Here is a 57,671-nt window from a genome sequence, read left to right as displayed (position 1 = left end):
TGTTCGTTACTTCCACCGCTTTGGTAAACGTACAGCCGTTGGCGTCTTTTACCGTGATGGTGTGGGAACCGGCAGCCAAGCCCACAAAAGTGGCCGAAGCCTGGAAGTTTGCGCCATCTATACTATAAGCATAGGAGCCGGCACCGCCGCTCACGTTGCTTATGTTTAACTCGCCGTTGCTGGCACCACAGGTAGTTGCTTTGGCTGTAGCTACAAAGTCGGTAGGCCCGCCGATGTTGTCTACTCTTATACTTGCAGAGAACCTACAGCCCTTGGCGTCCTCCACCGTGATCGTATACTCGCCGGCCAGCACTCCTTCAAAAGTAAGCTCGTTCCGGAAGCTCGCCCCATCCATACTATACTTGTATGGAGCCGTGCCGCCCGTAACCTTGCCTACCGTAATGCTGCCATTGCGATCGCCGCACGTAGCGGCGGTGCTTGCCAACTCCAACCCGGACGGGCCCGCCACATCCTCTACTACTACTTTCATCTCCACCACACAACCATTCTGATCTTTCACGATGATGGTATGCTCTCCGGCCAACAGTCCTGCCAGGGTGGCAGCTTCCTGGAAGTTCTCTCCGTCTGCACTGTAGGTATAAGGCGCGGTTCCGCCGGTTACGGCATCCACGGTTACACTTCCGTTTGCCCGGCCGCAGCTCGAGGCTGAAGTTGAGGCAGTAAAAGCAGATGGACCCGGGATGTTCTCCAGCGTAATGGCCTGGGTAAAGGTACAGCCGTTGGCATCCTTCACCGTTAGCTCATACGCTCCGGCAGGCAGCGAGCCGAAGCTGGTGCTGCCCTGGAAGGCTGAGTTGTTAAGGCTGAAGGTATAAGGAGCCGTGCCGCCCGTCACACCGTTCACGGTGATAGAAGCGTTCGGGCTGCCGCAGGTAGAGGCCTTTCCGGTTAAAGCGAGAGCCGATGGTCCGGCGATGTCTTCCACCTTTACCTCTTTGCTGAAGGTACAGCCATTGTCATCCCGTACGGTGATGTTGTAAGTGCCCGCTGCCAGGTTGCCAAATGTAGTCGAGGCCTGGAAGCTGCCGCCGTTCAGGCTATACTTATAAGGAGCCGTGCCGCCGGTTACAGCGCCTACCGTAATACTGGCATTGCTATCGCTGCAGGTAGAGGCTACGGTGGTGCTGGCAAAATCAGTTGGTACGTTCTGGTTCACTTTTATACTTGTGGTAAAAGTACAGCCATTCTTGTCTTTCACTGTTACCGTGTAATCTCCCGAAGCCAGGCCGCTGAAGGTAGTTGACGTCTGGAAGTTTCTACCATCGATGGAATAAGTGTACTCGGACGTTCCGCCCGTTACCGCTCCCACCATGATGCTGCCGTCGTTGTTCTGGCAGCTGGCCGGAAGCGCAGTAGCGGCAACCGCCGTAGGGCCGGCAATATCTCCTACCGTAAAGGTTTTGGCGAAGGTACAGCCATTCTTATCCTTCACGGTGATCGTGTGCTCTCCGGCCAGCAGGTTCTCAAACACCAGCCCTTCCTGGAAATTCACGCCATCTATACTATATGCATAAGGTCCCACACCGCCCGTCACTTCTGTCACCGCCAGTTTACCGTTGGCCGCGCCACAGGTAGAGGAAGTGGCGCTCGCCAGGAAGCCCGTTGGCCCACCGGTGTTCTCCACTACAATCTTCTTGGACAGCGTACAGCCGTTAGCGTCTTTCACCGTTACGGTATACTCGCCGGCTGCTACTCCGGCAAAGACCGCTCCCTGCTGGAAGGTATTGCCGTCGATGGAGAAGGTATAGGAAGCCGTGCCGCCCGTTACGCCGCTCACCTCAATTTTACCGTTGCTCTCACCGCAGGTAGAAGCAGTGGAAGTCAGCAGCAGCTCGCTTGGGCCAGGGATGTCGTTCAGTTCAATCGCTTTGCTGATGGTACAGCCATTCGCGTCTTTCACCGTTACGGTATACTCGCCGGCTGCAAGGTTAGCGAAAGTAGCAGCAGACTGGAAGTTCTTCCCGTCTATACTATAGGTATAAGTTGATGTTCCGCCTGCCACATCGCTTACGGTAATGGTCGCGTTGCTCGCACCACAAGTAGAGGAGGTAGCGGTCAGCATAAAGTCGCTTGGTCCGGCAATGTCTTCCACTACTACCTGGCTGGTGCCAAAGCAACCCTTGGCATCTTTCGCAGTAACGGTGTAGGTACCGGCCAGCAGGCCTTCAAAAGTAGTTGCTGATTGGAAGTTCACGCCATCTATACTATAGGTATAAGGCGCCACGCCCCCTGTGGTGTTGCTGATTTTTATACTTCCGTTCGCAGCGCCGCAGGTTGTTGCGGCGACCGTTGTACCGAAAGCTGGTCCATTGAGGTTACTCACGCCCACCGAGTCTGTAAACACACAGCCGTTGGCATCCTGCACTGTGATCTCGTAAGAACCGGCCAAAAGTCCTGTGAAGGTAGCTGCTGTCTGGAACGGCGCCCCGTTTATACTATACTTGTATGGAGCCGTGCCGCCAGTTACCGTTCCTATCGTCAGTTGCCCGTCCGGGCGGCCGCAGGTGGCTGCTACCGAAGAGTTGGCAAAGGCGGTGGGTACGTTTAGGTTTACTTTTACAGAAGTAGTGATGATACAGCCGTTGGCGTCTTTCGCCGTAACCGTGTATGTTCCGGAGGCCAGCCCGGTAAAGTTGGCTGAGCTCTGGAAAGTAGTGCCGTTGATGGAGTAAGTATAATCCGTTGTGCCGCCTGTTACCTTGCTCACCGTGATGCTGCCATCGTTATCCTGGCAACTGGCTGGCTGCGAGGTAGCCGCCACGGCAGAAGGTCCGGCAATGTCTGACACCGTAAAGGCTTTGGCCACTGTACAGCCGTTGGCATCTTTGGCGTAGATCGTGTGCGTGCCGGCTACAAAACCGGTAAGTGTGGCAGATGCCTGGAAGTTTACGCCATCCTTGCTGTAGGTATAAGCACCTGTACCGCCCGTTACACCCGTTACTCTAATTTCGCCATTGTTGCTGCCACAGGTGGAGGAAGTGGTAGTTGCTGTGATACCGGTTGGTCCGGCCACGTTGCCTACCACGATCTCTTTGGTGAAAATACAGCCGTTCACGTCTTTCACCGTTACGGTATACTCCCCTGCCAGCACTGCCCCGAATGTCTGGGAGCCCTGGAAGTTGGTGCCATCGATACTATAAGTATAAGGTGCCGTACCTCCGGTTACGCCGCTGATGCTGATCACCCCATTAGGGTCGCCGCAGGTAGAAGCCGTGCTCGACAGGGCCAGGTCGCTTGGGCCCGGGATGTCTGTCACTTCTATTGTTTGAGGCAGCACGCAATCGTTGGCATCTTTTACGGTGATGGTATACTCCCCTGCTGCCAGCCCTGTGAATGTAGCTGAGGTCTGGAAAGTCGTGCCGTCTTTGCTGTAGGTATAAGGTGCCGTGCCGCCAGTCGGGCTGTTTACGGTTACCGTTCCGTTGCTGGCCCCGCAGGTGGAGGCTTTGGCTGAAAGTGTGAACGATGGACCTTCTATGTTGCTTACCGCCACTGTTTCAGCGTAGGTACAGCCGTTGGCGTCTTTTACGGTAACCGTGTAAGAGCCCTCAGCAAGGGCCGTAAACGTGTCGGAAGTCTGGAAGGTTGAGCCGTCTATACTATAGGTATAAGGCAAAGTTCCTCCCGTTACGCCACTCACGGTAAACTGACCGTTGCTGTTGCCACAAGTAGAGGCCGTGGCAGCAATTGCCAGATCCGAAGGGCCTGCTACATCCGTTACCGTGATCGATTTGGAGAAGGTACAGCCCTTGGCATCCTTCACCGTGATGGTGTGCGTGCCCGCCACAAAGCCTGTCAGTGTAGCAGATGCCTGGAAGTTTGCGCCATCCTTGCTATAGGTATAAGGCGATACGCCACCTGTAACTGCGCCCACGGTGATGGTGCCATTGTTGCTACCACAGGTGGAAGGTTCAGTTGTAGCTGCAAAGTTGGTCGGAGCTGTCTTTCCTACTGATATAGACCTGGTAATGATACAGCCGTTGGCGTCTTTCGCCGTGACCGTATAGGTTCCTGAAGCCAGGCCAGAGAAGGTTTTCGAGCTCTGGAAGCTGGTCCCGTTGATGGAGTAAGTATAAGTGGCCGTGCCACCGGTTACGGTGCCCACGGTAATGCTACCGTCGTTGTTGGCGCAACCGGCAGGCAGCGAGGTAGCCGCCACTGCCGTAGGACCAGCAATGTTGGCAACTGTAAAGGAACCTGACACCACACATCCGTTGGCATCCTTGGCGTAGACCGTATGCGTGCCAGCCACAAAACCGGTGAGCGTAGCGGAGGCCTGGAAGTTCGTGCCATCCTTGCTATACGTATATGGAGCTGTGCCGCCTGTTACGCCTGTTACGGTTAATTCGCCGTTGCTGCCGCCGCAGGTAGACGACTTAGAAGAAGCCGCCAAATTTGTCGGGCCAGCCACATCGGTAACGGTGATTTTCTTAGCGATCACGCACAGGTTACGATCCCTCACCGTGATGGTATACTCCCCTGCAAGCAGGTTCCCGAAGGTAGCCGAGGACTGGAAGTTACTGCCGTCTATACTATAAGTATAAGTTGATGTTCCGCCTGTTACGGCACCTACGGTAATGCTGCCGTTGCTGGCCCCGCAGGTAGAGGACTTAGCTGCCAAGGCGAAATCGCTTGGCCCTGCAATATCCGTTACCGTTACAGACTTCACCAGGAAGCAACCGTTGGCATCCTTCACCGTGATGTTGTACGTGCCTGCCGCTAGACCTGTAAAGGTAGCTGCATCCTGGAAGGTAGCCCCATCCTTGCTATACTTATAAGGAGAGATTCCGCCAGTTACCCCGCCAATGCTGATGCGGCCGTTGCTGGCGCCACAGGTAGAAGACTGGGCCGTAGCTGTAAAGTCTGGGCCTGCAATGTTGGTCAGGGCAACCGCTTCCGAGTAAATACAGCCGTTGCCGTCTTTTACATAAACGGTATAGTTGCCGGCAGCCAGCCCTGTAAAGCTGGATGAAGCACTGAAGGTGGCACCGTCTATACTATAAGTATAAGTACCCGTACCGCCCGTTACACCTGTTACCGTAATTTCAGCGTTACTGTCGCCGCAGGTAGAGGCTTTGGCAGTCGCTGTCAGGTCTGTCGGTCCGGCAATGTTGCCTACCGTTACCGATTTGGTCAGAATACAGCCTCTTGCGTCTTTCACTGTTACCCTGTATATTCCGGCAGCCAGGCCTGTAAGCGTGGCATTGTCCTGAAAACTCACCCCATCCTTGCTATATTGAAAAGGAGCGATACCACCTTGCACATTACTTACGGTTATACTTGCGTTACTGGCCCCGCAGGTAGAAGAGGCCGCAGTTGCCGTGAAGTTTGTGAGTATTCTTTTAGCTACCGAGGCTGAAGTAGTGATGATACAGCCGTTGGCATCCTTTGCCGTTACCGTGTAGGCACCGGAAGCCAGCCCCGTGAAGCTGGTTGAACTCTGGAAAGTAGAGCCGTTGATGGAATAAGTATATGGTGATGTACCGCCGGTTACAGCGCCCACCGTAATGCCGCCGTCGTTGTTGGCGCAGGAGGCCGCCACCGTAGAGGCCGTTACTGCCGTTGGCCCGGCCACGTTGGTGATGGTAACGCTCTTGGAAACCGTACAGCCGTTGGCATCCATCACGTAAAGGGTATAGTTGCCGGCAGCCAGGTTCGAAAGCGTCGTGCCTGTCTGATAGGTCTTGCCGTCTGCGCTATACTTGTACGTAGCTGTGCCACCCTGCACATTGCTGATGGTGACACTACCGTCGCTTCTGCCACAGGTTTCCTGCGTCGCGCTGACCGTAAAGTCAGTCGGCCCATTTACCTGGGTTACGGTGAATGATTTGGTGATGGCGCAGCTCTGCCCGTCTGTAACGGTAACGGTGTAGGTGCCGGCAGCAACGCCCGTGATGGTGGATGTGGTTTGGCCGGTGCTCCACTTGTAAGAAATGGTCCCGTTGCCGCCTGTTACTTTTGCCGTGATCGTACCCAAGGTTCCGTTACAGATAACGGGGGTACCTGTCAGTTCCACATCGATCGGGTAGAACGTGATCAGAACATCATCTTTCATGGCAGTACACGAGCCGTTGCCTGTAGAGGTCAGCGTAAGTTTTACAGAACCTGCCGCAATCTCAGCTGCCGTAGGGGTATAGACCGCGTTTAGCGCTGTGTTGCTTGGGCTGAAAGTACCTCCGCCTCCGCTCCAGACACCTCCTGTGGCCGCTGTTATGGCGCCTGCCAGCTGCACCGGGTTCTGCGAACACGCCAGTTGGTCCGGGCCCGCGTTTGCCGCCAGGTTCGAGGCAACATCTACCGTGGCCGAGAATTCGCGGCAGTTCGGGTAGTTCACGTTCCGGACCTCAAATTTATAAGTACCCACCGTAGTGGCGGTGTAGTTGAGCTGATTACCCACCACGTTGCCGGCAGGATCTGTCCAGATATACTCCCAGTTGCCGTCGCCGCCGGTTACACTGCCCGTAAGCACCACGCCACTGCTTCCGGGACAGATAATGGCAGGATTTGGGCCAACGGTAACAGTTGGCGGCGGGTAGAAGTATACGCGCACCACATCAGAAGCGAACCTGCCCGGGCATTTGGTCGCAACGGTGGTTCCGGTAACCTCATAGTCTACATAAGCCGGCGCATTCGCATCCGGTGTTACTAAGGGCCTGGTATCTCCATTCGGGAAACTCAGGTATTTATTATAAGTGCCGTTATAGGTGATGTCCCTCCACTGGATAGTACCTTCCCCGAAGGACAGTGGCGCTATGAGTGTAGCCGAGCAACCCATTGTAACCGAGACATCCTCCTGTGGTGTGAAGGATGCAAGAGACCTGATCTCAAACACTCCACCCGCTTTGCCTGGCATACATAGTGTTAAAGTGATTGGCTTGGAAACATCCACGCAAATAGGCTGCCCCACCGGCATCTGCGGGCCACAATCAATTTGGTACCCCATGGAGCCGGAAGGAACAGGTCCTTTGATGATGTCGAACTCCATTTGTTCAGCATTCGGATCCAGGATAATGGTAAACTGAACGCAGTTCTCATTTTTATCCGTAATACCGCACAACTGCCCGTTTCTAATTATTTCATCAGATCTCCAGACACCATTTGGCTTCCCCCTCAGGTCTACTGTAAAGGTCGGCACTTCATCATTCTTCCCCTGCCCAAACGCACCAAGGGATGTTGCAAGCTGCAACACCCCGAACAGGCAAATGGCAAACAAGAGGGAAAGTTTTTGGGTAGAGGTTGTTATCATAAGCTCCTGTTTAAAACTATATCAATTTTATGCGGTGATTATCCTGTAATTTCCTTGTGTAATAAGCTGTTGCCGTATCTGGCAATAGGCAGCTGTAGTCCTGTGCTATTTTTTTGCGCCTGCAAATCGACATGTTATAGGTATAATCTTACTTATAATTATAAATAGTCCCGCTGGGTGAAAACTCTCCACTTATACACACCACCTTCCTCCCGGCTACAATTGTCCAATCCGGTTCTAAGCCACCTTCCTAAGCCTACTAAAGGCACTGTTGCACTTTAACAACCCTTCCCACACCCGGAGAAGCAGGCTACTCTAGACTCACATAGTGAGAAGATGCACAGAAACGGTGCAACTTGCACCCCAACATTGTGCAACCGCTCCGGCTCCAAAACCCGCAAGATATGAAGCCTAAACATTTCTAATCGAATTATACAACAAATAAAGGTATTACACGTATGGCAAGCAACACAATAACTATATATATAAAAATCAAAAACAGGTACTAAACGTAACTATGATTATACTTACAAATAATTAAAGTATAACACAGCACAACACCTGCCCCGTCCATCAGCATCCTCTGAAAAATCAAAAAATCTGCCTGCCTGCCTTTCGGCTACCTTCCAGGCAAAGGGGTGTAAACCTTTTGCCTGGAAGGTAGCAGCCAAATTAAATAAATACTATCAGCGCACATTAAGGTATAGTTATCATCCTAAGAAATAAGGTACAACAATGCTAGGCAGACAGCTTAGTTGCACAGGGCGAACAAGGCATGGTGAAAGAAAGTATAAACTGTTACCTTTGCAGTCTTATTTCCAGATGCTAAACCATACCTGCCATGAGCGCCAGAAGCTTTGAACTGCTACTAGAAACCGCCTTCGACAGCCCCAACCCTCCTGTGTTTGAGGAAGGGGCCGCCACCGTGTACACCGACCTGGAGCGTGCCCTGCGGGAGGCGAAGTTCTCCCAGGGCAGCAGCAGGGAGCAGCTGAGTTACCGATTTGAGCGCCTGCGCCTGGGCGTGGCTATCGCATTTGTGAAGGCATTTCTGCGCCTGGCCGAGAACGAGAAGAGCAAAGAGGTGCTGGAGGTGCTGCAGGAGGCGATCAAGGCCAAAAATACCCGCGAAATAGACAAAATCGTGCAGAAGCGCATCGCCTCGTTTGATAACCTGTACCACGAGATCTTTGTCAACCCACAGCGCGAGCAGATCCTGCACCTGTTCGAACTCACCCTGGACTCGGGCACCAAAGAGGAACTGGACGAGCTGATTATGGAAGGACTGGAGCTTTTAAGCGAAGTGGACTGGGACGCCCCTCATAACCCGGAAGATGACGACGACACAGAGCCGCTGGACGAGGATTTCCTGAAAAGCCTCTGATAGTAGTATCCCAGATGGAAATCACCCTGACCACGCCCGCCCTGCTGTTCCCGGCGCTCTCACTGCTGCTGCTGGCCTTTACCAACCGTTTCCTGGGGCTGGCCTCCCTTATCCGCAGCCTGAAAGACCGCTACGCCACCTCCCGCAACCAGCGGGTGTACGGCCAGATAAAGAACCTGCGCGAGCGCCTGGTCCTGATCCGGAACATGCAGGCTTTCGGTAGCCTGAGCATGTTTGGCTGCGTACTCTGCATGTTTCTGCTGTTTGCCGATTACAGGGAGGCTGGCAAGTATGTTTTTGCTTTTAGTTTGCTGATGATGCTGATCTCCCTGGCGCTGGCCATCCGCGAGATACAGATCTCGGTGAAGGCGCTGGAGCTGGAGCTGGACGACCTGCAGGAAACCGCGGAAAAGTAGCACGAGGGCAGGTAGCCGTGAATACTTATAGGATGCACCGAAAACTCTTAACTCATCACTCTTAACTCTTAACTTTTAGATGACTGACCCGAAGAAACTGGCGATAAAGGATTTTGTGTACGAGTTGCCCGAGGAGCGCATCGCCAAATTTCCGCTGCCGGAGCGCGACCAGTCTAAACTGCTGCTCTACAAGAAGGGCCATATCACAGATCATACATTCACTAACCTGCCGCAACTGCTGCCACCGCACACGCTGCTGGTGTTTAACGACACGAGGGTGGTACAGGCAAGGCTGCTGATGCAGAAAGAAACCGGGGGCCTGGTGGAAATCTTCTGCCTGGAGCCCGTGGCCCCGCACCGCGAGGTGCAGCTGGCCATGCAGCAAACCGGCGGCAGCACCTGGAAGTGCTTGGTGGGTAACAACAAGCGCTGGAAGAGCGGGCCTGTGACCTTACAGTTTGAGGGAGGCATGTTGCGAGCCGAGCGTGAGGCGCAGCAGGAAGGCCATTTTCTGATACGTTTCACGTGGGAACCTGAAGAACTCACCTTTGCCGAGGTGCTGGAGCGCTGCGGCCGTTTGCCGCTGCCCCCATACCTCAACCGCGACCTCACCCCCGATGACCATACCCGCTACCAGACCATCTACGCCAATCAAAAGGGGGCCGTGGCCGCCCCAACCGCCGGTCTGCACTTCACGGACCGCGTGATGGAAGCGCTGAAAGCACAAAGTATAGACACCGCTTACCTGACCCTGCATGTGGGAGCCGGCACCTTTAAGCCGGTAAAAGCAGACACTATGGAGGCGCACGAGATGCACGCCGAGCAGGTGTACATCAGCAGAAGTATACTTGAAAGGTTACTGAAGCAGCAGGGCGAGCCGGTGATACCTGTCGGCACTACCAGCATGCGCAGCCTGGAGAGCATCTACTGGCTGGGCGCCAAGGTGCTGCAGCAACCGGAGCTGCCGGTGCAGGAACTGCAGGTAAGCCAATGGCAGGCCTACGAAAGTATAAACCCGCCCTCAGCGGAGGAGGCACTGCAGGCCCTGCTGCAGTACATGGACCACCAACATGTAAACCACCTGCACGCCAGCACGCAGATCATTATTGCACCCGGCTATACTTTCAGGATGTGCCAGGGCTTGGTTACCAACTTCCACCAGCCGGAGAGTACTTTGCTGCTACTGGTTTCTGCCCTGATCGGCGAGAACTGGCGCAAAGTATACCAACACGCCCTGGAACACGACTACCGCTTCCTGAGCTACGGGGATAGCTCGCTGCTGCTGCCGTAGGATTTCAGGTTGATGTGGGGTTATACTTGTATGCTTTCCCTCAGCCATACTTTGTACATTGGCTATTCTTTGATAATTGTCTGGATTGGAAATTGCGGAATGAATAGATAACAAGGCATTGCAATACCGGTTCGTCCCCCTGCCCCTCTCCCACGAAGCAACGGGATTCGAGACTTGACGAAGAAGGGGAGCCTGCTTATACGTTGGCTAAAGTATAAATTGCATAGCCGCCGGTATCGCGCGGACAGGTCGCGACTTGTCCCTACAAAGTATAAACCCACCCCTGCCACTCCCAAGAGGGGAATTTCACCTCTCCCCAGCCCTCTCCTAAAAACAGGAGAGGGAGTTCCGGTTCATGTTGCTAAGCAGCGGCTATCGAAAACCGAACCCATTCTTTCCGTTGAGCGCCTTGTGAGATCCGGTGCCGCGAAAGCGGCAGCGCCTTGGCGCAGGAGGGAACACAGCGCGATGCGGGAAGACGAGGCCTCCCGGCCTGGAGGGCACCAAAGTCGGAAATGAAAGGAGCCGCTTGTGGGTCTAGAGGATCAGCAGAAGTTTGAAAGTATAGCCTGTGTAGAGAGCAGGAAGCAGCGGCTAGTCAAGTATAGCCGAAGTATGAAGCATGACTCTGCGAGCCAGTCGGGTTTCAAACCCGCGCAAGCAATTGGGGTCACAAGTCTGAAGATCTGCGCCAGGAAAGGTATAAGCCAGGACCGAAAACGCAGAGGGCCACTCATACAAGTGGCCCTCTGTAAAGCTCATACTTTAGCCTTACTCTTACTTCTGAACTTTGGCCGTGCCACCATTAAGGCCATACTCCGAAAGCAGGTATGCCAGCGAAGCCATGGAGGCGGCACCCAACTGCATCTCACGGCGGTTTACCTGCTCAAACGTGTCTATCTCGGTGTGGTGGTAATCAAAATAACGCTGTGAGTCCGGCTTAAAACCGATCAAAGCTACAGCGCCCTGCCCTTTCAATGGCCCAATGTCAGCGCCGCCGTAGCCCGGGGCAATGTCGTGCAGGCCGTAAGGCTCCAGCAGGGGCTTCCAGGCCAGCACGGCCTGTAGTTGCTCTTTTGAGCCATCCAGTCCGAATCCGCGCGGTGTAAAGCCCCCGGCATCCGACTCAATGGCAGCAATGTGCTTCTCTCCTTTCGCTTTGGCTACCTCTGCATACTTCACTCCACCGCGCAGGCCGTTCTCCTCGTTCATAAACAGCACCGCCCGAATGGTGCGCTTCGGCTTGATGCCCAGCTCATTGAACAGGCGAAGCACCTCTATCGATTGCATACAACCTGTGCCATCGTCGTGAGCACCCTCACCCACGTCCCAGGAATCCAGATGGCCGCCAACCAGGATGATCTCTTCGGGCTTCTCTGTGCCTTTTATCTCACCGATCACGTTGTAAGACAGCACATCCGGCAGCGTCTCAGAAGTCATGCGCATGTAAAACCTCAGGTTCGGATCATCTTTCAGCAAACTGCTCAACTGCTCCGCGTGCTTGGTACTGATGGCTGCCGCCGGAACCTTCTCCACACCATCCTGGTAGCGGGTACTGCCGGTATGCGGCACATCCTGGATATCATTCGTCATGGAGCGAACCAACACGCCCACCGCACCAAGTTTTGCGGCTGCTACAGGCCCGCCACCGCGCTGGTCTACAGCACCGCCGTAGGCTGAGCCCGTGTGTAAATGGGTGTTGTCGAAAGGACGGTTGAAGAACACGATCTTGCCCTTCACTTTCTTCTTACCGAGCTTTTCCAGCTCCTCAAAGCTCTTCACCTCCACTACCTCAGCGCTCAGGCCTTGTTTGCCTGTGCCCACAGAGCCTCCCAGTGCCAGGATATTCATGTCCACGGAGCCAACCTGCTTGGAGTTGACCACCCGCCCGATTTCTTTGTCGCCCCGAACCCAGTGCGGCACCATCACCTCCTGCAGATATACTGTATCAAGGTCCATCTTCTCCATCACCTGGCGACTCCACTCCACAGCGGCGGCGGCTTGGGGAGAGCCGCTCAGGCGGGCACCGATGTTCTTGGTCAGGAAGCGCAGGTTCTCGTAGCTCTCATAGCTGGTGAGGGCGTTGTCGTAGATTTTCTTTATCGTTACAGAGTCCTGCGTATAATTCTGTTGCGCCATGGCTGGCAGAGTGAGTGCCGTGGCGGCAGCCGCCGCCAGCAGGCAGCGGAGGTTCTTTTTGTTCAACATTTTGTAAAAGGTGAAATAGGTTATTGTTAGAGGGGTTTAATTTAAGGATTATATTTGAGAGATGCTCAGCCCAGGTTCCTTCTAACCTGAGAGACACACTTTGCCTGCTGCGGATTTCCTTAGCCGCAAACGTATACTTTAATAGAAGTAGCTTTGTCTATCTTGAAACGAGCTACACCTGATAGTCACTGCTGATCCTCGGCTTTACTCCGCTGCCGCGGGTTTGCAGCCCGTGCCTATTATAATGTCGGGTTTATAACCTGACTGGCTCGCAGAGCCAGTCTTTTATACTTCATACTTGGGCTACACTTACTTAGCCGCTGCTTCCTTCGACTTGAACTAAGTTATACTTTCTAGGCTACTGTTCATCCTCCAGACTTACAAGCAACTTGTTTCATTTCCTGCTTTGGTGCTCTCCAGCCCGGAAGGGCTCGTCCTTTGGCATCGCGCTGTCTATTGAAGCTGCTCCTCGCTCCGCTCCGGGCTGCTGAGCAAGCTCAGCACCGCAACACTAGAAGGCGCTCAACCCAAGGACTGGGAACAGTTCGATAGCCACGGCTGACGGAGCCAGAACAGAACTCCCCTCCTTGGACAAGGAGGGGTAGGGGTGGTTGGACCAGTACTGCAGAATTATGGAGTTGGGCCCGGTATCGTGAAACTCCCTCTCCAGTTTTTAGGAAAGGGCTGGGGTGAGGTCTAATTCCCCTCCCCGGAGGGGCTAGGGGTGGGTTTATACTTTGTAGGGACAGAGGCTATAAAGCTTATACTTCAGCATCAGTAACTACAGACTTCCATCTTAAACAAAGCAATAATATACTCTATAAATTATCAGAACATCCGAAGCAAAATTCCATACGCCCTAACCATAACCTTACCAAAATGGAAGAAGGTCTAGAAAGCCAAAAAAAGAGCAACAGCTTTCCTGCCGTTGCTCTTTATACTTTATACTTTCGAGATGCTTACTTCAGCAGCTTCTCCATCTGTGCCCGGCTTACATCCAGCAGCCCGACTTCCGGCAGGCGGGTGGTGAGTTCGCGCCAGTTCGGGTCCTTCTTGTATACTTCCCGGAGAATTTTGGCAGCCTCTTCTATCTGACCGTTGTTGGCCAGGCCTATCGCGTGCCAGTATTTCATCTCCAGGTTGTCGGGGAACATGGCCTGCGCCTTGCCATACGCCTCCATGGCCTTTTGCATCTGCCCTTTCTCGATAGCCAGGTCGCCGGCGTTCATGTATTCGTAGGCACGGTATACTTTCAGCAGGCGCTCCAGTTCCTCCAGCGGTGCGGCATGGTCGTCCACGCGCAGGTCAATGGTCTTGTCGTCCCAGGGTTGGTCGCTCTTCTGCCCCTTCACCACCAGCGCCGCCGACTGCTTGCCGCGTATATCGCCGCCCTCGCGCTCAGCTGCCTGCATGGCCAGCAGTACCCGCTCGGCCAGCGGCTGCCCCTCGCTTCGCTCAAAGGCCTTGGCCATGGCCGGCCATACTTTGTCGGTGAGCATCATGTTGGCCTGTACCGAGAAGTTTTTCCCGGAGATATGCCCGGCATAGCGGATGCACTGCTTGCCCGTATGCGTGGCCACATTTCCTTTGGCATCAAGTATAGCTACCTGCCGCACCTCGCGGGCCTCGTCGTCGGCCAGCAGTATAGCCAGCGCCTCCTCCGGGGTTTTTCCTTCCCGCAGAAGCGCCAGGCCCCGGGGGCCAAACGACTTGTTTGTGAACGACTGCGTGGCCACCACGCCCACGCCTGCCTCCACCCAGGGTACCGCCGTGCCCACCGAGAACCAGTGGCTCTGCACGCCCACGGCCATCTCACCGGTCTTCGGATCGCGGGCTACGATAGAGTACGTGTGCGCCAGTGGCTCCTCGGCCTTAAAAACCTGCGCCTTCGCTGTGCCCAGCGAGGCTAACAATGTTACGCCCATCGCTAAAAGTGTGGTTTTATACTTTTTCATATGGATGATGTATACGTGGTTAAGCAAAGTCGTGCTGCTGCTACGCCAGGGGCGTTGATTAAAAACTTACTGCCGGTAGCTAAATTATACTTACATTTATAGCCTGCTGTACAACAGCCGATAACAAATATAGCCTTTTATACTTAGCCCCGCCCTCTTTACGGCTGCCACAACCTCCGGCAAGAATAGCAGTATAACTATGTATGGCGAGTTCCAGCCAAGGCCGGATGCACTTTGCTCCTGCCCCTAACCCTTAGTAGATGAAAAATTTATCAAAAAACAATAAGATTGACAAAATGGCGATGCTGATTGACGGCGACAACGCCCAGCCCAGCCTGATAGCCAAGCTGCTGGCCGAAGCTGGCAAGTATGGCGCCCCCACCATCCGGCGAATTTACGGCGATTGGACCACCCCCCAGATGAACGGGTGGAAAGAGTGCCTGAACAACCACGCCATACAGCCCATACAGCAGTTCCGCTACACCGTTGGGAAGAACGCCACTGACAGCGCCCTCATCATCGACGCCATGGACCTGCTCCACTCGGGCCTGGTGGACGGCTTCTGCATCGTCTCCTCCGACAGCGATTACACCCGCCTGGCCACCCGCATCCGCGAGGAGGGCATTTTTGTGATGGGCATTGGCCAGCGCAAAACCCCGAAGCCCTTTGTAAACGCCTGCAACGTGTTCATCTTCACCGAGAACCTGATAGATAACATTGAGGAGAAAGTTGATCAGGCTGAGAAGGTTAGCGACAGCACCGGAAACCAGCAACGCCCCAACCCGGTGCCGCTTCTAAAGGAGGCCTTCGGAATGTCGGCAGACGAGGATGGCTGGGCGCACCTGGGCATGATGGGCACCAACCTGCGCCAGCTCGACCCCAGTTTTGACCCGCGTACCTTCGGCTACGGCCAGCTGTTGCAATTGATAGACGCTTACAAGGACATCTTCACCATCCGGAAAGAGGATGACAAAGGTCGCTCCGCTGTGTATGTGAAGCGAAAGGAAAGCCGTCGGCGCCCTGCCCGCAAAAAAGCCGCCGAGGCAGCCCCTGCCACAAAATAAACCCGCATGCAACGTATGGCCTCGGGTATAAACCGGTACCTGGGGCCAAACGCTCTCTGAAACCATACTTTAAAATTTCTGCCTCTTAACCATCTCACAACATGCCTGTAATGCTACGGTAATCTTTGCCCTATACTTTTGTGGCCATAACCACAGCAAGTCATGGAAGCAGTACTGGCCACTTTTACCGCCCTTTTCACGGTCGTAAACCCATTCGGGGCAATGCCTGTCTTTATCACCCTCACACAGGACGACACGGCCGGCAACCGCAACCAGCAGGCACTGCGCGCCTGCATCTACATGGCGCTCATCCTTTCGGTCTTCTTTCTGGCAGGGCAGTATGTGCTTAATTTCTTCGGCATCGGGCTTGCGGACATCCGGATAGCGGGCGGACTTATGATTATGCGGGCGGGGTTTGGTTTGCTTACCAGTAAGGCGCATCGTGGCAAAAAAGTATCGAAGGGCGTGCTGCAGGAGGGGCTGGAGAAAGACGACATCTCTTTTACTCCGCTGGCCATGCCCATGCTCTCCGGTCCGGGCGCCATTGCCGTGAGCATCGGCATGTTCACCTCCGCCCTCTCCTACACCGACATCAGCCTTATACTTGCCGCTATTACGCTGGTAGCCGTAGCTACTTTTATCATACTTGTCTTTGCCCACCAGCTGGTAGGTTACCTGGGCAAGGCCGGGCTATCGGCACTGTCGCGAATTATGGGCTTTATCGTGCTCTCCATCGGGGTAAACTTTGTGAGCACCGGCATACAGACGCTGTTTTTCGGAGGCCGGTAAAGTATACGCGGCTTCATCTCTTTCTTAGTTAACCCAACCAGGCAGCGCAAAGCACAGTACAAAGTTCATAATACAGTTTAAAGGTTTAGCGGCTGTCGTTTTGATGACAACAATCATCTTCCGTCAGTCGGTATTTTTAACGTATCTTTGTGCCATGCAACTGAAGAACGATCTGCTTTTGAGAGCTGCCCGTGGTGAGGCCGTGGAGCGCACCCCAGTTTGGCTGATGCGCCAGGCTGGCCGTATTTTACCTGAGTACCGTGCCGTACGTGAGAGCCTGAGCGGCTTTAAGGAACTGGTGGAAACGCCCGAACTGGCCGCCGAGGTAACTATACAACCCGTTGATATTCTGGACGTAGACGCCGCCATCATTTTCTCGGATATACTTGTTGTGCCGGAAGCAATGGGCTGCACCTATGAGATGATTGAAAAGCGCGGGCCGATCTTCCCCAATACGGTTCGTACCGAACAAGACATGCGGAAACTGCGCGTGGCCGACCCGCACGAGCACCTGCACTATGTGCTGGACGCCATCAAGGTAACCAAAAGAGCCCTGAACGGCCGTGTGCCGCTCATCGGTTTTGCTGGCGCCCCCTGGACGATCTTGGCCTACATGGTGGAAGGCAGCGGCTCCAAGACGTTCTCCCACGCGCGCGGCATGCTGTACACCAACCCTAAGCTGGCGCACGAGTTGCTCCGCATGATCACCGACACGACTATCGCCTACCTGAAGGCGCAGGTAGAGGCAGGTGCCAACCTTATCCAGATCTTCGACTCCTGGGCAGGCATCCTTTCGCCGGCGCACTACCGCCAGTTCGCCTTGCCATACATCACCGAGATCTGCAACGCCATCCGCAACGTGCCGGTAACGGTGTTCGCCAAGGGGGCTTTCTTTGCGCTGGAGGATTTCAGCAAGCTAAACTGCGAAACCATAGGCCTGGACTGGAACATGGAAATCGGCAAGGCCCGCCAGCAGGTGGGGCCGAACAAAACCCTGCAGGGCAACATGGATCCGTGCCTGCTCTACAGCTCTTTCGACACGATACAGGAAGAGACTATTAAGATGCTGAAGGAGTTCGGGCCGCAGCGCCACATCGCCAACCTGGGCCACGGCGTGTACCCTGACACAGACCCTGAGAAAGTGAAATGCTTTGTGCAGACGGTAAAGGAGTTTAGCCCGATTATAGAGAGTTAGAGAGTTTAGGGGTTAGAGAGTTAGAAAGTGTAGTATAACGTATCATTTTATACTTTTCACATATAAAAAGAGGAGTCCGGTTGTGCTTAACAACCGGACTCCTCTTTTTGGGAGTAACCCAAAATTTGTTTTTCTTTCACCTTAATTCTCTAACCCCTAAACTCTCCAACTCTCTAACTCTTGAACTCCTCTATCCCACCGGCAAATGGGAGCTGGGGTACTTGTAGGCGGATGTGTCGACACGCGTGCTGAGCGCCAGCGCCAGTGTAAGCGAGCCCACTCTTCCGATGTACATGGAACTGATGATCACGCACTTGCCCACATCCGACAGGCCTGCCGTGATGCCTGTGCTCAGCCCCACCGTGGCGAATGCCGACACCTGCTCAAAAGCCAGGTTAATAATATCGAACTGGGCGTCAGAAATGGTAAGTATAAAGATGAAGAAGATGTTGAAGATAGCTGCAAACGTAAATACCGTAAAGGCCTTGTAGGCCACCGAGTGCGGGATGGTGCGGCGCCCCATCTCCAAGTTGCGCTTGTTGCGCACAGTGGCCGCCACCGCAAACAAGATCACCGCAAAGGTGGTGGTTTTGATACCGCCGCCTGTAGAGCCCGGCGAGGCGCCGATAAACATCAGCACAATAAACATCATGAGCGTAGGCACTGTAAGCGCCGAGATATCTACGCTATTGAAGCCAGCAGTACGGGTAGTCACCGACTGAAAGAAGGCGGTGATCAGCGCTTCGGCAAAGGTCATTTGCGAGAGCGTGTTAAAGTACTCCAGCAGGAAAAAGCCAACTGTGCCCAGCGCCAGCAAGGCAGACGTAGTATAAATGATCACGCGGGTCAACATTTTCCAGTTTTTCCAGGGCGCAGCCATCCGGGCACGCATGGACGCAGGAGAAAACATATCGATGATAGCCGGGAAACCAAGGCCTCCAAAGATGATGAGCAAGGCCACCACCAGGTGCATGATGTAAGAGAACCGCACCGGCTCCGTGTAAAGCCCCTGGGGGTAGAGCGAGAAACCTGCGTTACAGAAGGCTGAAACCGCATGGAAAACTGAGAAGAAGATCTTGCTGCCAAGGCTGGTGAACTCCACCTCGCTCCCCCACGTCATAAAGATCATCACAGCGCCTATACCCTCTATCGTTACGGTCAGGTAAATCAGCTTCCGCATCAGTCCCTTGGCTGAGAACAGGGACTCACTCTCCAGTAACTCATGCATGGCCACGTGCTGCTTCACGCCGACGCCCTGCCGCATGAGGGAGGCAAAGAACGTGGCGAAGGTAAGTATGCCGAGGCCGCCCATCTGTATGAGCAGCAGCAGCACCACCTGCCCGGTAAAGGTAAAGTAGGAGCCGGGGTCCACCACAGCAAGGCCGGTAACGCAGGAGGCGCTGGTGGCCATGAACAGGGCGTCGATAAAGCGCAGCCCGTCCGGCGTGGTGGTCATCTTGGGCAGCATCAGCAGCCCGGTGCCCAGCAGGATAAGCAGGATGAAGCTGAGCAGGAAGGTGAGCGATGGCTTGAGTTGCAGGGTTTTCAGGTGCACCCTCGTCTCCAGCAGCTCCACCGTCAGGAATACCAGCATGTACATGGAGATGCTCACGCGGTACCACTCCACCGACAGCGGGATGTCCATCCCCTCAAAAGCGGTATAGATCAGCGGGATTCCGAAACCATAGGTAAAGAGCTCGTTCAGGAACACGATCCCCATCAATATCCCCTCGAACCAGGTGCGCCTGAGAAATTTTTTCCGCTCGAAGGTATAAAGTATGCGCAGCAGGTAGAGGACGACAAAGGTAGCCAGGATGCCATCGATGGCGCGGAAAAATAGGCTGAGCTGTGCCTGGTCCTCCACCACGCCGTGGGCCAGAATAAGCAACCCGATGGCCAGGATGGTCAGGGTGTACGTTGTCCAGCGCATAATTTTATACGCTGTGAGCTTACTACCGTACAATGCCCTGTTTAGCGACTCTGTATTCATACTTAGTAACTACCTCTCTGCAGCCGGTTTGTACTTTCTTTGCTGCGGAAGGAACCGGCAAATCTAAAACATGATTTACAAAGCCCTTAAATTTTAGCCATAAATCTTTTGAAAAAATGCAGCGGCCCGGCTTGCCAGCGGTAGTTTTAGCAGCCTTAACCAACGGCCAGGTGCGCCTCCGGATACTTGTACCCTTTGATGTTGGCCCGCGTGCTCAGCGCCAGCGCCAGCGTAAGCGTGCCTACCCTGCCTACGTACATCGAGAGCAGTATGATCAGCTTCCCGGCGTCAGAGAGGCCGGCTGTTATACCTGTGCTCAGGCCCACCGTGCCGAATGCCGATACCTGCTCAAAAACCAACTGGAGTATCTCAAACTGCGCATCAGTAATGGAGAGCAGGAAAATGCAGAACAGGTTGATGACGGCTGCGAAGGTAAAAACCGAGAAGGCCTTGTAGGAGATGGAGTGCGGAATGGTGCGATGTCCGATCTCCAGGTTCTCACGGCCCCTGATGGTGGTGGCCACTGACAGTATGATAACGGCAAACGTGGTGGTCTTGATGCCTCCGCCCATGGAGCCCGGGGACGCGCCGATAAACATCAGGAACAGGAACAGCAGGATGGTAGGGGTGTTGAGCACCGAGATATCCACGGTATGATACCCCCCGGACCGCGCGGTAACGGATTGGAAGAAAGCCGTAACGAGCGCCTCCGGAAAGCTGAGGCTGGCCAGCGTATTGTAATACTCCAGCAAAAAGAAAACAACCGTTCCCAGCGTAAGCAGCGCCGCGGAGGTATACAGGGTAACACGCGTGAGCAGTTTCCAGTTGCGCCATGGGGCGGCCATCCGCCTGCGCATAGACGAAGGCGAGAACACATCTAGCATCGTTGGGAAGCCCAGCCCTCCCAAGATGATCAAGGCGGCAACGGACAAGTGCATGACATAGCCAAAGCGCAGCGGCTGGGTATAAAGCCCCTCCGGGAAAAGCGAGAAGCCGGCATTGCAGAACCCGTTTACAGCATGGAAAACGGAGTAAAATATCTTGCTGCCCAGATTCGAGAACTGTACTTCGGGGCTCCAGGTGGCAAAGATAATGACAGCCCCGATCGCCTCGATGGTGAGCGTAAGGGTGATAAGCTTGCTCAGCAGGCCCTTGGCCGACAGCAGCGACTCGCTATCCATAATCTGGTGCAAGGCTACGTGCTGCTTTATCCCCATCCCTTGCCGCATGAGCGAGGCGAAGAACGTGGCGAAGGTCATCACGCCCAACCCGCCCAACTGCACCAGCACCAGCAGCAGCACCTGGCCCGACAGCGTGAAATAGGTGCCGGGGTCTACCACCACCAGCCCGGTGATGCAAGAGGCGCTGGTGGCCATGAACAGGGCGTCGATAAACCGCATGCCATCCGGCGTGGTGGTCATTTTGGGCAGCATAAACAGCCCGGTGCCAATGGTGATCAGGGTGATAAAGCTGAGCAGAAAGGTAATGCCGGGCTTTAGCTGCAGCGTTTTCAGGTGCACCCTGGTTTCCAGCAGCTCTATCACCAGCAGCAGCAGCATGTACAGCGATACGCTTGCCCGGTACAGCTCCACCGACATGGATATGCCGATGCTGTCGAAGATGTTGTAGATTAAAGGAACGCCCAGCACATAGGTACTGAACTCGTTGATGAACACCACCAGCATCAGCAGCCCCTCGAACCGGGTGCGCCGCAGGAACTTTACCCGCTCAAAGGCATAGAGTATACGCAGCAGGTAAATCACCACGAACACCATCAGAATGCCGTCGATGGCATAGAACAGCCTGCGGAGCGTGGTGGGGTCCTCCACTACACCGTGGGCGTACAGGAGAATACCCACCGCAAGTATGGTAAGCGTATAGGTGGTATACCGCATCAGGGCATACACCTTCAGCTTGCTGCCGTAAAGAAACCTGTTAAGCGACTCGGTGTTCATGCTTTTTGAACAGGCCTATGCGCAGCGCCTCCTCATATAGCCGCTGCCTGTCCACAGGCACCACGCCCACTTGTTCGCATACGAGGCCACCGCCCAGGTTGCTAAGGCCAGCCATAAAAGGCAAGGAGGTCTTAAGCGCCATACATAGGGCGGCTATACTTATTACGGTGTCTCCGGCACCGGATACGTCGGAGATGGAGCGGCGGTGCGCCTCAATGTACGTTTTCTCGGCGCCATCGGCCACGAACACGCCTCTTTCCGAGAGGGTAACCAGCACCTGCTTTACCTGCAGGCGTTGCTGCAGCTCTTCCACAGCATCCTCAAAGGCAGGCAGGTTCTCATCAGCAAAGTCGGCTTTCAGGCCTTCCTTCAGCTCCTTCAGGTTTGGTTTAAACAGCGTGCAGCCCACATAGCTCAGGAAATTCTTCTTCTTCGGGTCAATCACGCTCGGCACCCCGTGCTGGTTGGCCAGTTCCAGGAAGCGTCGGATGTTCCGCTCCGAGAAAACCCCCTTATCGTAATCCTCGAAGATCACCACATCGGCCTGACCAAGCAGCTGCAGGAAACGCTCCTCCAGGTGCCGCTCCTCGTAATCGGTCAGGTTGTGCTCGATCTCGGAATCCACGCGCAGGAGTTGCTGCGCCCCGGCAATAATGCGGTGCTTGATGGTGGTTACCCGCTCCGGGCTCTGCACAATACCTTCCGTCGGCAAGCCTTTCTCCTCCATCAGGCGCAGATAATCAGCCCCGTCCTTATCATCGCCGATAACGGAGCAAAGCAGCGGCATGGCGCCCATGGCCTGTACGTTCAGGGCCACGTTGGCGGCACCGCCCAGGCGCTTCTCCCGCTTCACCACATTCACGATCGGCACCGGTGCCTCCGGCGAGATGCGCGAGGTTTTGCCCCACAGGTAGGAGTCGATCATCACATCGCCCACCACCAACACTTTCAGGCGGTTGAAGGCCTCAAAAATATCTTCTAAGCTTTTAAAATGATTCATTACTGCAGTTTTGCGAGGCTGTCCTTGATGCGGCGCATCGCCTCCGTCAGTTGCTCGTCGGAGGCGGCAAAAGAGAAGCGGACGCACTGTGGTGCCCCGAACGCCTCGCCACTTACCACGGCCACATGGGCATCGCTAAGTATAAACATGCTCAGGTCTAGGGCATTTTCGATTGTCTTGCCCTCGTATTGTTTTCCAAAGTAAGCGCTGATATCCGGGAAAATGTAAAAAGCGCCGGTTGGCAGGTAGGTCTTAAATCCCGGGATGCCGCTCATCAGATCCAGTACCAGGTCGCGGCGACGGCGGTAGGCCTCGGCCATTTCCAGGGCGCTGGCATTGCCACCTTTTAATGCGGCGGCGGCAGCCTTCTGGGCAATAGAGCAGGTACCCGAGGTAATCTGGCTCTGCATTTTATCGCAGGCAGAGGCAATCTCACGGGTAGCGGCCAGGTAGCCCACGCGCCAGCCTGTCATGGCGTAGCCTTTCGAGAAGCCGTTCACCGTGATCACGCGGTCGCGGATGGAGTCAATGCTGGCCATGCTGAAATGCTTGCCGCCGAAGTTGATGTACTCGTAGATCTCATCGGCGATAACGTGCACCTGCGGATGCTTCTCCAGCACGCGGGCGATAGCCCTGAGCTCCTCTTCCTCGAACACGGCGCCCGTCGGGTTGCACGGCGAGGAGTACATCACCAGTTTGGTATTGCTCGTAATGGCCTTCTCCAGCTGCTCGGCGGTAACCTTATAGTCATTCTCAAGGCGGCCCATTACCGGCACCGGCACACCCTCTGCCAATTTCACGATCTCCTCGTAAGACACCCAGTAAGGCGAGAAGATCACCACCTCATCGCCCGGGTTCACCAGGCACATCACCGCGTTGGCTATACTTTGCTTGGCTCCTGTGGACACCACGATCTGGTCCGGGGCATAGTCCAGGTTATTATCGCGCTTAAACTTTTTGGAGATTTCCTCGCGCAGCTCCAGGTAGCCCGGCACCGGGGTATAAAAAGTAAACCCTTCATCAATGGCCTGTTTGGCGGCGTCTTTGATGTATTGGGGCGTCTGGAAATCGGGCTCTCCAAAGCTAAGGTTGATCACATCATAGCCCTTGGCGGCCAGTTCGCGGGCTTTTTTGGCCATGGCGATGGTCTGAGACTCAGCCAGGGACAGAATTCTATCAGAAAGGACGGCTTTCGCTTCTGCTGTTTCTTGCATATGTGCTTCGAGTTAAGCTGGCAATTTACTCATAAAGCCACAGACTTTCCAGTAACAGAAGGGAATATCAACCTTAATGATTCTCAGATGATGAAAGGGATGTATAAAGTATAAAAAACAAGCGTTTGCGTAGTGGGAATGGGGTTAGGGCATCACCACAAATTTTGCGGACAAAGCACCTTGGCTTTGTTGAAGATGCGCATGCCCAGCACTACCTCGTGGTTACCGTTGCCCATACCGAAGTTGGCAGGCACCCCTCTGTCGTAGGCATATCCCACGTCGAAAATGTGGTTAATGGTAACACCTGCCAGCACCGCGAAATTGCCGTTCTGCCTATACGAGCCGCCCACCCACAGCCGGTCCTGGTACACGGCGCGCAGGTTAAAGTCTACGGCACCGGGCAAAGGCTGCAGCCACATCAGCATAAGGGATGGCACCAGGCTTATCTCCTCGGTCACGTTAAAGCGGTAAGCCCCGGTCAGGAAGAAGTGCTCATAGAGCAGGTTACGGTCCTCCACGGCATTATCAAAGCTGACGGAGTTGCCCAGCAGCTGCGCACCCGAGGTGCCGATGTAAAAGTTGCTGCCGTAAAGCCACAGCCCCGCCGATAAGTTTGGCTTCACCATGTTCCAGTCTGCGTTTGCCGCATCAACGGGGTTGGCGAAGTGAAGCTCGCCGGAGCGCTGCCGTTGCTGTATCAGGCCGGCGCCTACCCCTCCGGAAAGCCGCACGTCCCGCGACAGGGCCAAATGGTAGGCATAGGCCATACTTGCCTCTGTTCGATGGAAGGCACCCAATTTGTCATGCACGGCCAGTATACCGATGCCGTGGTGCGGCCTGAACTGCTCGCTGATGCGCCCGCCGTTGTTTTTGCCCCCAAAGGAGGGAGCCCTGCGGCCCGAGCCTTTTCGCCCTCCCCTGGAAGTATAACCGATCGGCGCGTGAGCACTGAGGTAGTAGGTGGTAGGCTCCCCCTCCACGCCAGACATGGCTGACCTGCTGCCTATCTTCACGTCGGCATACTCCTCGATGCCCGCAATGGCAGGGTTTAGCAGGTAGTTATTGATCGTGTACTGGCTGTACTGCGGCTTCTGCTGCGCCAGCAGCAGGACAGGCAAAAAGCAGAATAGAAGGAAGGGTATAAGTCGTTTCATAGGCAGGGGGATGTCTTAGTTCACGATGTTGAGGTAGCCGGTAAACTTGGCCTTGCCCGGAACAATAACCACGTAAAAGTAGGTGCTAACGGGCAGGGCGGCGCCTCTGTAGGTGCCTGCCCACTCGTTTCGGTAGTTGGAGCGCTCATACACCAGGCTTCCCCAGCGGTTGTACACCTCAATTTTAGCCTGCGGGTAATACTCGATATTGCGGATCTCCCAGGTATCGTTCACCCCGTCGCCGTTCGGCGAGAAGGCATTGGGTATCTCCAGCAGCTGCCGCACGTTCACCACCACACTGGTGGTGTCTTCGCAGCCTTCCTCGTTGCGCACCGTTAGGGTATAGCGGGTGGTTTTGTCGGGTGTGGCTACAGGCGTGGCGCTGGTGGGGTCATCCAATCCTGCGGCCGGGCTCCAGGTATAGCTCGCGCCGCCGCTGCCCAGCAGACGGGTACTATCTCCGGCATCAATCTCCAAATCCTGCACGCTGGCTGCGGCCACCGGCTGTGGGTACACCAATGCCTGCACCGGCACCCGCTCCGTTTCGCAGCCATTGCGCACCACCGATACATAGTAGGTCCGTGAGCTTTGCAGCGAAGGCGTTTCGAACTCGGCGGCGGTGGCTCCCGCTATGGCTGTGGCTGAGTTGGCTTGTTCGTACCAGCGAAACTCTCCAGCGGCACCCCCTATGGCTGAAAGCAGCACCTTGCCGGGTCCGCAGGACACGCCATCGTGCGCTACCGGGGTTTCGGGCGCCGGCCATACGGTCACTTTTATGCTGTTGGAAGACACCGTGGAACCGCACTCGTTCTGCAGCTTCAGCGTATATACACCGCTCTTGGTGGCTTGCAGGGTGCTGGGGCCGCTCTCAACCTCTTTCCCATCGCGCAGCCACACGTACTCCACCTTCTCATAAGGCTTAACTCCGGAGATTTCCACGGCACCTCCCTCACAGAACTCCAGGGAACCTTTTGCCGCTATGGCTGCCACCTCTGGCTTTGTGTTGATGATGGCCTCCACCGGCACCCGCTCACTTTCGCACTGCCCGTTGGTGACGGCGACATAGTAGGTAGCCGAGTTGGAGAGCACAGGCGTGGAAAAGGAGGATCCGTTGGCGCCTGCAATGGCCACGCCGCCTTTCGCGGAAGTATACCACCGGTACATGCCATTCTTGCCACCAGAGGCATGCAATGTCAGGGAGGATTTCGTGCAGCCCACTACCTTCTCGGCAGTGGGAGCCTCGGGCAGGCTGAGTAACTCTACCTGCAGGCTGTTGCTGCTCCGGAAGGAGCCGCACTGGCTGGTGATCTCTGCAGTATAAGCCCCGGCCTCGGTTGCCTGCAGCGTATGGCTGCTGCTGCCACTAACGGCCTTCCCGTCCCGGAACCAGGCGTAGGTAACGTTTTTCAATTCAGGAGCCGACAGCTTTACACTGCCGCCTCTGCAGAACACAAGCTTTCCGGAGGCCTCCACCTCAAAAGCTGGCATAGGTTGCTGGATCACGAACTCCACTTTATTCGCACTGCGCACATAGCCGCAGAAGTTGGAAAGCTCCACGGTATAAACGCCCGTCTCTGTGGCCGTAAACTCATTCGATTTATCATATACCGGCACCCCGTCCTTTTTCCAGATATAGGCTGCCCCCTCCTGCTCCTCCACCCGCATGGTTATACTTCCTTTCCCGCATACCACCAGGGGCTCGGTATATTCAATCTTAGGCGCTTTCAGCCTGGCAGAGACCACTACTTCCAGCGTATCCGATTTTCCAAGGCAGTCATTCTCATCCACCACCTCCACATAGTAGGCACCGGATTGGGTAACCGTGATGGACCTGGAGGTGGCGCCGTTGCTCCACTTGTAGCTTTTGCCTGGGCTTGCCGTGAGCAGCACGCTGCCCCCGGCACAGATGGTGGGCGGGCCGTTCAGTGTGATCCTGGGTTTTACAGCTGTTGAACAGGAGGCGACCTCCAGCGCGCGCGGGGTCTCTCCTGCTGCCTCGGCCCGGGCAGAGAATGTGCAGAAACCAAGGATCAGAAACAAAATAACAGGCAAACACAGCGTATACCTGCATCGGGGTTTTGAAACGGGTAAAGGTGATGCTTCCATAGGCACCAATGGCTATACTATAAATTACGTCCTATACATACTTATTTACATTACATTAAGTTCCGATTAAACTTTATAAATACATAAAAAATCCTTGCAGGTAAATAATTGAATCATGTACATATTTGAATGCAGAGAAGTATATAAGCAGGTGTATGAACACAAAAAAAGGCTGCAGAGGGTTTCTGCAGCCTTTTTTGTAGTTTGGATACTTTTTATACTTTGCCGTAAGCCGTACGCTCCACAATGCTTCTGCCGAGCGTGATCTCATCGGTATACTCCAGTTCGCCGCCCACCGGCACGCCACGGGCAATGGTGGTAATGCGCAGGTCAAAGTCGCGAAGCTTGCGGGTAAGGTAAAAGGCGGTGGTGTCGCCCTCCATCGTGGGGCTGATAGCCAGCAAAATCTCCTTTATCTCCGACTTCGGTAGGCGCTCAAGCAGCGAGTCGATGTACAGGTCTGAGGGGCCGATGCCCTCGATCGGGGAAATAACGCCGCCCAGCACATGGTACAGCCCTTTGTACTGGGAGGTGTTCTCAATGGCAATCACATCGCGGATATCGCTGACCACGCACAGCAGGCTGCGGTCGCGGAGCGGGTTGGCGCAGATCGAGCAGATCTCGGTGTCGGAGATGTTGTGGCACTCCTTGCAGTGCTTTACCTCGGTACGCATTTTCACCAGCGCCTCAGCCAGCGAAAGCGTATCCTCCGACTCATGCTTGAGCATGTGCAGGGCCAGGCGAAGCGCCGTTTTCCGGCCCACACCGGGAAGTTTCGCCAGCTCCTCTACGGCATTCTCAATTAACTTGGAAGGGAAATTCATCTAAACGCAGCTCCTCCTCTACTCTATATCCGCCGAAAGGTCCTTGTCGTGCAGGGCGGTGCACATGCCTTTCAGTTCCTCGTAAGACCCCACTTTAACCGTGCACTTGCCCTTGTAGTGGATCAGCATGGTACACTGCTCCGCCTGCTCTGCCGTGTGGCCGCATACTTTGATGAGCGTATCGATGACATGATCAAACGTGTTCACGTCGTCGTTATAGACCACCAGATTGCGCAGGTCGGTGGTCTCCTCGAGTAGCGCGACGTCAAGTTCCTCTTTATGAAAAATATCTGTATCCCAATTCATACTGCAAAATTACTAAATTTTACCCATTAAAAGAAGTTCGGCGCTTAAGTATAACACCATGTTACGGGATGTTTTATACGTGCCGGGGCTATGGTTTTTAACAAACGGGGGCCTGGTATGATTCCCGTTTTCCGGTTATACTTTAGCCGTGGTAAAGGCCGTTGTTTTTGCGAAACAGGGATATTAGCCGTTTCTTGCATACTGGTTTTTTATACTGATCATACTTTCGAATCATGACAATTTCATACTTCCCGAAGCGATTAGCCCTGCTCCTGTTGCTTCTCTCCGTAACGCTGCAGCTGCAGGCACAGGACAAGCTGCTGACCATGGAGGACGCCATCATCAACCCGGCGCTGCAGCCCCAGAACCTGCGCCAACTGCAGTGGGTGGCCGGCACCAGCGACTTTACCTACGTCAGGGCTGACAACGGCAACCAGGCGCTCGTGCGCGGCAACGCCACCTCCACCAGGCAGCAGGACATCCTGACGCTGGAGCAGCTGAACGCCGCCCTCACGGCCGTGGGCGCTGAGAAGCTCAGCAGCTTCCCGACGCTGTACTGGCGCGACGGCAGCAACTTTGTGATGGACGTGCAGGGCAAAATCCTGGCCTACGACCTGACGTCCGGCCGGGCAAGGGTAACTATGACCTATGCGGAGGAGGCGGAGCACAAGGAACTGGATCCGACGATGCAGCGCCTGGCCTATACCAAAGGCAATGATTTATACTTGGCGGCACCGGGTGAGAAGGATATAGCGATAACGAACGAGGAGAATGAGGGTATCGTGCACGGGCAGGCGGCGCACCGCTCTGAGTTCGGCATCACCAAGGGCACCTTCTGGTCGCCAACGGGCAGCAAGCTGGCCTTCTACCGCATGGACCAAAGTATGGTAACCGATTACCCGCTGGTGGATGTAGCCCCACTTCCGGCGCAGCTCAACAACATCAAATACCCCATGGCGGGCGGCAAGAGCCACCACGTGACGGTGGGGGTGTACGATGTGGACTCTGGCAAAACGATTTACCTGCAAACTGGCGAGCCGGCCGAGCAGTATTTAACCAACATCACCTGGAGCCCCGATGAGCAGCATATTTACATTGCTGTGCTCAACCGCGACCAGAACCACCTGAAACTGAATCGCTACAATGCCCAGACCGGCGCGTTTGAGCGCACACTCTTTGAAGAGAAGCAGGAGAAGTATGTGGAGCCGGAGCACGGCCTATACTTTGTGCCGGGCAAACCCGACCAGTTTGTGTGGGTGAGCGAGCGCACCGGCTTCGACCATTTATACTTGTACAACACCAGCGGCAAGCAGCTGCGCCAGCTCACGAAAGGCAACTGGATGGTAACTGATATCCATGGCTTTAGCAAGAAGGGCGATGAGCTATACTATACCTCCACGGCCGAGAGCCCGCTGGAGCGCCACATTTATGCGGTAAGCCTGCGCAACGGCAAAAGCCGTCGCCTCTCGCAGGGCAGCGGCGTGCACAGCGCCCAGCTCAGCCCCGACGCCAGGTATATTTTGGACAACTACAGCAGCCGGGAAACACCGCGCAAGATCCAGGTGCTCAGCACCAACGGCAAGGTAGAGCAAACGCTGCTCACGGCTGAAAATCCACTCACAAAGTATAACCTCGGGGAAACCACCATCTTCCCGATCAAGGTGGAGGATGGCACTGAGCTGTACGCCCGCATGATCACGCCCCCGAACATGGACAAGAGCAAGAAGTACCCGGTGGTGGTGTATGTGTACGGCGGTCCGCATGTGCAGCTCGTTACCAACAGCTGGCTGGGTGGCGCCAACCTCTGGATGCACCTGATGGCCCAGAAAGGCTACATCGTCTTCACCCTCGACTCCCGTGGTTCCGGCGACAGAGGTCTGGCCTTTGAGCAGGCGGTCTTCCGCCAGTTGGGTACCGTGGAGATGCAGGACCAGCTGCGCGGCGTAGCGTACCTGAAGTCGCTGCCTTACGTGGATGCCGGGCGCCTGGGCGTGCATGGCTGGAGCTTCGGTGGCTTTATGACCACCTCGCTGATGACGCGCCACCCGGGTGTATTCAAGGTAGGCGTGGCCGGCGGCCCTGTGATCGACTGGAAATACTATGAGGTAATGTATACCGAGCGCTACATGGACTCGCCGGAGCAAAACCCGCAAGGCTACGAGGATGCCAACCTGCTCAACCACGTGAAGAACCTGCAGGGCAAGCTGTTGATGATACACGGCACGGTGGACGATGTGGTGGTGTGGCAGCACAGCCTGGCATTCCTTAAAAAAGCCGTGGACGAGGGCATCCTGCTGGACTACTTCGTGTACCCGGGCCACCCGCACAACGTGCGGGGCAAAGACCGCGTGCACCTGATGCGAAAGGTGACCCAGTATTTTGACGACAACCTGTAAATTTCATACTTTTGTAACAGGCTGTTGCTTCCGGCGGCAGCCTGTTATACTTTATTGCTGCTTTTCCGTAGGTCCTACTTCAACCTCTCACTGGTTTATACTTTGGATAAAAAAGTCAGCACCCCTCTGCGCCGACCGGCGGGCAGAGCGGTTAGCAAAAAAAGATTGTCGGATAGCAACGATGATTTATCCTACTGGCTCACCCAGCCTGCCCCGGCGCGCCTTGTGGCCGTGCAGCAGCTCAGGGTCCGGTATAGTATTTTAGTACAAATGGAACTGACAGAAGATTTTCAGGAAGTCATCAAACAATTGAATGCCGCAGGCGCCGAGTACCTTATTGCAGGCGGATTTGCCGTGGCCCTTTACGGTTACCCCCGCTACACCGGCGATATCGACATCTGGATAAATCCTACCGAAGACAATGCCCAAAAAGTGCTGGCCGTGCTCTACGAACTGGGCTACGACCCGCAGGAAGTAAACCTGGAAGACCTGATAACCGAGGATGTGGTGGTGCAGCTGGGTTACCCGCCCAACCGCATCGACCTTTCCACCGGGCTGGATGGCGTGGACTTTAAATCCTGCTGGAAAAACAAGCTTGTGACGCCTTTCGGCGATGTAATGGCCAACTTCATCAGCCTACAGGACCTGAAAAAGAACAAGCAGGCCACCGCCCGCCAGCAGGATATGTTAGACCTGCAAAACCTCCCCATCTGATTATGCCAGCCATCTCACCAGCTTTTCGCCAGGCGGTTAAACAACTAAGCGACAAGGAAAAAGAAGCCATTATCCTGAAAGCCGCCCGCCGCGACGCCGAACTCTACGACATCTTAAGGTATGAGCTGCAGGAGGAAGTAACGCTGGAAGAGGTGTATGACGATGCCGCCGACAAGATACATGAGCTGCTGCTAAACGCCAGCGGCCGCAGCCTGGCCAAGGCGCTCACCAAGGCGCTGCGCAAGGCCATGAAGGAGATTGCCCGCTTCAAGCGCATCACCAAGGACCCAAAGGCCGAAGTGGAGCTGCACCTGTACACGCTGCGCCTCATCTTCGATAACTTCACCGGCCAGTTCGACAGCTACTACAAAGGCTTCTACACAGCTACGGCACGCCTGCTGCTGCGCACTATTCAACTCATCCGCAAAAACCTGCACGAGGATTACCACCTGGAGTATAAATCTGAGCTGGATGATTTTCTGCAGCAGATCCATAGCCGCCCCAAGCACCTGACGGTGGCCCTGCCGAAGGAGTTCGAGGTGGAGTAGTGCTGAATTTTGAATGAGTGATGGAGTGGAGGAGTGAATTATTCTGCTTCCGTTTGCGTCCTGCGGGGTTGCGGTATTTTGTGGCGTCCCGCCTCCGATACACCCCAAGTATAGAAAAATAGCCTGAAGTATAAAGTATGAGCTGGTACATCCAGAGGCCTTTCTAAACGAAAGAGGCTGCCTTTTTGGACAGCCTCTACAAGTATAAATCTCGGGTAGCCAACTAAAGTATACTACTCCAGCTCCCGCACCTGCACCTCATCCAGGTTTATCTCCGATACTTTCTCCAACTTGCCCGCCTCAAAGGCCCTGTCGTAGTTCTCGATCGGGAAATCCTTGTCTGTGGCCTTGTAATTATGGTAATCCTGGAAACGGATGCCTCCTACCTCCTGCACGTTTGATACCTCGCGGAAGCGGGAGCCACCGCCGTTCTCCTGAAAGTCATAGGCCAGGTAATCCATGGTATGGCGGTCTTTGTGGAACCAGTAGATGTATTGGTCCTGGAAACCCTCTCCGCCACCCTCCTGGGTAAAGGTAACCTTAATCTTGTGGTATGGCTCCCCTTTTACCTGCGCCTCGCCTAGATAGGCTTTCTGCACGGCAGCATCGTTGAGGAAGTATGGCAGCAGCGCAAAGTATATAACCGCGTTTACCGAGTTACTGTAGGCCTGCTTTTTTTCCTCCGGCAGTTCTGCCTCCACCTCGTCCACGGTACGTTTAAAGCCGCTGTTGCTCAAGACATCGTGTATGCGCTGACCGGTGGAGTCGGAGAAGGTGCGGCTGTACACAAAGGCACCGTTATCCCGCAGGGCCCGGTACTGGGTACCGCGCAGTTTAAAGGTGACCACACTCTTGTTAAGTTTTGGGGAGCCGTGGGCCTCCAGGGCGGCATCCACAATAGCTTGTGCCTCAGATCTCTGGGTTTTATTTCCGGAGCATGCCGCAAAAAGCAGCAGGCCCAGCACCAGCCAGGCAAACGTATACTTTGTCATGAAGGGTAATTTTTTATAAGTCTATACTTTGGCAAAGGTACAGATCAACTGCAAGCATAAAAAGAAAACCGCTTCGGCCACAGCGGCCGAAGCGGTTTAGGGATAATGCAGGTCTTAAATTATTTCGTCGCAGTTACGTCGAACGTGATGGTGAACTCATCAGAGATGGCCTTATCGCCCAGCTCGCCCAACAGGGTCTCAGAGCCATAACGCACGTCAAACTTCGAGCGGTCTACCTTCACGTCAGCCTTGGCATTCACCGTGCCGTTGTCTACCGAAACAGTAGCCGGGAAGCTTACTTTCTCTGTTTTCTCCTTGATCGTCAGGTTACCCTCTACGTTGTAGTTTGGCTGGCCGGCAGCGGCATCAGCAATCGGGGAAGCGCTTGTGATCTCGAATGTGGCAGTCGGGAATTTCTCTACGCCAAAGAAGTCGTCAGACTTCAGGTGTCCTACCAGTTTGCCGTTGTACTCTGCATCCTCCAGGTCGGTGTTGGTGATGCTGTTCATGTCGATCACGATAGTACCGCCAGTCAGCTGGTCGCCAGCAACAGTCAGCTCGCCGTTCTGCACTTTAATTTCGCCCATGTGCTCGCCACCTACTTTGGTGCCATGCCACTTCACGTTGCTCTGGTCTTGGGCAATCTGGTATGTTTCGCCCTCGGCGGCTGCGGCAGGAGCCTCAGCGGTTACGGCCGTTGTTTCTGTTGTGTTCTCAGCCTCGGAGCTGCAGGCAGTAAAAAGCAGGGCAGCTGCAAACGATGCATAAATGGATACTCTCTTCATTACAATTTAATTAAGTATGGTTGGGTTGATTTTTCTCTGTAAAGTATAGTTTTACTGCTTCGCAGTCACGTTCAGGCTTACCACAAAGTCGTCGTAGATCGCCTTATCGCCCAGGTTATCGAAGAAGCTGTTGGAGCGATAGCGCACATCATACTTGGTGCGGTCTATGGTTACATCAGCTTTGGCAGAGGCCACGCCGTTCTTAACAGACACGGTAGCCGGGAAAGTTACCTGGTTCGTAATTCCTTTGATCGTGAGGTCGCCGGTGATGGTGGCGTTCGGCTTACCGGCCTCCGCCTTGGCAACAGGCTTCACGCTGCTGATCTTGAAGGTGGCAGTAGGGTGTTTCTCTACGCTGAAAAAGTCGTCAGACTTCAGGTGGCCTACCAGCTTGGCGTTGTACTGATCGTCCTTGATGTCGGAGCAGGTGATAGAGTTCATATCGATCACAAAGGTTCCGCCCACTATCTTGTTGCCATTCACTGTCATTTCGCCGCTTTGCAGGGCGATGCTGCCCAAGTGCTCGCCGGTTACTTTTTTGGCGTGCCACTTCAGGTCGCTGTTGGCAACGTCCACTTTATAAGCACGGGCCTTGGCAGGAACGGCTACCTCTGTGGCTTCGACCACTTTGTTTGTGTTGCCGGCGTAGGCTATGTAGCACAGCGAGCCCGCAAGAGAGGCAAGAATTACGTACTTTTTCATCGGTTTTGTTGGTGGTATAGTTGTCTGTTAGTCTCTGATCTTGTCCAGCAACATGTTCAGCTGCGCTGCCTCCTCCTCTGTCAGGTTAGCGAGGCCGGTGCCTTTGCCACCCTCCAGCCTATCCATCTGCCGGAGCAGCTCCAGACCCTTCTCGGTGATCAGCACATCCACCGTGCGGCGGTCGGAAGGGCACTGCTTACGCGTAACCAGTTCCTTGGCCTCCAGCTTGTCCACAATGCGCGAGGCGTTGGAGGTCTTGTCGAGCATGCGCTCGATCAGCAGGCTGATGGTAGCCGGTTTTGGGTGCTGGCCGCGCAGGATGCGCAGGATATTATACTGCGGCAGCGTGATGCCGAAGGGCTTGAACAGCGCCGCCTGCGCCTGCTCCAGATAGCCCGAAGTATACACAAGGTTAATATAAGCCTTATGATACTCGCTCCTGAAAGCGCTTTGCTTTATCTCGTCTTCTATCTTCATGTGCAGCTTATACTCCCGGATTATCATGCAAATATGGTGTACATACATTTAATGTACAAACATATCAACAGAAATAATTTAAAAAAGTTTCAGCAATACGTTGATTTCGGCAAAACGATGTCCGATCAGCCCTACAAATTTATCTTCTGGTTATTTCAGGTGCAGCACTCCCTCCTGCTCGTGCACCAGCCCGAAGGGTTCCTCCTCCAGCATCAGGAAGCCGTCCAGGTCCACGAAGTTAAAGGCGCTGCTCAGCTGCATGGAGCTCCAGGCGCCCAGCGTGGTCTCTATTCCCGATCCCAGCACCGTCATCAGGTCATACCTCTTCGCCTCCTTTAGCAGCCGCACAGTGTTCAGGTAGCCGCCGGCACGCATCGGGGTTATACTTACGCCATGGAACTGCGTGCGCAGCAGCTCCAGGTCCGCCACATCCGTCACCGATTCATCGGCAACAAGCGGAACGGGGCTAATGTTTTTGATCTGGGCGTAAGCTGCCGCTTTGGAGGCTGGCATGGGCTGCTCCATAAAAAGAATGCGGCCGCGCTCCAGCAGGTTCAGGAAGTCCAGCAGTTCTCCCGGATCCAGCCAGCTTTCGTGGCCATCCAGCACCAGCGGCTGCTCCGTGGCGCGCAGCACCTCCTGCAACAGCTCCGGCCCCCGCTCCGGGTCTACCCGCAGCTTTAGGTAGCGGAACCGGCCCAGGTTATACTTGTGCATGTAATGCGCCACCTCCCCGGGCTGCAAGGCAGGCAGCGTAAAGCAGGTTACCTGCGGCTCCGGCTGCGGCTGGCCCAGCAACTGGTGCACCGGAATACCTTTGTGCTGGCAGAAGTAGTGCAGGTAAGCAGCCTCTATGGCAAAGCGCAGCGCGTTAATGGGAGGGTGCTGCTCCAGCAGTTGCAGGAGCTCCTCCATACTTTGTACCTGCGGCATGCCGCCCATCAACAGCACCTTGTACTGCTGCAGCAACAGCTCCGGGCTTTCGCCGTAGCGCGCTTCAGGGGCTGCCTCGCCAAAGCCGCTAAACTCACCGTCCGACACCTGCACCAGGAAATTAACCCGGGTGGCCTGGGTACCGGGGGCGAAGGTGGTCGTGTGCTTCAGCTTGAGGTGCAGTACCTCTATGTGCCATTTTAACATAAAATACAGGGTATTAGGTGATGTATTTGCTCAAATTGCACTTTTTATCCCGCTTTAGCCACTCTTGCGGCAGATATAGTCCTGAATATATACATGCTCCTCCGCTTGCCATACTTCGAATTCAAAAAAATGTTCTGAAAAGCAGCTCTGGCTTTCTTTGGCGTCGCTTCTGCCAAAGAAAGTAATCCAGACAAATTGGGCCTAAAGCTTGGAGAGGGGATAAAGCAAAAGAGGCTAACCGTTTCCGATTAGCCTCTTTCTGTGCGCAAGAAAGGACTCGAACCTTCACACCTTGCGGAACTGCCGCCTGAAGACAGCGCGTCTACCAATTTCGCCACTTGCGCATTCTGTTCCCTAACCGCGGCTAAGGATTGGTACTGCAAATATACTAAGCAGATTTATATATGCAATACATCCGGGGGCGGATATTTTTCCTGACAAGTATAAAACACCATGTATCTAACGCAATCCGCTGTGGCTCAGCTACTATCACTGCATCACGGTAACATAGCCGCTCAGGCTGGCGCCGACAAACTTCTCCCAACTGCCCAGGCTTGCCTTGCGGGAGTAGCTGGAGCCGCCCAGTTTGCCGCCCAGCATGATCGCCTTTCTGACTGCGCCCTCTGCAGGCAGGTACTCGATGCCCAGGTAAAAATCCTCCGCCGCATATATATCCAAGGCCTCCAGGTCTACGCTTACCCAACCACCTTTGGCCGGCAGCCGCTGCACAATGCTCTGCTCTACCAGCCGCTCCCCGGGCTGTCCGTTGGTACTTTTGTAAAGGTTGATGCGGAACAAGGCAGAGTCTAACTTAGAGCTGGAAAGATAGAAATGCGCCGAAAGCAACTTCGACGGCTTCTCTCTCACCTCGATCAGGTTGGCGAACTCGTAAATATCGCGGCTTTCCTTCTGGTCCGGATTTCCCCACACCACCGGCAGCCGCCCCGTCACCCCCAGTCTTCTGACTTTTAACTTGCGGCGCTGCACCACCACCTCCTGCAAAGGGGTAACCTTCTCCTGCAGCCTCACTTCCAGCGGTTTTATACTTGCCATCTCCCGTACCGGCACTGCCTGCTCATGGTACCCTACAGCCGAGAAAGTCAGCGTATCCTGCGCGTGTTCCCGCGGCAGCGAAAGTATGAATTGTCCCTGCTCGTCTGAAGCGGTGCCGATATTTTTGTTCCGAATGCCGATGTTGACATAAGGCAGTGGTTTGTCGCTATCCCTGGACAGCACCAAGCCCTGCAGTGTTATACTTTGCGCCCCCGAGGCAAAGGTGAGCAGCAGCAAAAGAAAGGTGAAAGCTTGTTTCATAGGTGACAGATTTGGGTATACTTTCAACCGGCAGTTGGTACTGGCAAGGGCCTTTGCCTGGAGGTATGTCAGGCATCTGCAGCACGGATTTATACTTTGCACCAAACCCAACCAACCGGCTCATACTTGATTTATACTTTCATAGCCGCTGCTCCCTTCAACCTCAACCAAGCTATACTTTCTAGCTACTGCTGATCCTGTAGTTCCCACAAACCTACTGTTTCATTTCTGACATTGGTGCTCTCCAGCCCGAGAGGGCTCGTCTTCCCGCATCGCGCTGTGTACATTACCTGCCCTCGTGCCTCGGGCTGCCTTCGGCACCGGAAATCTACAAGGCGCTCAACGGAAAGATTGGATATCATTTCGATAGCCGCTGCTTTAGCGTTGCCACCAGTATAAGCATGAAAAGTATACATTAAAGCATAAGCAGCCTGTGGCCCATGTGCTACGGTTTAGCCGGCCTTCTTCACCAGCAGTTTCACCTGCTTGGCGGGTTGTTCCTCGGTAGAGTTTGGGAAGGGCAGCACCTCCAGCAGCGTAATTTCGTACGCCTGCCCATCAACCTCCGCCATTAAAGTATGCTTGCCCCGAGCCGGTTCTGGTTTGCAATCGCCGATGCAGAAGGTGAGTGTCTGGCTTTTACCGCTGCTACTACTGTATACTTTCAGCTTCACCACCGCATTCCCGTACCACACGCACACCACGTCCTCAGGGCAGCGCGAGTCGTTTACCTCCTCCACCTGCAGCGCCAGCGCCGTGGTTTCGTCCCCGGTTACCTTCAGCCGTTCGTCCTGCTTCAGCAGAAAGGCTTTCCCAAGCTCCGATTCCTGCGGCAGTACCTCCTCTCGCTGGCATTGGGTCATCAGCAGTATCATCAGCAGGGAAAGCAGGTAGTTGGCCATAGTTTTTAGGGTAGGGTTGGATCTATACCTGTAAGAGCCCTAACACCTAGTCGAGGGTTGCATAGGTGCGGAGATTTATACTTCACCCGGCCACTCCATAAAAAAGCGCGCCCGGAAGTATACTTCCAGGCGCGCTGCTCCTGCCGCCGCAGGTTGTTTATACATTATGTAAATCTTACTCTCCCATCGCATACTTTATACCGCCCCATAGGTGCTGCAGGAAAGCTTCTTCGCGGTAGCTCTCCTCCGTATGGCCCAGGGCGGTGTAGAACGCGCGGCCCCCATCAAATTCATGGTACCAGGCAATGGGGTGTTGCTCGCCGTTTTCGCCGCCTTTGTAGCTTTTCTCGTCCAGGTTGGCCAGCACGTGTACATCCGGGTTCATACTTTTAAAATTGTACCATTCGTCCTCACGCTCCCAACGGTCGGGCAGGTGTGTGGTGGAAGGGTGATTTTTGTCCAGCACATCAATGGCTGCTGCCTGAATCTCGGGGTGGTTGGCAAAGTAAGCGCCTACCAACTGATTGTACCAGGGCCAGTTGAACTCAGTATCGGTAGCCGCGTGTACACCAGCAAAGCCTCCGCCCGACTGTATATACTTCTCGAAGGCGGCCTGCTGCTCCGCATCCAGCACATCCTTGGTGGTGTTCAGGAACACAACAACTGCATACTGCGCTAACGAATCGGCCGTAAAAACAGCCGCATTCTCGGTAGTGTCAACGGCCACCTTGTGCTCCTTTCCCAACTGCAACAAAGCCGCCTTCCCTGCCGGGATGGACTTGTGCCGGAAACCAGTGGTCTTGGAAAACACCAGGATCTTTTTTTCGTGCTCCTGCTGCGCCATCGTTTCTGCAGCGTCAGACTCTGCCGATGTACAGGAAAAGACGCCACAGGTAAGCAGCAGTAACAAAGTATAAAGTACGGGTTTGTTCTTCATGGTTGATATGCTGGGATTTACCTTAAACATACTTTTACCTTAAACTTACTATATAGGTGGCTAATTTGAAAGACGCCATGGGATGCTACAGGTATAAACTTTGGTTTGTAGCACATCCTGCTACTATACCCTACAAAAAAACATATTTTAGTACAATTTATTTACAATATAATCAAACATCTATTTGTATAATAGCTGCAATTTCCCCTTCTCTCATACGACAACCAGCAGAGGCAAAGATGTTGTAACATCCTAAATTTCAGAATCATAATCGCGCATTAGGAGCAACAAAAGCATATACTATTAAGTATAATCCAATTATTCCCGCTACCACACCTATCTACACCAGACTATACCCACAGTTACACCAGCCCCTGCTGTTTTTAGCCGGTGCAATTCCAGACTTTCTGAATACCCTATTAAACACAATTTATATGTAACACTTTTAATCATCTCACCATGAAACACCTTATTACCTTAGTTGTAGCCCTCGTCATGTTTGCGGGATCTGCATTGGCACAGGCTACGCTCGACAAGGAGCTTAAAGAGTTGCTGCAAACAACTACCGGCTCGCTGGGGGTAGTTGTCACCTTCCATGGCAATGCAGCCCCTACTCCTGCCGACATTTCCCTGTTAAACTCTTTAGGTATCACCAAAGGAGTTACTTTCAAATCCTTGCCGATAGCCGGTGTACTTGCTACCGCTTCACAAATAGAAGGTCTGGCCAGCAACCCGGCTGTGAAATCAGTTTACCTCAACAAAAAGCTCACCTACTTCAACTACAATGGCACCAACCTGACAGGGGTGCAAAGGTTGAGAGGCGATAAGCTCATGACATCCCGTAACAACGGCATGCCTGTATCGGGCAAGGGCGTGGGCGTGATGATCAACGACAGCGGCGTGGATGGCACGCACGACGACATCAAACTCGGCACACACCTGGTACAGAACGTGATGGGCACCACCAACCTCAACAGCCTGGATAGCATGCTCCCGGTAACATGGCTGGAAAACGTACCTAACACCGACACCAACTCTGGTCACGGCACACACTGCGCCGGTAGCGTTGGCGGCAATGGCGCCAAGTCGGGTGGCCTGTACGAGGGTGCCGCTCCAGGCGCAGACCTGATCGGGTACGGCTCTGGTGGGGCACTTTTTATTTTGGATGCCATTGGTGGCTACGACTATGCCTTAACGCACCAGTACGAGTACGGCATCCGAGTAATCAGCAACTCCTGGGGCACCTCGGGCGACTTTGACCCGAACAACCCTGTGAACGTGGCCTCTAAGAAGGCTTATGACCGCGGCATTGTCTCTGTGTTTGCCGCAGGTAACGAAGGTCCAAGCTCCGACACGCATAACCCTTATGCTATTGCCCCATGGGTTATCTCGGTGGGCGCCGGCGACAAGTATGGCCGGTTGGCGGAGTTTTCCTCCAGAGGCGTGAAGGGAGAAGGTGGCGTTTTTAGCATAGATGGCGAAACCTGGACTTTCGAAAACAGACCAACCATTGTAGCTCCTGGCGTGGATATCGTTTCTACCAGGGTTCTGGGACCAGTGGCATCATTGGCTGCCCAACAGGACATAGAGAATCTGGAGCCTGCCCATGTCCCTTTCTACACACACATGAGCGGCACTTCTATGGCCACGCCCCACGTAGCTGGTATCGTAGCTTTGATGCTGGAGGCCAACCCTTCGCTCTCTCCTGCTCAGGTAAAAGACATCCTGCAGAAAACGGCCACTAACATGCCAAACCGTGAGCCCTGGGAAGTGGGCGCAGGTTATGTGAACGCTTATGCTGCCGTAGACTATATTTTCAGAAGCACTCCTTTCGGAACGGCTCTCAACCTGAACAGAAAGTTCAACAGCAGCATCAACACGTCTAAAGAGGTCCAGAACTTCACCATCGATTACAACCCCTTGCTAACTGCAAATAACCAGATGCAGTTCTCAGTAGCAGAAGGCACCACGGGTATCGAAGCTAAAATAACCTCCGGAGGATTGCTTGGCGAAACAGGCAACCCGGTAAACCTGATCCTGCTCGCGCCGGACGGCACACAGTACCGCTCGGGCATTCCGGTTCTCTTCGCCCTTACGTTCGACAGAGGGATGGCCGTAGCCTCTCCCATGCCGGGCACCTGGACGCTGAAGATCGAAGGCCTGCAGGGCGTTGCCTTACCTGAGACAATCACTGGCTCTATTACCAGCCTGCAGCTGAGCGGCACAACCGGCCTGAATGATATCGTGGGGCATCCGGCGGAAGCCTCTATCAAGATGGCTGTGAGTGCACGATTGGCAGACGGTTTAGGAGGTGGCTATAAGCCGGACGAACCGCTCAAGAGAATACAGCTGGCAGATTACCTGATGATGGGACAGGCTGTACGCCAGTACTTCCCTACGAACGGCGCTGTATCCTTCCGAGATGTGAGCGGCAACGACCTGCTATTAGCAGAGTCGGTAACAGCCAAAGGAGCCGCCCTCAGAGACCGCCTGCACAGCTACAACGGTGTCATGAGAACCGATGGATCAGGCAAGTTTAACCCGAAAGCAAATGTTAACCGGGCAGAACTGGCCTACTCGCTGGTGCAAAGCCTGGGCCTGCAGGAGCAGGCACTGCAGCGCAATGGCAAAACCGTTACTGTAACCGTAGACGGGAAGAAAATTCCGGTTGAGGATGCCAAAGATATTCCGGCCGGCCTGGAGGGTTACGTGAGCGTGGCCCTGGACATGGGCCTAATCAACGCCTTTTACTCCGTAACGCAGGGCCCGTTTGACCTGTTGCCGCAAATGCACGCCACATTTAAGCCGCTACAGAGCGTTACCCGTGGGGAGTTTGCCGTGATCGTTACCAGAACCCAGACCCACTGGGAGGCCACCACACAGCCAGTTGCTTCCACCTCCAGTACCTCTGAGCTGCAGGCAGAGCAGGCGCTATGGGAAAAGAGCTTTTCCTACCCTAACCCCTTCACGCATGTTACCACCATTAACTATGCGGTAGAGAAGGATGGTTATGTAACAATAGAGGTGTTCGACGTACTGGGCAACAGGGTGCAGACCGTGCTGGCCGAGGGCAAGCCTGCCGGTAAGCACAGCCTGCAGTTTGACGGCAGCAGCCTGCCAGGCGGCACCTATATTTACCGGGTGGAAGCCGGGGGCAAGGTAACCTCCAACAGAATGGTGCTGGTGCGCTAAGCAGGCACAGTTTAGAATGTTAGAAAACAAAACCGGCCGCTCCCGTAAAGGGGCGGCCGGTTTTGTGCTTTATACTTTATACTTTGCGTTTACAGCGCCGCCAGGCTCTGCTCGATGGCGTTGATCTTGGCCTCCGCATCGGCTTTCTTCTTGCGCTCGTTGGCGATCACGGCCTCTGGCGCGCCGCTCACAAAACGCTCGTTGCTCAGCTTTTTGTCTACCGTTAGCAGGAAGCCCTTGGTGTACTCCAGCTCCTTCGTCAGGCGCTCGCGCTCTGCTTCCACGTCGATGTTGCCTTCCATGGGAATGAAGAACTCGTCGCCGGCCACGATAAAGCTGATGGCGCCTTCTATACTCTCCTCCACAAACTTGATCTCATCCAGATTGCCCAGCTTGCGCATGATGCCCAGGAATGGCTCGTAGTTGTCGCTGTTCATCACTTTAATGTACAGGTCCAGCTGCTTGGAGTTCGCGATATTCTTGGAGTTCCGGATGTTACGAACAGAGCCGATCACGTTCAGCACGTTCTCCATTCTCTCGATGATCTCCTTGTCGAACTTCTCCTTCTTCGGCCAAGGCGCTACGATCAGGTACTCCTTGGGCTTGCGCTCCTTCAATTCATGCCAGATCTCTTCCGTGATGAACGGCATAAACGGATGCAGCACCTTCAGCACTTTCTCCAGGAAGCCGACTGTTGTGTCGATCGTCTGCTTGTCGATCGGCTGCTGGTAGGCTGGCTTGATCATCTCCAGGTAGTTGGAGCAGAAATCGTCCCACACCAGCTTGTACACGGCCAGCAGCGCATCCGAGATCCGGAATTTGCTGAAATGATCCTCGATCTGCACGAACGCCTCGTTGAAGCGCGAGTCGAACCACTTCACGGCTGTCTCGTTCGGGAACGGCAGGCTTTCGTCCACCTCCCAGCCTTTGATCAGACGGAAGGCGTTCCAGATCTTGTTCGAGAAGTTACGGCCCTGCTCCACCAGCTTCTCATCGAAGAGCAGGTCGTTTCCGGCCGGCGAGCTGAAAAGCATACCCGCACGCACACCATCGGCACCGTACTGGTCGATCAGGTCGAGCGGGTTGGGCGAGTTGCCCAGCGACTTGGACATCTTACGGCCCTGCGCATCGCGCACGATGCCGGTCAGGTACACGTTCTTGAAGGGCAGCTCGTTGCGGAACTCAAAACCAGCCATGATCATGCGCGCCACCCAGAAGAACAGGATCTCCGGAGCCGTTACCAGGTCATTGGTCGGGTAATAATAAAGGATATCCTTGTTGTCCGGGTCTTTGAAGCCGTCGAACACTGAAATCGGCCATAGCCACGACGAGAACCAGGTATCGAGCACATCTTCGTCCTGGCGCAGGTCTGACAGCTGCAGGTTCTCGTTACCGCTTTCTTTGCGGGCTAAAACCAACGCCTCTTCCGCGCTGGTTGCCACTACAAAAGAACCATCCGGCAGGTAGTAAGCCGGAATCTGCTGGCCCCACCACAGCTGGCGCGAAATACACCAGTCGTGCACGTTCTCCATCCAGGAGCGGTACATGTTCTTGAACTTAGGCGGGTGCAGGCGAATCTCATCGTTCATCACCGACTCCAAGGCAGGCTGGGCCATCTTGTCCATCTTGCACCACCACTGCATCGAGAGGCGCGGCTCAATCACGGCACCGGTACGTTCCGAAGTTTGCAAGACAGAGGCATACTCTTCAACTTTCACCAGCAAGCCGGCTTCCTGAAGGTCCTTTACGATGTTACGGCGTGCCGCGAAACGGTCCTGGCCGACATACAGCTGCGCCTGCGCATTCAGGGTGCCGTCGTTGTTGAGGATGTCGATGGTTGGCAGTTTGTGCTTCTGGCCCAGCTCGTAGTCGTTCAGGTCGTGGGCCGGCGTTACTTTCAGCGCGCCTGTACCGAAATCTATACTTACGTACTCATCTAATATTACCGGAATCTCCTTACCCAGCAACGGAATACGCACCGACTTGCCGTGCAGGTGCTGGTAGCGCTCGTCGTTTGGGTTCACGGCCACAGCCACGTCGGCCATGATCGTCTCCGGGCGCGAGGTAGCCACGGTTATGTAGGCAGGCTCTGCCGTACCGTCTGCCACTACTTCGTAGTTCAGGTGGTACATCTTCGCCATGGTATCTTTCGGAATCACTTCCTCGTCGGAGAGCGCTGTCTGGCCTTGCGGGTCCCAGTTTACCATCCGCACCCCGCGGTAGATCTGACCTTTGCGGTACAGGTCCACGAACACCTCTATTACGGCAGCAGAAAGGTCCTCCTCCATGGTGAAGCGGGTGCGGTCCCAGTCGCAGGAGGCGCCGAGCTTCTTGAGCTGCTCCAGGATGATGCCGCCATATTTCTCTTTCCATTCCCAGGCATACTGGAGGAACTCCTCACGGGTCAGGTCGCTTTTATTGATGCCTTTTTCCTTGAGCATAGCCACCACCTTCGCCTCTGTGGCGATGGAAGCGTGGTCGGTGCCCGGTACCCAGCATGCCTCCTTGCCTTGCATACGCGCACGGCGGATCAGTACATCCTGAATGGTATTGTTGAGCATGTGGCCCATGTGCAGCACGCCCGTAACGTTTGGCGGCGGGATCACGATGGTATAAGGCTCCTTGTTCGGATTAGGCTCTGAGTGGAAGAAGCCGCGCTGCATCCAGCTGTCGTACCACTTCTTCTCTACTTCCTTGGGGTTATATTTCGTTGAAATCGACATCGTATACTTTGTTTGGCTGCTGTTTAAGCGAATAGGCAAAATTAGGGAATTTGTATCAATTGTCAGTTGATAATTGCTGATTGTTACCAACTGAACAGCCAAGGGAACTGGCGTCCGCACCTGCAGCAAGTATAGCTCTGCGCTAAACTATCTGCAGGTTATACTTGGTGAGCAGTCCCTGCAGCCCATAGCTGGAGAACTTCGCCTTTTTGATCGTATTCTGCTCCGGGTCTATTTCAAAATTAAAGGCCGTGGAAAAATCGGCTCCGGAGAGGTTGGTGTAGTTAAACACAGCTCTGTGGAGGTCGGTATCATTGAAAACAGCGTTGGCGAGGTTGGCGTTGGAGAGATCGGCTCCTTTTAGCGAAGTATGGATGAACTGCGTCTTGGGCATCTTCCGGCGCGCGAAGGAGGCGTAGTCCAGCAGGCAGCGCTCAAATCGCACGGTAAACAGTATCTCTTCGCACTCACCAAAGTTTACGCCCGTCAGCTTACACTCCCGGAAAACCACATTATTTAGCGTGGAGCTGCCCAGTTTAAGCATGGCCAGGTTACAGCCGATAAAGGTGCAGTCGGTAAATCGGTTCTGCGAGAAATCGCTGCCGGAGAAATCACAGTTTCGGAACGTGCATTGCTCAAACTCCCGGTTCCGGCTGGGTTTGCCGGGATAAACCACCTTATCAAAGGTCTTGCCTTCGTGTGTTGTTCCTTCCATAGCTTTATACTTTGTTATCCGCCTAAACAAAAAAACCCGCCCTTTACAGACAGGTTTTATACGTTTGAGAACGTTTTATACTTACGCCTCCTGGTGCAGCCAGCTTTTTTTGGCCAGCAGTTCTTCCTCTGTCTCGCGGTAATCCGGGTCGTCTACGCAGCAATCCACAGGGCAAACGGCGGCGCACTGCGGCTCCTCATGGAAGCCCATGCACTCGGTGCACTTATCGGAAACGATGTAGTAAAACTCGTCAGAAATAGGTGTTTGCGGGGCATCGCCAGGAACAACCTCGCCACCGTCAATCTCTACCTCTGTCAGGGCGGTGCCGCCACCCCAGGTCCACTCCGCGCCGCCTTCGTATATGGCGGTGTTCGGGCACTCTGGTTCGCAGGCTCCGCAGTTTATACACTCATCGGTTATCATTATAGCCATAGTCGTATCTCCTGTATATTTTTTTATACTTTTGTACTTCTGTTTCTTTTAACGAACAAAATTAGGAACAAACAGTATCCCTATCAAGTTATTTTTTACAAGCCACGCAATTAGCCATGACATTAGAGCACAGGATAGAAGCCTTTGTAGAACTGGGGAAGCAACTGCAGAACCTTACCCCGGAAGAGCGGAAGGCCTGGGCCTTCTCGGCTGCCTCGCGTAACACCTGGTTTACGGAGGAGAACGTATCCAGCGCCCTGAACGGCGTTATCACCATGCTGCAGGAGCAATACCTGCGTGAGTGGCTTTACCCCTACCACCTCAAACAGGTTACACCCAAGAAGGTTGGCGTGGTAATGGCGGGCAACATCCCGCTGGTTGGTTTCCACGATTTCCTGTCGGTGCTGATCAGTGGCCATTACCTGCTGGCCAAGCTCAGCTCCAGCGACGACATGCTCATGAAGCGCATCGCCAACATGCTCATCGCCATTGAGCCGGCCTTCGGCAGCCGCATCGAGTACGTGGACCTGCTGAAGGAGGCGGACGCCATTATCGCCACCGGCTCTGATAACACGGCCCGCTATTTTGAGTACTACTTCGCCAAGCGTCCGCACATCATCCGTAAGAACCGCACAAGTATAGGCGTGCTCACCGGCCACGAGGAGACCGACGACCTGAAGGCGCTGGGCGAGGATATTTTCCGCTACTACGGCCTGGGCTGCCGCAACGTAGCCAAGGTGTTTGTGCCGGAAGGCTATACGTTCGATAAGTTTTTCGAGGCTAACCAGCACCGCATAAGCCTGCTCGACCACCACAAGTACCAGAACAACTACGACTACAACAAATCCATACTGCTGGTAAACCGGGTGCACCACTTCGACAACGGCTTCATGCTGGTGCAGCAAAGCCAGAACCTGGTATCCCCTATCTCGGTGCTGTTTTACGATACGTTCAGCTCCCTTTCGGATTTGCGCCACAAGCTGCACGAGATAAAGGATAAAACCCAGGTGGTGGTGTCGGCGCACGGCTGGATGGATGGCAGCATCCCTTTTGGCGAGGCGCAGTGCCCTATGGTATGGGATTATGCCGACGGCGTGGACACGATCGCCTTCCTGCAGCGCCTGTAGTTCCTTAAAAATCAGCGTTAAAACATTGCTATTTGCGTAGCCGTTTCCTACATTAGGTGACAGTTAACTTAAACTAACCGCACCATGGAAACTTATGTAAACACCATCCCGATGCTGGAGAAGGAGCAGATCCCCTTCCTCCGCTTCGGGCACGACGACGTACTCACAGATCCTGAAGCCCGCAAAAAGCGCATGTGGGACTTAAACCGCGCCGCTATGCTTGGCAACGGGTACCGAGGCAAGGTAGAGATCACGTTCCAGACAGCCGACGGCAAGCTGCACCGCGTGGATACTACCGTTTGGGCCGTGGATGACAGGTACATGACCCTGAAAGCCGGGTGTTCCATACCTGTTACCTCTATCATTGGCATAGAGTTCTTTTAGGCACGACAGCTGTCCGTGTTGCCTCAGGCAAGTATCCCCATACTTGCTTTTTTTGCAGCCGCTCCACATTCATGTTTAAACAGCATTCCGGCACGATATCTGCACTATATATCCCGAACCAAATAAATAACTATGCTAAATCAAAAGAAAGACACACAACTCATCAACAAAGAAAGAATCCCCACCCTTAAATTCAGCAAGAAAGACGTGCTGCAGGACCCGGATGCCAAAAGCCGCCGCTATTATGCCGCTAACCGCGCCACCATCCTGAGCAACACTTTCCGCACAAAGTCAATGATTACGTTTAAGACGGAGACCGGAGAAAAGAAGCGCGTGGAAGCCGCACTCTGGGGCCTGGACAAGGATTTTGTGTTGCTGAAGTCAGGTATGTTTCTGCCGCTACGCTCCATCTTAGAGATCAACTACTGCTAAACCATGAAACCCAAACCCTCGCCTTTTATACTGACAGGAAAGTATAAAACATAACAGCTTGCCCAGAGGATCTGAGCAAGCTGTTTTTGCTTTAGGTAGACACTAGATTTAAATACGCTCCAGCACCTTCACGATCAGATCCTCAATTACCTGTTCGGCATTGTCGGCAAACTGCTGCGTGATGCGGTTTGCCACAATGGCGTTCAGCGAGAGCATCTCGTGGCCCAGGATGCGGCCCATACTATAATAGCCGGCTGTCTCCATCTCAAAGTTGGTGAGCATGTAACCGTGGTGGCGGAAGTGATGGTAGGTGTGCAGCAACTGCTGGTTTCGCAGCCCGCCACGCAACACACGGCCCTGCGGCGCATAAAAGCCCGGGCACGTAAGCGTATTGCCCGGCACCATGTCAAAAGCGATTCTCTGGATAAGGCTTTGAGAGCCGGAAACGCAGTATGGCCGGAAGCTCAAACCCAGCTCCTGCTGCAGCTTAGCTGTTATACTTTTCTCCTCCTCCGACTGCTCCAGTGGATAAAACTCCATCAGCGTGTCCAGCCCTACACTGGTGTGGGATGCCAGGTGGCTGCTCAGCGGCACCGTCTCCTGCAGCGAGCCCGAGGTGCCGATGCGCACGATGTTCAGCTTGATCTTCTCCTCATTTACCTCGCGGCTCCGGAAATCGATGTTCACCAGTGCGTCCAGCTCGTTCATCAGGATATCGATGTTATCAGTACCCATACCCGTGGAGATGACCGTGATGCGCTTGCCTTTGTAGTAGCCCGTGTGGGTGACGAACTCGCGCTTGGCCACCGCCACCTCTATCGCATCGAAATACCTGCTCACCTTTGCCACCCGCTCCGGGTCGCCTACGGTAATGATGGTATCGGAAATATGCTCTGGCAGCAGGTTGAGGTGGTATACCGTGCCATTTGGGTTGATGATCAGTTCTGATTCGGGAATGTGGGCCATGGTTCTTTTTTGCGTATCACGTAGCACGTATCATGTATCAAGACCGGGTTCCTGGACCATATGACAAGAGACTACTTGACAAAGGACTCAGAAAGCTTTAAAGTCTTTTGTCATAAAATCCTTTGCCAAAAAGTCGTGCTACGTGTGTCGTGCTACGTGATACGTGGTTAATTAAACACGAAAAGCGTGGCCGAGTGGGCGCACGCTTTTCTGAGCTTTAGAGAATACTTATACTTGTACGTCAGTTTTCTTCTTGCGGTTGAATCCTTTTAAGGGATTGTAGCCATTCATCTCCTTTTGATAGTAACCGGTGCCGTCGTAAGGGCGTTTTTCCGGGTGCTCTTTGCACGCTGTGGAGCAGGCGCCGTCCAGTTCCCAGCCGCACTTCTCGCAGATGGCCACGTGCAGGTTACATACCGGGTTGGCGCAGTTCACCATGCGGTCGTTCTCGGTGCCGCACACGTGGCAGGTAGAAATAACTTTCGGGTTAACGCTGTTTACGTCTACGGCCACGCGGTTATCAAACACATAGCACTTGCCCTCGAAATCCTCGCCGCCAGCCTCTTTGCCATACTTGATGATACCGCCGTGCAGCTGGTACACATCTTCAAAACCCTGCTCCAGCAAAAAGGCACTCGCCTTCTCGCACTTGATACCGCCGGTGCAGTAGGTCAGTATCTTTTTGTCCCTGAACTTCTCCTTCAGCTCGTCTATCTTCTCCGGAAACTCACGGAAGTTCTCGATATCCAGCGTTACGGCGTTCTTGAAGCGGCCCACGGTATACTCGTAATCCGAGCGCATATCCACTATTACCACGTCCTCGCGGTCTTTCATCTCCTTAAACTCCTTTGGCGCCAGGTGCTTGCCGGTGCGCACGTTCGGGTCTATATGCAACAGGCCAGAGTGTACGATCTCGGCTTTGGTGCGCACATGCAGTTTGGCAAACGCATGCTTGTCCGATTCATCCACTTTAAAGTCGATCTTGGCGAAGCGCGGGTCGGCGTGCAGGGCAGCCATATACTTCTCGCAGTCTTCCTTCAGCCCGGAAACGGTACCGTTCAGGCCTTCTTTGGATACAATGATGCGGCCGAGCAGGTTCAGCTCCAGGCACAACCGGTGGTGTTGCTCACGAAACGCCTCCGGATCCTCGATTGGCGTGTAGCAATAGTACAGGAGTATACTGTAGGGTTTGTTCATAACTGCTTAGTTTCTCGCTAAGTGTTAAATTAATTGTTAATTGCTTGCTCCTTCGGAGCTATTGTTAAATTGTTGGTTCAGGATTTTCAGGATTAAAAGATGAACAGGAGTATCTCCATTCTTATTCACTCATCCACCCCATCACTCATTCAAAATTCCGCCGCAAAAGTATAAACTGCCGTTCGGCCGCAAAATGACTTTTGTCAGTTTTGTAACAGCCTTGGCAAGTATAAAAGTTTACTTTACCGGAGCTGCGGGGTTACCAAACACAGTGGCTTTGGCAGGCACATTGGCCACCACCACAGAGCCGGCGCCCACGCGGGCGTTCTTGCCGATCTTCACCCCGGACACGATGACAGCGCCGGTGCCGATAAAGGCTCCATCTTCCACCACAGCCTCAGCGTTGATGATGGCCCCGGCTCCGATCTCCACAAAATCACCGATCTCGGCGCTAGTATCTACCAGCGCGCGGGCATGGATGATGTTGTTATCGCCTACTTTAGCGTTGTTGCTGATGATGGCGCCCGCCCCCACCAAGTTACCGTGGCCCAGCCAGGCATGCTCCGACACCGCGCTGAAACGGTGAATGGCATTTACCGGCACCACTTCGTGCTCTTGCTTCAGCATCTTGATCAGGCCTTTGCGCGCCGATGAATCCTCCACGGCCACGAACACGTCGCATGTCTTGCCGGCCAGCTTCAGGAACTCATTGTCTTCGGTGTTGCTCATCACCGCCACATTGTTCACCTCCTCCTGCTGCAGCTTCTGGTTATCGTCCAGGAAGCAGTACACGATTACGTTATTGCTGTTAAAGATATCCAATGCTGTGGTACCCAATTTCTGGGCGCCCAATATAATTACCGGATTTTGCATAAGCTCAGTCTTAAATAGGGCGCAAAGGTACAAAAAAGGGAGGGAGTTTAAAAGTATGGCTACGAGAGGCGCAGGCGCTGCAGCAGGCGCTGCGCATACACGTTCTGCAGCAGCAGGTACACCAGGAAGGGCAGGTACACCAGGCGGTAGCGGCTCAGGGTGCCGAAGTTAGGGGTAGAGAGCCCGGTAACGCCCGCCATGACAAGTATGAACACCAGCAACACCACATGCAGCAATTCTATTTTGATACCTGCTCCCTTCCGGAATGCCGACGCAATGGCCATACCTGTGAGCAGCAGAAGTAGCAAATTTTCTAAAGCACTCAGCAAGTACAACGGCTTCCAGGACTCGCCGATGAACGGGCGGTACATGGAGCTGAGGGCGGCTTCAGGGTAATTCAGGAGCATGCTGGGCAGCGTTGGCTCCAGGTTGCCGAGGTTAATGTGCGGGGCGTGCTGCGACCGGTGCAGCAGGGAAGTATAATTGCTCTCCAGGTTCCAAAGTATAAAATCAGGGTTGAAGATGCTTTTCTGCCACATCACCACCAGCACCGCTACACCGGCCAGTGCCAGCAACAGCAGCAGCAGCAGCAGCAGCTGCACCCTCAGCAAGTGCAGCGGCCTGAAGTATACTTTCAGGCGTTGCACCAGCACATAGGCCAGCAGCAAGGGCAGCAGCAAAGCGGCATAAAACAGTTTAATCCTGATGAAAACGTACAGCTGCAGGGGCAGCAGAAGCCATGACCAAACACTTATCCTGTACCCGTGCGCAAAGGCCAGTGCCATTCCAATTACCCAGCACATACTGCCAAACATTACCGGCTCCTTCATCACACCGGAGCTCCAAAGCTCCACTGAAGGGAAGAACAAGAAAGCCACAACCGCCGCTACTTTATACTTTGGGAGCACCCGTGCCAGTACTGCTACGGCATACGCTCCTCCTAAGAAACTGAAAAGCGACAGGTACAGGTTGTTCAGGTAGTACTGGCCGGCTGTCGCCAGGTTAAGCATACTCAGCAGCTTTATAAAGTAAAAGGAGTTGGTAAAGTCCGGATGCTCGGTAAAAGGCAGTGAGGTTCGGAGTGCTTCATTCCCGAACTGGTTAAACAGCAAAAGCTTAAGGTATCCTGTCGTATCCTGCTGCGCATACTCAAGCAACTGAAGTCCGGCGGCATGGTACACATGGGTGTCGCTGTGGCCGGCTAACGTATAGCGAAATACGGCAAAGCCCAGGGCAAAGGCCAACTTCAGCCCCAGTGCCGACCAGAAGTATGGCCTGAGCCGCTGCGCCCACTCCTGCCGGTATAGCCACCAGGTAGTGCCACCCAGTAGAAGCAGGTTAAAAAGGTAAACGAGCAGTAAATTCACAGGGCAGGGCTGTTTTTCATGATCTTGTTGCCTACGGCGCAGCGCATGCAGTTTACAGGGTGGCAATAGCGTTTATAGAGCCCCAGTGCCGCCTGGTTATCGGCCGCAGACTTTGCCCGCCAACCCAGCTCCTCGTAAAGGCGGGTATACTTATTGCTTTCCTCCTTCAGCTGTTCCAGTAAGCTAATGGCTTTATCCAGGTAGGCGCGGTCACCGCTGTGGCTGGCGTAGGCGGCAAGTATAGGCACGGCCACATTAACCACCAAATTCTGCGCGCTGCTTTTGCCCATGCCTTTCGCCAGGGCCTTCTTCTCCCGTCCAAACATGTAATGCTTCTGCCAATACCCTGACACCGCGGCCTGAAAAAGCTGCTCATACTTCTTCATGGTGTCTTTCTCCAGTATTTTCGTGAACAGCGAAGGATGCTGGTGCAACAAGCCGGCAAGCTGCGCCAAACGCACTGTCGGGAAGTTGGCCGGGCGCATGCGCAGGAAATTCCAGTGGTGACGCGGCAAAGGCTCCAGTTTATACTTGTGCTGCAGGAAAGTATACTCCCGCTGCAACTGCTGCGCATATTCGTCTTTGGCATCGGCTAAAAAGCCAGCCTGCCCCAGCAGCAGCGCCTCCAGTTGGGGTAAGTTATGCTGGTGTTTGCGCACCACGTGGAACGGCAGCGATTTGGCCAGTTGCTCAAAGGGCTGCTGGTTAATCTTAAAGCCGAAGCCGCGTAGCAACGCTTGGTAGGCTGCCTGCTCCCAGTCGTTGCCGTAGCTCCGGTATACTTGCAGCACTTCCCCGCCCTTCTCCTCCAGCCGCTCTACCAGCGCCCGCTCCAGCATCAGCACTTTGGTGATCTCCGGCACGCTAGGCCAGAACGGCGCACAGGGAATAGCGTTTTTTGAGTTTTGCAGCTGCTCATATGTTTGCAGCAGGCGCAGGTCCACGCGGTTTTGCAGCACCAGCACCGGCACCATGGTACCATCGGTTCTCAGAACGGGCACATCGGCCTGCCACACTACGTGCAGTACCACCTGGTCATACTTGGGGTCGTGCTGGTGGTTGTGGCGGTGCCAGTCGGAGGCCCGCAGGTGCACCTCCACGCTCCCCGACCACTCTACCTCCCCCACCCGAAGGATGGCTTCCCTGAAATCCGATCCGGCATCAGTATTGTAGAAGCCCGTCCGCAGCACCTCAAGCGGCTCACCGCAGGTGGTGGCCAGCGCGGTTTTGCTGAAGTACTGATGCTGCCAGATGTAGTGCAGGAAATCCTCTTTCATGGTCGGGTTTACACTTCAAGATGCGGAAGGTAAAGTATAAAATCAAGCTAAACAATAACGCCTGCCCCACTTTGGGAACAGGCGTTAATACGGGTGCAGGGCAGTCTTTAGTTTCCTTGGCCCCGGTACCTGATTTGCATGCCGTGCAGGAAGTTGCGCAGGATCTGGTCCTTCAGCGGGCGGTACTGACTCTGGCTGGGATTGCGGAAAAAGGCACTCAATTCATGCTTGCTCAGCCTGAAATCTGCCAGCAACAGGATATCCAGCATGTCTTCGTCCTTCAGGTTAAGGGCGATCTTTAGCTTGCGCAGGATAACGTTGTTGTTCAGGCGCTGCTCCGGCTCGGGTTGCGGCCCTTCCTTTTTGCCGCGCTTCTCGTTGATAAAGCCATTGAGGAAAGCCGCCAACTGTTCATCTTCCATCTCCTTGTACTCCGGGTCGTCTTCTTTCTTCAGCCAATCGCTTACCTCGGCGCGAGTTACCTGCTTCCCGCCCGAGCCAAACAGCTCCATCATTTTCGCATCGCCATAATCGAAGGTATAGCGGATGCGGCGTAGTATATCGTTTTTAGTCATGCTGTATTTCTTGTCGTTTAGGCGCTGCCAACTAATTCATTCATTTATACTTCCAGGTTTAGCTGCCAGGACACGCCATACCTGTCGTTTAGCCAGCCAAACTTTCTGCTGAAGCCGTAATCTCCAAGTGGCATCAGGGCGCTTCCACCCTCCAACAGCCTCTGGTAAAGCATGTCGATCTCCTCCTCGCTCTCGCAGGTAACAAAAATAGACACAGCCGGCGTAAAGCTGAACTGGTGCCCTGCTCCTCCATCCATGGCCCTATACTCCTGCCCTGCCAGTGTAAAGATGGCCTGTTTCACGGTGCCCTCCTCGCCTGCGGGCTCACCCGCTTTAAAGTATTCCACATGCTTTACCTCAGACTCTGTGAAAAGCGAAGTATACAGGTTAATGGCTTCCTCGGCTTTCCCGCTTTGCTCGCCAACGAACAGCAGGTAAGTAGTTGTTTTTTGCATAGAGCTATGGGCTTTTTAATGGAGCGGGCTTACTATGCCTTTTTCACGAATTCAGATTTAAGCCCCATGGAGCCAAAGCCATCGATCTTGCAGTCGATGTTATGGTCTCCCTCTGTCAGTCGTATGTTCTTTACTTTTGTGCCAGCCTTTACAGGCTTTGGAGCGCCTTTTACCGGCAAATCCTTGATCACGACAACCGTATCGCCATCCTGCAGTATGTTTCCGTTCGCATCTACTACCTTCAACCCTGCTTCTTCTTCCACTTCACTTGGGTTCCACTCATTGCCACACTCCGGGCAAGCGTAGGTTTCTTCGCCCATCGCATAGCCATAAGGTGAGTTGCATTTCGGGCATTGTTTCATTTCTTCTGACATGGTAGTATTCTATTTTAATATTTTTGATCTGCTTGTTAAAACGATTAGGACAGGCAACGTGTGAGGCATCAGCCGAAAATGGTGCCTATTCGTGTTAGCTGCTAATTTCTTTCTTTTAATTACATGTAGTATATGGGTTAGAGCATTGCATTTCAGGAGATAGCCAACCCTGCTTAACTTGCCCCTTGTAAAGCACATTAACATAAGCCCATTTTTTATCGAAAGCAGTAACCTGATAAAACAGATTAGGCTGTTCTGGAACTGTTGTACTAACCTTTGAATTTACACTTGCTCCCGACATTAGCTTTATAGGCTTTCTTGGTTCATAATTTCTTGCGTACGTCCCGATGTGTTTACCTTTTTTGACCCATCCCTTAAATTTCTTTCCAGATATAGAATATTCTAAAGTGCCGTAAAAGAAATCAGCGGTTTGATTTGATACACTAAAAGTCAAATAGTCTTCTTCTTCGAAGTCATGCTTAACCGAAGCTACTATTCTTCCATTTGGCTTATCATATATGGTAATGCTGCCCTTATATGCTGGGTTTATGATGACTTCAAGGTTTCCTTCAACTGCATGTGCAATCGAAACAGTTGAAATCAAGAAGAGAACAATAATTAAGAATTGTTTCATGATTACATTATCGGCCAACGGTTTGTATAAAAAGCGAACGAGGCGTAGCCGAAGTATGGTTTTATACCTTGTTGCCAGAAGTAATTTTTGTATTGCTTAAGGTCTCAAGTACTTGGACTATCTTTTCAAGTGTTTCTTCATTTTCTGTTGAGTTGAACGCCATCTCGAGCTTTTGCTGCATAGGGCCTTTAGCCCAACGTACAAACTCATCTGATAACTCTGGCTCATCTTTCAGCTGCTTCACTTGACCTCTCCTTGTCAGCTCAGTAGCGGTTCCTCCTATAAACTCACAGAATCGCAGCGTTGATGCAACACTTTTGCTCTCTTCCCATTCCTTCAGCATATAATTGAAAGCGGGGTGTACCTTTGCAATGGATGTGAACAGCTCCTCAAAATTCCATAAAGCGTCTACTTCTTCTTCATTAATCAGTTGCACCCAGAGTGAGTTGAGGTAATTCAGTATAGCTTCGTACTCGGGCTTTTTCCAGTCTTCCCAGTTGCAGTAGCTTAACTTCTCTATTGCTATCCATGCCTCTATCTCACCCTCCTTGTACTGTGCAATCAACTCAAAAACCCTTGGCAGGAAATGCTTGTAATCATTTACATCACCCCAAGTATAGCAGACTTTGAAAACAAAGAAATGCAACTCTTCTCCTGTGAGTTCTGCCAGTGGTTTAGAAGAAATTATTTGATTCCATTTCGCTACTTCTTTTTCATCATACATAGGGCTGGCTTCCATATTGGAGTTCAGCCTATAGTTGCTAAAGGCAGTATAAAGATTTTGAACAGCTTTTTTGGTTTCTTCAGTCATCACTAATTAATGGCAACGGCTCGTACATACTATGCCCGCAGCGTCAGCAAGGGTTAAGTATGAACATTGTTGGGTGAAACTATTTTTCTTTACACCTATAAATACCTTATAAAATCAAGCAGAGTCAATGGTCATCACAGCTGAATTAGCTTCTTCCTTATTGCTTTATAAAGCATTACTAACAGCAAAAACAAGATAAAAAAGAACAGGAGACCTAAGAACTGGCCTAGCCAAGCATAAGCAATTGCGTCACTTTTACCTCCCCCTAATGTCCACCAGAAAAATGAGCCAAAAACATGAGCGGGAAAAATCGTAAACATGTCAAGGTGAATTCTGTTAAATATTTCTATACTTCGTATAAAAGATGAAATATGCACATCACCTACCAGTTCATATGTTCCTAAAAGAACGTACAGAAAAGCTATTACAGCTGCTGTCACAAAGTCTCTGCTGTTTACAATTTCCATTCTGCTCTTTTTATAATTCATAGTTACACCCAACTATAGTATATAAGGAACTCCTCCGGTTATCCCCCAAATCCGGCGGCTATACGGAACCGGACTAACGAATATACTAGAAGCTATCTCAAAAATACCTCAGGTTAGCTAATTCTGCTTTGAGATCACCATGAAAAGTAGCTCTAAAGGCACGTACTGTAGGAGTACAGTTGATCGCACTTATTGTACTTTTTATTTTTGAGATAGCTTCTAGACATATCTTTTGCACCTTAATCGCTACCCCACTACCAACTCTTCCAGTAGCACCTCCATTTCGCGCTGCACGGCAAAAGCGGCTTCTCTCGCTCTTTCAGCAAAATCGTAGCCGGAGGAGGCGTAGATAATGGCGCGGGAGGAGTTTACCAAAAGGCCGCACTGGCGGTTCATGCCGAGGCGCGATATCTCTTCCAGGTTGCCGCCCTGCGCGCCCACACCCGGCACCAGCAGGAAATTGTCGGGGGCTACCTGGCGCACGCGCTGCACGTACTCGGCCTGCGTGGCGCCTACCACGTACATCAACTGGTCAGGATTGCCCCACTCCTGGCTGGTTCTGAGCACCTGCTCAAACAGGTATTCTTCGTTTCCGTCCTCCAGGCGCAGCATCTGAAAATCCTG

Annotated in this window: 47 protein-coding genes and 1 tRNA gene (2 of these 48 running past the window's edge); 13 read left to right on the top strand and 35 right to left on the bottom strand. The window is 53.7% G+C overall.

The window, feature by feature from the left end; genetic code table 11:
* Positions 1-7,267, bottom strand: partial view of a T9SS type B sorting domain-containing protein gene (locus OH144_RS01015; protein ID WP_266204430.1) — the 5' portion only. It extends 2,837 nt beyond the left edge of the window; only the first 7,267 of its 10,104 coding nucleotides appear in the window; its start codon is at positions 7,265-7,267; the stop codon falls past the left edge of the window.
* A gap of 841 nt (positions 7,268-8,108) precedes the next feature.
* On the opposite strand from OH144_RS01015, the gene OH144_RS01010 reads away from it, so the two are divergent.
* From OH144_RS01010 to OH144_RS01000, 3 genes are all read left to right on the top strand, one after another.
* A complete protein-coding gene (locus OH144_RS01010) occupies positions 8,109-8,651 on the top strand; it encodes a hypothetical protein (RefSeq protein WP_266204429.1) in 543 nt (180 codons plus the stop codon).
* A gap of 14 nt (positions 8,652-8,665) precedes the next feature.
* Positions 8,666-9,067 (top strand): DUF2721 domain-containing protein, encoded by a 402-nt coding sequence (locus OH144_RS01005; RefSeq protein ID WP_266204428.1) that lies wholly within the window; start codon positions 8,666-8,668, stop codon positions 9,065-9,067.
* Positions 9,068-9,146: 79 nt separating this feature from the next.
* Positions 9,147-10,358: an S-adenosylmethionine:tRNA ribosyltransferase-isomerase gene (locus OH144_RS01000; protein ID WP_266204427.1), complete on the top strand. Its 1,212-nt coding sequence runs from the start codon at positions 9,147-9,149 to the stop codon at positions 10,356-10,358.
* Between the two features lie 777 nt (positions 10,359-11,135).
* Here the strand turns inward: OH144_RS01000 and OH144_RS00995 are convergent.
* Positions 11,136-12,566, bottom strand: coding sequence for a M20/M25/M40 family metallo-hydrolase (locus tag OH144_RS00995; RefSeq protein ID WP_323134766.1), 1,431 nt, complete (start codon positions 12,564-12,566; stop codon positions 11,136-11,138).
* A 959-nt stretch (positions 12,567-13,525) separates the two neighbouring features.
* A complete protein-coding gene (locus tag OH144_RS00990) occupies positions 13,526-14,521 on the bottom strand; it encodes a DUF1028 domain-containing protein (RefSeq protein ID WP_266204426.1) in 996 nt (331 codons plus the stop codon).
* 260 nt (positions 14,522-14,781) lie between these two features.
* On the opposite strand from OH144_RS00990, the gene OH144_RS00985 reads away from it, so the two are divergent.
* The 3 genes from OH144_RS00985 to hemE all read left to right on the top strand — a co-directional run bounded on the left by OH144_RS00985 (position 14,782) and on the right by hemE (position 17,569).
* Positions 14,782-15,585, top strand: a complete 804-nt coding sequence (locus OH144_RS00985; RefSeq protein ID WP_266204425.1) for an NYN domain-containing protein — start codon at positions 14,782-14,784, stop codon at positions 15,583-15,585.
* A 162-nt stretch (positions 15,586-15,747) separates the two neighbouring features.
* Positions 15,748-16,374, top strand: coding sequence for a MarC family protein (locus OH144_RS00980; protein ID WP_266204424.1), 627 nt, complete (start codon positions 15,748-15,750; stop codon positions 16,372-16,374).
* 154 nt (positions 16,375-16,528) lie between these two features.
* Positions 16,529-17,569, top strand: a complete 1,041-nt coding sequence (gene hemE / locus OH144_RS00975) for a uroporphyrinogen decarboxylase (RefSeq protein WP_266204423.1) — start codon at positions 16,529-16,531, stop codon at positions 17,567-17,569.
* Between the two features lie 190 nt (positions 17,570-17,759).
* Here hemE and OH144_RS00970 read toward each other — a convergent pair whose 3' ends face one another.
* The 8 genes from OH144_RS00970 to OH144_RS00935 all read right to left on the bottom strand — a co-directional run bounded on the left by OH144_RS00970 (position 17,760) and on the right by OH144_RS00935 (position 28,118).
* A complete protein-coding gene (locus tag OH144_RS00970; RefSeq protein WP_266204421.1) occupies positions 17,760-19,499 on the bottom strand; it encodes a TrkH family potassium uptake protein in 1,740 nt (579 codons plus the stop codon).
* A 215-nt stretch (positions 19,500-19,714) separates the two neighbouring features.
* Complete coding sequence (locus OH144_RS00965) at positions 19,715-21,514, bottom strand: TrkH family potassium uptake protein (protein WP_266204420.1); 1,800 nt, start codon at positions 21,512-21,514, stop codon at positions 19,715-19,717.
* The gene (locus tag OH144_RS00960) at positions 21,495-22,514 is read right to left on the bottom strand and encodes a bifunctional heptose 7-phosphate kinase/heptose 1-phosphate adenyltransferase (protein ID WP_266204419.1); all 1,020 of its coding nucleotides are present in this window, start codon (positions 22,512-22,514) and stop codon (positions 21,495-21,497) included. The genes OH144_RS00965 and OH144_RS00960 overlap by 20 nt, the downstream gene beginning before the upstream one ends.
* Entirely contained in the window at positions 22,514-23,728 is a 1,215-nt protein-coding gene (locus OH144_RS00955; RefSeq protein ID WP_266204418.1) for a pyridoxal phosphate-dependent aminotransferase, read from the bottom strand. Before OH144_RS00955 ends, OH144_RS00960 begins: the two co-directional genes overlap by 1 nt.
* Positions 23,729-23,880: 152 nt before the next feature.
* Positions 23,881-24,882 (bottom strand): PorP/SprF family type IX secretion system membrane protein, encoded by a 1,002-nt coding sequence (locus OH144_RS00950; RefSeq protein WP_266204417.1) that lies wholly within the window; start codon positions 24,880-24,882, stop codon positions 23,881-23,883.
* A gap of 15 nt (positions 24,883-24,897) precedes the next feature.
* Positions 24,898-26,922 (bottom strand): Ig-like domain-containing protein, encoded by a 2,025-nt coding sequence (locus tag OH144_RS00945; RefSeq protein WP_266204416.1) that lies wholly within the window; start codon positions 26,920-26,922, stop codon positions 24,898-24,900.
* 281 nt (positions 26,923-27,203) lie between these two features.
* Positions 27,204-27,812, bottom strand: a complete 609-nt coding sequence (recR, locus tag OH144_RS00940) for a recombination mediator RecR (RefSeq protein ID WP_266204415.1) — start codon at positions 27,810-27,812, stop codon at positions 27,204-27,206.
* An 18-nt stretch (positions 27,813-27,830) separates the two neighbouring features.
* Positions 27,831-28,118, bottom strand: coding sequence for an ATP-dependent Clp protease adaptor ClpS (locus OH144_RS00935; protein ID WP_266204414.1), 288 nt, complete (start codon positions 28,116-28,118; stop codon positions 27,831-27,833).
* A gap of 233 nt (positions 28,119-28,351) precedes the next feature.
* On the opposite strand from OH144_RS00935, the gene OH144_RS00930 reads away from it, so the two are divergent.
* The 3 genes from OH144_RS00930 to OH144_RS00920 all read left to right on the top strand — a co-directional run bounded on the left by OH144_RS00930 (position 28,352) and on the right by OH144_RS00920 (position 31,776).
* Positions 28,352-30,514, top strand: coding sequence for a S9 family peptidase (locus tag OH144_RS00930; RefSeq protein WP_266204413.1), 2,163 nt, complete (start codon positions 28,352-28,354; stop codon positions 30,512-30,514).
* A 270-nt stretch (positions 30,515-30,784) separates the two neighbouring features.
* The gene (locus tag OH144_RS00925; RefSeq protein ID WP_266204412.1) at positions 30,785-31,228 is read left to right on the top strand and encodes a nucleotidyltransferase domain-containing protein; all 444 of its coding nucleotides are present in this window, start codon (positions 30,785-30,787) and stop codon (positions 31,226-31,228) included.
* Positions 31,229-31,230: 2 nt separating this feature from the next.
* Positions 31,231-31,776, top strand: coding sequence for a hypothetical protein (locus OH144_RS00920; RefSeq protein WP_266204411.1), 546 nt, complete (start codon positions 31,231-31,233; stop codon positions 31,774-31,776).
* 233 nt (positions 31,777-32,009) lie between these two features.
* Here OH144_RS00920 and OH144_RS00915 read toward each other — a convergent pair whose 3' ends face one another.
* The 9 genes from OH144_RS00915 to OH144_RS00875 form a co-directional block, all read right to left on the bottom strand.
* Positions 32,010-32,768 (bottom strand): DUF6503 family protein, encoded by a 759-nt coding sequence (locus OH144_RS00915; RefSeq protein WP_266204410.1) that lies wholly within the window; start codon positions 32,766-32,768, stop codon positions 32,010-32,012.
* Between the two features lie 119 nt (positions 32,769-32,887).
* Complete coding sequence (locus tag OH144_RS00910) at positions 32,888-33,553, bottom strand: YceI family protein (RefSeq protein ID WP_266204409.1); 666 nt, start codon at positions 33,551-33,553, stop codon at positions 32,888-32,890.
* A 51-nt stretch (positions 33,554-33,604) separates the two neighbouring features.
* On the bottom strand, positions 33,605-34,255 hold the full coding sequence (locus OH144_RS00905; protein ID WP_266204408.1) for a YceI family protein: 651 nt from the start codon (positions 34,253-34,255) through the stop codon (positions 33,605-33,607).
* A gap of 27 nt (positions 34,256-34,282) precedes the next feature.
* Complete coding sequence (locus OH144_RS00900; protein ID WP_266204407.1) at positions 34,283-34,732, bottom strand: MarR family winged helix-turn-helix transcriptional regulator; 450 nt, start codon at positions 34,730-34,732, stop codon at positions 34,283-34,285.
* Positions 34,733-34,882: 150 nt separating this feature from the next.
* Positions 34,883-35,872: an enolase C-terminal domain-like protein gene (locus OH144_RS00895; RefSeq protein ID WP_266204406.1), complete on the bottom strand. Its 990-nt coding sequence runs from the start codon at positions 35,870-35,872 to the stop codon at positions 34,883-34,885.
* A gap of 262 nt (positions 35,873-36,134) precedes the next feature.
* Positions 36,135-36,216: transfer RNA gene (locus OH144_RS00890), tRNA-Leu, on the bottom strand.
* 145 nt (positions 36,217-36,361) lie between these two features.
* A complete protein-coding gene (locus OH144_RS00885; RefSeq protein ID WP_266204405.1) occupies positions 36,362-37,186 on the bottom strand; it encodes a carboxypeptidase-like regulatory domain-containing protein in 825 nt (274 codons plus the stop codon).
* Between the two features lie 452 nt (positions 37,187-37,638).
* Positions 37,639-38,088 carry a hypothetical protein gene (locus OH144_RS00880; RefSeq protein WP_266204404.1) on the bottom strand — a complete coding sequence of 150 codons (450 nt, stop codon included), beginning with the start codon at positions 38,086-38,088 and terminating at the stop codon, positions 37,639-37,641.
* Between the two features lie 175 nt (positions 38,089-38,263).
* Positions 38,264-39,025, bottom strand: a complete 762-nt coding sequence (locus tag OH144_RS00875) for a ThuA domain-containing protein (protein ID WP_323134765.1) — start codon at positions 39,023-39,025, stop codon at positions 38,264-38,266.
* A gap of 459 nt (positions 39,026-39,484) precedes the next feature.
* Between OH144_RS00875 and OH144_RS00870 the strand changes: the two genes are divergently transcribed.
* Entirely contained in the window at positions 39,485-42,217 is a 2,733-nt protein-coding gene (locus OH144_RS00870) for a S8 family serine peptidase (protein WP_266204403.1), read from the top strand.
* An 89-nt stretch (positions 42,218-42,306) separates the two neighbouring features.
* Here the strand turns inward: OH144_RS00870 and OH144_RS00865 are convergent, their stop codons facing one another.
* The 3 genes from OH144_RS00865 to OH144_RS00855 all read right to left on the bottom strand — a co-directional run bounded on the left by OH144_RS00865 (position 42,307) and on the right by OH144_RS00855 (position 46,087).
* On the bottom strand, positions 42,307-44,940 hold the full coding sequence (locus tag OH144_RS00865; protein WP_266204402.1) for a valine--tRNA ligase: 2,634 nt from the start codon (positions 44,938-44,940) through the stop codon (positions 42,307-42,309).
* Between the two features lie 142 nt (positions 44,941-45,082).
* Entirely contained in the window at positions 45,083-45,655 is a 573-nt protein-coding gene (locus tag OH144_RS00860) for a pentapeptide repeat-containing protein (RefSeq protein ID WP_266204401.1), read from the bottom strand.
* A gap of 81 nt (positions 45,656-45,736) precedes the next feature.
* Positions 45,737-46,087: a 4Fe-4S dicluster domain-containing protein gene (locus tag OH144_RS00855; RefSeq protein ID WP_046310680.1), complete on the bottom strand. Its 351-nt coding sequence runs from the start codon at positions 46,085-46,087 to the stop codon at positions 45,737-45,739.
* 116 nt (positions 46,088-46,203) lie between these two features.
* On the opposite strand from OH144_RS00855, the gene OH144_RS00850 reads away from it, so the two are divergent.
* The 3 genes from OH144_RS00850 to OH144_RS00840 all read left to right on the top strand — a co-directional run bounded on the left by OH144_RS00850 (position 46,204) and on the right by OH144_RS00840 (position 48,030).
* Positions 46,204-47,214 (top strand): acyl-CoA reductase, encoded by a 1,011-nt coding sequence (locus OH144_RS00850; protein ID WP_266204400.1) that lies wholly within the window; start codon positions 46,204-46,206, stop codon positions 47,212-47,214.
* Between the two features lie 84 nt (positions 47,215-47,298).
* Positions 47,299-47,598 carry a hypothetical protein gene (locus tag OH144_RS00845; protein WP_266204399.1) on the top strand — a complete coding sequence of 100 codons (300 nt, stop codon included), beginning with the start codon at positions 47,299-47,301 and terminating at the stop codon, positions 47,596-47,598.
* 132 nt (positions 47,599-47,730) lie between these two features.
* Positions 47,731-48,030, top strand: coding sequence for a hypothetical protein (locus OH144_RS00840; protein WP_266204398.1), 300 nt, complete (start codon positions 47,731-47,733; stop codon positions 48,028-48,030).
* A 108-nt stretch (positions 48,031-48,138) separates the two neighbouring features.
* On the opposite strand, the gene OH144_RS00835 is transcribed toward OH144_RS00840, so the two are convergent.
* From OH144_RS00835 to pyrF, 12 genes are all read right to left on the bottom strand, one after another.
* Positions 48,139-48,996 carry a nucleoside phosphorylase gene (locus OH144_RS00835; protein WP_266204397.1) on the bottom strand — a complete coding sequence of 286 codons (858 nt, stop codon included), beginning with the start codon at positions 48,994-48,996 and terminating at the stop codon, positions 48,139-48,141.
* Between the two features lie 228 nt (positions 48,997-49,224).
* Complete coding sequence (trhO, locus tag OH144_RS00830; RefSeq protein ID WP_266204396.1) at positions 49,225-50,193, bottom strand: oxygen-dependent tRNA uridine(34) hydroxylase TrhO; 969 nt, start codon at positions 50,191-50,193, stop codon at positions 49,225-49,227.
* Between the two features lie 237 nt (positions 50,194-50,430).
* A complete protein-coding gene (locus OH144_RS00825; protein ID WP_266204395.1) occupies positions 50,431-51,066 on the bottom strand; it encodes a NeuD/PglB/VioB family sugar acetyltransferase in 636 nt (211 codons plus the stop codon).
* A 59-nt stretch (positions 51,067-51,125) separates the two neighbouring features.
* Complete coding sequence (locus tag OH144_RS00820) at positions 51,126-52,433, bottom strand: hypothetical protein (protein ID WP_266204394.1); 1,308 nt, start codon at positions 52,431-52,433, stop codon at positions 51,126-51,128.
* Positions 52,430-53,710 carry a DUF2851 family protein gene (locus OH144_RS00815; protein WP_266204393.1) on the bottom strand — a complete coding sequence of 427 codons (1,281 nt, stop codon included), beginning with the start codon at positions 53,708-53,710 and terminating at the stop codon, positions 52,430-52,432. The genes OH144_RS00820 and OH144_RS00815 overlap by 4 nt, the downstream gene beginning before the upstream one ends.
* A 107-nt stretch (positions 53,711-53,817) precedes the next feature.
* Positions 53,818-54,285, bottom strand: a complete 468-nt coding sequence (locus tag OH144_RS00810; protein ID WP_266204392.1) for a YehS family protein — start codon at positions 54,283-54,285, stop codon at positions 53,818-53,820.
* 44 nt (positions 54,286-54,329) lie between these two features.
* A complete protein-coding gene (locus OH144_RS00805; RefSeq protein ID WP_266204391.1) occupies positions 54,330-54,740 on the bottom strand; it encodes a VOC family protein in 411 nt (136 codons plus the stop codon).
* A gap of 32 nt (positions 54,741-54,772) precedes the next feature.
* A complete protein-coding gene (locus OH144_RS00800) occupies positions 54,773-55,114 on the bottom strand; it encodes a zinc ribbon domain-containing protein YjdM (protein WP_266204390.1) in 342 nt (113 codons plus the stop codon).
* Between the two features lie 115 nt (positions 55,115-55,229).
* Entirely contained in the window at positions 55,230-55,748 is a 519-nt protein-coding gene (locus tag OH144_RS00795; protein WP_266204389.1) for a hypothetical protein, read from the bottom strand.
* Between the two features lie 61 nt (positions 55,749-55,809).
* The gene (locus OH144_RS00790) at positions 55,810-56,559 is read right to left on the bottom strand and encodes a hypothetical protein (protein WP_266204388.1); all 750 of its coding nucleotides are present in this window, start codon (positions 56,557-56,559) and stop codon (positions 55,810-55,812) included.
* 134 nt (positions 56,560-56,693) lie between these two features.
* The gene (locus OH144_RS00785; RefSeq protein ID WP_266204387.1) at positions 56,694-57,047 is read right to left on the bottom strand and encodes a hypothetical protein; all 354 of its coding nucleotides are present in this window, start codon (positions 57,045-57,047) and stop codon (positions 56,694-56,696) included.
* A gap of 246 nt (positions 57,048-57,293) precedes the next feature.
* Positions 57,294-57,671: the final stretch of an orotidine-5'-phosphate decarboxylase gene (gene pyrF, locus OH144_RS00780; protein WP_266204386.1), read on the bottom strand. Its footprint extends 450 nt past the window's final position; the window shows 378 of its 828 coding nt (coding positions 451-828); the start codon falls outside the window, past its right edge — the gene reads right to left on this strand; it ends in the stop codon at positions 57,294-57,296.

The sequence above is a fragment of the Pontibacter kalidii genome, assembly GCF_026278245.1.
Lineage (GTDB): Bacteria > Bacteroidota > Bacteroidia > Cytophagales > Hymenobacteraceae > Pontibacter > Pontibacter kalidii.
Note: the sequence above shows the minus strand (reverse complement) of the source record. Positions and strands in the feature narration are given on the sequence as shown.

Coding starts and splice junctions, on each gene's coding strand:
- OH144_RS01010 (WP_266204429.1), top strand. CDS start 8,109: ATGAGCGCCAGAAGCTTTGAACTGCTACTAGAAACCGCCTTCGACAGC.
- OH144_RS01005 (WP_266204428.1), top strand. CDS start 8,666: ATGGAAATCACCCTGACCACGCCCGCCCTGCTGTTCCCGGCGCTCTCA.
- OH144_RS01000 (WP_266204427.1), top strand. CDS start 9,147: ATGACTGACCCGAAGAAACTGGCGATAAAGGATTTTGTGTACGAGTTG.
- OH144_RS00995 (WP_323134766.1), bottom strand. CDS start 12,566: ATGTTGAACAAAAAGAACCTCCGCTGCCTGCTGGCGGCGGCTGCCGCC.
- OH144_RS00990 (WP_266204426.1), bottom strand. CDS start 14,521: ATGAAAAAGTATAAAACCACACTTTTAGCGATGGGCGTAACATTGTTA.
- OH144_RS00985 (WP_266204425.1), top strand. CDS start 14,782: ATGAAAAATTTATCAAAAAACAATAAGATTGACAAAATGGCGATGCTG.
- OH144_RS00980 (WP_266204424.1), top strand. CDS start 15,748: ATGGAAGCAGTACTGGCCACTTTTACCGCCCTTTTCACGGTCGTAAAC.
- hemE (WP_266204423.1), top strand. CDS start 16,529: ATGCAACTGAAGAACGATCTGCTTTTGAGAGCTGCCCGTGGTGAGGCC.
- OH144_RS00970 (WP_266204421.1), bottom strand. CDS start 19,499: ATGCGCTGGACAACGTACACCCTGACCATCCTGGCCATCGGGTTGCTT.
- OH144_RS00965 (WP_266204420.1), bottom strand. CDS start 21,514: ATGAACACCGAGTCGCTTAACAGGTTTCTTTACGGCAGCAAGCTGAAG.
- OH144_RS00960 (WP_266204419.1), bottom strand. CDS start 22,514: ATGAATCATTTTAAAAGCTTAGAAGATATTTTTGAGGCCTTCAACCGC.
- OH144_RS00955 (WP_266204418.1), bottom strand. CDS start 23,728: ATGCAAGAAACAGCAGAAGCGAAAGCCGTCCTTTCTGATAGAATTCTG.
- OH144_RS00950 (WP_266204417.1), bottom strand. CDS start 24,882: ATGAAACGACTTATACCCTTCCTTCTATTCTGCTTTTTGCCTGTCCTG.
- recR (WP_266204415.1), bottom strand. CDS start 27,812: ATGAATTTCCCTTCCAAGTTAATTGAGAATGCCGTAGAGGAGCTGGCG.
- OH144_RS00935 (WP_266204414.1), bottom strand. CDS start 28,118: ATGAATTGGGATACAGATATTTTTCATAAAGAGGAACTTGACGTCGCG.
- OH144_RS00930 (WP_266204413.1), top strand. CDS start 28,352: ATGACAATTTCATACTTCCCGAAGCGATTAGCCCTGCTCCTGTTGCTT.
- OH144_RS00925 (WP_266204412.1), top strand. CDS start 30,785: ATGGAACTGACAGAAGATTTTCAGGAAGTCATCAAACAATTGAATGCC.
- OH144_RS00920 (WP_266204411.1), top strand. CDS start 31,231: ATGCCAGCCATCTCACCAGCTTTTCGCCAGGCGGTTAAACAACTAAGC.
- OH144_RS00915 (WP_266204410.1), bottom strand. CDS start 32,768: ATGACAAAGTATACGTTTGCCTGGCTGGTGCTGGGCCTGCTGCTTTTT.
- OH144_RS00910 (WP_266204409.1), bottom strand. CDS start 33,553: ATGAAGAGAGTATCCATTTATGCATCGTTTGCAGCTGCCCTGCTTTTT.
- OH144_RS00905 (WP_266204408.1), bottom strand. CDS start 34,255: ATGAAAAAGTACGTAATTCTTGCCTCTCTTGCGGGCTCGCTGTGCTAC.
- OH144_RS00900 (WP_266204407.1), bottom strand. CDS start 34,732: ATGAAGATAGAAGACGAGATAAAGCAAAGCGCTTTCAGGAGCGAGTAT.
- OH144_RS00895 (WP_266204406.1), bottom strand. CDS start 35,872: ATGTTAAAATGGCACATAGAGGTACTGCACCTCAAGCTGAAGCACACG.
- OH144_RS00885 (WP_266204405.1), bottom strand. CDS start 37,186: ATGAAACAAGCTTTCACCTTTCTTTTGCTGCTGCTCACCTTTGCCTCG.
- OH144_RS00880 (WP_266204404.1), bottom strand. CDS start 38,088: ATGGCCAACTACCTGCTTTCCCTGCTGATGATACTGCTGATGACCCAA.
- OH144_RS00875 (WP_323134765.1), bottom strand. CDS start 39,025: ATGAAGAACAAACCCGTACTTTATACTTTGTTACTGCTGCTTACCTGT.
- OH144_RS00870 (WP_266204403.1), top strand. CDS start 39,485: ATGAAACACCTTATTACCTTAGTTGTAGCCCTCGTCATGTTTGCGGGA.
- OH144_RS00865 (WP_266204402.1), bottom strand. CDS start 44,940: ATGTCGATTTCAACGAAATATAACCCCAAGGAAGTAGAGAAGAAGTGG.
- OH144_RS00860 (WP_266204401.1), bottom strand. CDS start 45,655: ATGGAAGGAACAACACACGAAGGCAAGACCTTTGATAAGGTGGTTTAT.
- OH144_RS00855 (WP_046310680.1), bottom strand. CDS start 46,087: ATGGCTATAATGATAACCGATGAGTGTATAAACTGCGGAGCCTGCGAA.
- OH144_RS00850 (WP_266204400.1), top strand. CDS start 46,204: ATGACATTAGAGCACAGGATAGAAGCCTTTGTAGAACTGGGGAAGCAA.
- OH144_RS00845 (WP_266204399.1), top strand. CDS start 47,299: ATGGAAACTTATGTAAACACCATCCCGATGCTGGAGAAGGAGCAGATC.
- OH144_RS00840 (WP_266204398.1), top strand. CDS start 47,731: ATGCTAAATCAAAAGAAAGACACACAACTCATCAACAAAGAAAGAATC.
- OH144_RS00835 (WP_266204397.1), bottom strand. CDS start 48,996: ATGGCCCACATTCCCGAATCAGAACTGATCATCAACCCAAATGGCACG.
- trhO (WP_266204396.1), bottom strand. CDS start 50,193: ATGAACAAACCCTACAGTATACTCCTGTACTATTGCTACACGCCAATC.
- OH144_RS00825 (WP_266204395.1), bottom strand. CDS start 51,066: ATGCAAAATCCGGTAATTATATTGGGCGCCCAGAAATTGGGTACCACA.
- OH144_RS00815 (WP_266204393.1), bottom strand. CDS start 53,710: ATGAAAGAGGATTTCCTGCACTACATCTGGCAGCATCAGTACTTCAGC.
- OH144_RS00810 (WP_266204392.1), bottom strand. CDS start 54,285: ATGACTAAAAACGATATACTACGCCGCATCCGCTATACCTTCGATTAT.
- OH144_RS00805 (WP_266204391.1), bottom strand. CDS start 54,740: ATGCAAAAAACAACTACTTACCTGCTGTTCGTTGGCGAGCAAAGCGGG.
- OH144_RS00800 (WP_266204390.1), bottom strand. CDS start 55,114: ATGTCAGAAGAAATGAAACAATGCCCGAAATGCAACTCACCTTATGGC.
- OH144_RS00795 (WP_266204389.1), bottom strand. CDS start 55,748: ATGAAACAATTCTTAATTATTGTTCTCTTCTTGATTTCAACTGTTTCG.
- OH144_RS00790 (WP_266204388.1), bottom strand. CDS start 56,559: ATGACTGAAGAAACCAAAAAAGCTGTTCAAAATCTTTATACTGCCTTT.
- OH144_RS00785 (WP_266204387.1), bottom strand. CDS start 57,047: ATGAATTATAAAAAGAGCAGAATGGAAATTGTAAACAGCAGAGACTTT.